Source organism: Citrobacter freundii complex sp. CFNIH4, from assembly GCF_002934505.1.
GTDB classification, from domain to species: domain Bacteria; phylum Pseudomonadota; class Gammaproteobacteria; order Enterobacterales; family Enterobacteriaceae; genus Citrobacter; species Citrobacter freundii.
The window spans coordinates 4,981,171-5,038,570 of sequence record NZ_CP026231.1 but is presented as its reverse complement, the minus strand read 5'-3'; the positions used below and the strand labels follow the sequence as shown (position 1 = coordinate 5,038,570).

The following is a 57,400-nucleotide window of genomic DNA, read 5'->3' as shown; positions in this document are numbered from 1 at the left end:
TGTAATCCGAAAGTACTTAGTTGGTTTTTTGACATTTGAACTTCTAAAATTATCATCCTCGCAATCTCGGAAATTGAATGAAGTGAATTCAATCAAATCTTCAATTTCATGAGGAGCCAGAAATATATTTTTCTGAATTCTTTCATCAATATTGATCTCTTTCCTCATAAAGAATCGATATAACAATGAAATGCTACCGGCAATAACCTTCATTGTTGATATAGACTCTGACCGATTCCTGACCTGTGTTGTTATATACAAGTTAGGATAATACAATGGTTCACCAGTATCTTTATTTACGATATGACAATACCTCTCACCATTTTCGAACATAAAAGAATCCACACAAATACTATACATATTTCCCTCCTAAACTTTACAAAAAGTATAATTCCAATATATTAATAATAAGCATTTCGTAGATTTACAAATTTATTTGAATCGATCAAATCATTTAGTTAAATTAAAACAGTGAGATAGACGATTATTCCTGTCAAATTATCATCTGGTAGATCTAGTTTATATTATGTACACCTAATACTTCGAAAACTATCTCACTGCCTTGCTAATAAACGGCAACCAAAATAATGTAAGTTATTTTGTAAGGTTTTATGCCAAAATATGGGGCCAAACTTTACATTTTTATAAAAGAGTTTTCAGCCCAATCTGATATCGAATTATCCGTTTCGATAAATTCCTAATTTCATCAGGGCATTTAATTAGCGAGAACCATGTCTCATAAACATTAAACTGTTCGAAAATATTAAGCTCAGAGATCGAATCTAACGGTTCTCTTAGATTCCCCACTAAATACTGGCTTAACCAGTAAACAATCTTTCTGTTAAACTCATTATCAGGTAAATCGTAAATCGCTCCGGGTTCGAAAATTTCAAAAAAAAGTTCCTGACCCAGATTACACATATGGTTATCTTCACTCACAAATTCTTCGATATTCATAACATGTCTCCCCAAATTAACTAAGCAACATTATTTCGACTTGTTTCGATAACTGATTGAATCCACTCGTCAACTTCACTCTCGATAAAAGCAACGGCACGAACTCCTATCTTAACGGGTGCCGGAAACCGACCTTCACTGATCAGACGATAGATCCAGGCCTTGCCGAAACCAGTTCGTTTCAAGACTTCTGGTAAACGAATTAAGCTTTGATTGGTTGTATTCATTTGGCTGTCTCCTCCGCTTCCGTTAAGGAGATATTAGCCACACAGATTTGTATCTATGAAGGGAGTGCTGATAACTGAAAATTTAGATGAGGGAAGAATGGAGAGAAATTTAGGGGAAGAAAAATATTTTCACCATCCCCTTGACAATTGCATGATGATTTATAGCTAGAGAGATCCGAGTTCTGAAATCGGTATGTTGGTGAGATGACTGTTTTTACTAAGAAAGTACTCCAAACTACGAGTTATCTCTCCATTTAAAGCCTTCTCAGCAACGGGCCTATCTGTATCTTTAATGTGATCTTCGCCTCTAATCTCGTGAGTGAAATCAGGATACAACACACGAGACAAGACCATATTTGATATTTTTGCTTTTTTGAATTTTGACCAAATTAGTAGGTCCATCATAGGAATAATGTTGTAATCGATAAGTTTTCTTATTTTTGCGAGCCCTATCTTTTCTGTTTTTACTGGATCAATCTCGTATTCTTTCCTTAGAGTTGGAAGCATAGTTTGCAGGGCTGATATAATTTCCTCATCACTAGATAACCCCAAATCAAATGATACATACATCTTGCTGCTATTTTTGTTGAGAAAAAAGTCTCTCATGGTTTGTGTTATGGGTTTATTTTTTAATTCTTTCTTAAAATCACCATTCTGTTCAAAGAAATCCATATCAAACATTATTAGTTTTTTCTCTAATTTTTCTATATCACCGAAACTTATCTGTACAACATGTTTTTGTCCCTTAACATAGGGATCATGATAATTTTCTTGTCTACTTAAAATAGGATTACCGTCAAGGATTGACTTCAAATTTTGATTTTCATCTTCCCATTCAAAATTTATACTATCAAAAATCACTTCTCTAAAGACAATTTCTCTATGCAGTTCCTTGATTGTAACCGATTTTATCGGTTCGTAGTTATCAAGATTAAACCAGTTCTTCAATTCCTCAAAGGGGCTAATTGCTCTCATAAACCGCTCTTAGAAATAATCATTGAAAATAACATTAAATTTGATATTTATTTATAAAATAAACACCTTCATGTTTTAATACTAATTTTCAGTTAACCAACCAGAGCAAAGTAATTTGCTCCGGTAACTGATTATGGAGTACTAATGTGTCACACACTTTTCCATGAATGCATCGAGGAAATCGTCTGTAATTCCTTGAGGATTCCTTCTTGCACATAATGAATAGAGTTCCTCTACAGCAGAATAGGGGAAGAATCGAGTATCTAATTCTTTAAACTGTGGCATATTAGAAAACTCTATAACTTTATTTCTATATTCGTCAGGTGCCACAACGGTCCAACGTATATTTTTTAACTGTGGTGCATAATCATAAAATTGTTTCATTCTTACCAAACCACTTTTAATACCAGTGCTATGCTCAATCTCCATAACTGCAGGCATTAATTTTCCATTTCGAAACCAAATGCAATCTATAAGCCGAGCTTCCTTGATAGCTTTATCATATGATTGAAGCACTTGTTCATTTCTTAAATTATCTATGACCCCATCCATTTGGGCTATAGATTTTCCATTATATTGGAGGCCTCGATCATTTGCTGCAACCCATGTTCGATAACCTAAGTAATGGCCTATTTTTACTAATGAGATTTGAATTTGTGCATGACGTCTTTTTTCCTCAATCGTCATTCCTTTAGTAGGTAAGATTGTCTCTATATCAACTGATTGATGGACAACATCTAAATTCATCTCAGAAATTATAACATTAGTAATATGTTCTATTGCTACACCATTTTCATGTGGGTCATTTGGTCTATAAATAAGGTGCTTGTGACCTTTTTTAATGTTTTTCTGAGTGTTCATTACCTCAAGGCGATCAAGCTTACACCAATAAAACTCAGGAGTATGGGCCAAAAGGCTTTCGAGAACAGCACGTGTATTATAGCTTGCACCAAAAATACGATCCAAATTGACAGGGACATCTTCCTGTAAAGCATTAGCCAATCTCCACAACATTTGTGTGGAGATGCTTTCCGATTTAGAACTATGTAGTGTCTCACCCTTTTTTGGATCGAATCTTTTGAATTCTATTGGGCCTTCGGGAAGTTGGACATTCGTTACAATGATTCTTCCCGAATTTCGCACATTTACATAATTAAACTGCGTGTTTCTTGGTAGATTGGCAATCGCCTGTGCTAAGTTCGCCGCAGTTACTCTCATATTCGATTCCTAAATGCTCTATAATAGATTTGGCAATACCGGCCGCTGCTAAGTAGGGTACACCGTTACCGACTGTTTTAAACATATTAGACAGAGTCATATAAGCAGGTAATTCAAATTCTTTTGGTAAAGACTGAATTGCTAATGCTTCGGCAACAGTAATTCTTCTTGGTTTATAAGGATGTAAATGTACCTCATTATTACCATAAGCAGCAGTTGGTGAAAATCTCCATCTATGCAACCTTTTATAGGATTTTTTACTATCGTCCCCTTCCTCGACAGTCAAAAACCTCGCAAGCCCTGCTCTTGCCGCGAATACATGCTTTGCATTTGGATGATTATCAACCTGGTTTTTCTTGAACCAATGCTCTACTGTTAACTCTTCTGGGATACCCTTTGGTTTTATAACAGAAGTGTTTTCTGAAAATTGGTTTGTCGTCGGCCAATTATATTCAAATGCAGTTCTTTCAGGGTAGACTCTTTGCCCCCAATTGAACTGACTTGCATATTTTTCATCAAGGAAACCAATCAATATGATTCGTTGCCTATCTTGAGGAGCACCATACTCAATAGAATTTATTAGTTTTTCATGCAAACAATAACCAACCGATTCTAATTGAGTTTTTAAATGGTCAAAAAACTCCCTATGTTTACTGGTACGGTATAGACCTTTAACATTCTCAAAAAGAAAGAAATCTGGTTTCATTTCAAGAATGATATCAATATAGCTTTGTGAAAGCCGACCGTTTTCACCATCTCGACCTTTATTTTTACCCGCTACAGAGAAATCCGGGCATGGTGGACCACCAATAAATCCAGTCAATCGCCCCTCATTTTTAAGTTGAAGCATAGAAGACTTAATTTTTTCATGTTCTACATCTTCAATACTGCACTCTGCATACCCAAAACGAGGTGGTGCTATATTTAATTTTTTCCTCGAATGTTTATATGCATCCATAAACGGAGCATGGTATTCATTCACGAAAACCACTTCATAACCATTTTTTTCAAATCCAAGATCAAGAAATCCTGAACCAGAGAAAAAAGAAAAAATTGCGGGGTTAATTGTGGACATTTTTTACCTATTAAATTTAAATTAAAAATATAGCCATTGTAATCATATCACACGGCTATGCCAGTGGATAGTTAATAGTTGATCAAGCTACTTTGTTGTAAAATCAAAGGGACTGATAAACCTATCTTTCAAGGCATTAAGGTAATCAGCCCACCACTGCAACATAAGCCTTCTTTCATCAAGGTGTTCTGCTTTATGAATGTAGGCAGCACGAACGGAGTTTCGCTCTTGGTGGCTCATCTGCCGTTCAACAGCATCCCTTGACCATTTTCCCGATTCGATCAACGCACTACATGCCATCGCACGAAAACCATGTCCACATACTTCAACCGTAGTGTCGTAGCCCATAGACCTTAAAGCCTTGTTTACCGTGTTTTCACTCATAGGCTTTCTAAAATCATGATCACCAATGAACACAAGTTCACATTCACCGCTGATTTCTCTGATATCTTTGAGGAGTTCTAAAGCCTGACGACTTAACGGCACGAGGTGTGGGGTCTTCATTTTTGAGCCTCGATGAGAATATTTGACCCCTGGCAATGGCTCACGTTCCCCAGGGATAGTCCACATGGCATTGTCGAAATCTATCTCTGACCAACGAGCAAACCTGAGTTCACTTGAACGAATGAAAATGAGCAATGTGAGTTTCACGGCTAACTTCGTGAGTTTTCTACCCTTGAAACTATCAATTCGTTCTAAAAGTTCTGAGAATCGTTCGAATGGTAAAGCTGGCCTGTGGACTCTTTTAGCTACCGCAATAGCTCCTGCCATCTCCTGAGCAGGGTTGTAATCTATCAGCCCATTCTGGACAGCATATCTCATTACTGCCGTTGTTCTTTGCTGTAATCGGGAAGCAACTTCCAATCGCCCGGAAGCTTCAACAGCCTTGATAGGGGCAAGAAGATCTCTGGTATTAAGTTCGGATATTTTTCTTCTACCAATAGCAGTAAAGAGACCATCTTCCATGCTTTTTAGAACTCTCTCGCTGTGGGAATCAGACCATTTCCTTTTACAGGCAGTATGCCAGTCCCTTGCGACAGCCTCGAATGTCAGAGCTTCGCTCTGCTCGATCTTGTCTGCTTTTTTCTTCTCGGAAGGGTCGATACCATCAGATACCAACTTTTTGGCCTCATCTCGTTTCCTGCGAGCTTCACCAAGAGAGACCATTGGGTAGACACCCAATGCTAAAACTTTCTGTTTACCGTCGAAACGATATTGAAGTCGCCAGTATTTTGAGCCATTGGGGTTGATCAGCAAGTGCATCCCCTGCCCATCAGTGAGTTTGAAAGGTTTGTCGGAGGGCTTGGTAGTTCTAACTTTGATATCGGTGAGAGCCATCAGTTGATACCTCCAGTGTTGGTATCAAAATCTATCGAACCGGGAATACCAACAGTTATACCATCATCAGTTGGTATATGTTCAAGGAATTGAGTAGACGTGGACAGACTAAGGAAAGCAAAGAACCTGCGTAACTCGCTGTTTTTATGGACTAAATTAGACGTTAGTAGACTTGAAAAAAGCTTTGTATGGTGCCGAAGGCCGGACTCGAACCGGCACGTATTTCTACGGTTGATTTTGAATCAACTGCGTCTACCGATTTCGCCACTCCGGCACGGAAGGGATGCGGAAAACGTTGTGGATTATACCTGTCGTGCGCCACCATGCAAGCGCCAGCGTGTGTCTGGCTCGCTAAGTGTTGAAAATTTCAGCATTACCTTTCCCACCTGTAACCCTCATCACAGTTTATTCCCCGCAACAACCACCCTAATCCCCCCTTCTGCGAAGCGTCCCGTTTCCCCATGCTCTACACTTCCAGTTCAACACCACACTGAGGGAAACACGATGTCGATGATAAAAAGCTACGCCGCTAAAGAAGCAGGCAGCGAACTCGAACTCTATGAATATGATGCGGGCGAGCTCAAGCCGGAAGATGTCGAAGTCCAGGTCGATTACTGCGGTATCTGCCATTCTGATTTGTCGATGATCGACAACGAATGGGGGTTCTCTCAGTATCCGCTGGTTGCCGGGCATGAGGTGATTGGTCGCGTGGCAGCTCTCGGCAGCGCGGCGCAGGATAAGGGTCTGAAGGTTGGTCAGCGCGTCGGTATTGGCTGGACGGCCCGCAGCTGCGGGCACTGCGACGCCTGTATCAGCGGTAATCAAATCAACTGCCTGGAAGGTTCCGTTCCCACTATTCTTAATCGCGGCGGCTTTGCCGAGAAGCTGCGGGCCGACTGGCAGTGGGTGATCCCGCTGCCGGAGAGTATCGATCTGGCGGCCGCTGGCCCATTATTGTGCGGCGGCATTACGGTGTTCAAACCGCTGCTGATGCACCATATCACCGCCACCAGCCGCGTCGGGGTGATCGGCATCGGCGGCCTGGGGCATATCGCCATTAAGCTGTTACACGCGATGGGTTGCGAAGTCACCGCATTCAGTTCCAATCCGGCGAAAGAGCAGGAAGTGCTGGCAATGGGGGCGGATAAGGTGGTCAACAGCCGCGATCCAGATGCGCTAAAAGCACTGGCGGGCCAGTTCGATCTCATCATTAACACGGTTAACGTCGATCTCGACTGGCAGCCCTATTTTGAAGCGCTGGCCTACGGCGGTAACTTCCATACCGTCGGTGCAGTGCTGAAGCCGCTGCCGGTACCGGCGTTCACCTTAATTGTCGGGGATCGTAGCATCTCCGGTTCGGCGACCGGGACGCCATTCGAGCTGCGCAAGCTGATGAAGTTTGCCGGGCGCAGCAAGGTGTCGCCTACCACCGAGCTGTACCCGATGTCGCAAATTAACGAAGCAATCCAGCATGTGCGTGACGGCAAGGCCCGCTACCGCGTGGTGCTGAAAGCCGACTTCTGATCGTCTTTGCCGGGTGGCGTAAGCTTCCCGGCTATTCTCCCCGCTATTCCAGGCAGGTAAAATTCTCCTCACAATCTCCGCAATTTAGCGGTGAAGAGTGCGTCACGGTTGCCTATACTCCAGGCAGGATAAATGGAGGAAATCTCAATGAGCACACCCCTGCTAATTGCCCGCACGCCGGACACCGAACTGTTTTTACTGCCAGGCATGGCCAACCGTCACGGGCTGATTACCGGCGCCACCGGGACCGGTAAAACCGTCACACTACAAAAGCTGGCCGAATCGTTGTCCGAGATTGGCGTACCGGTATTTATGGCCGATGTGAAAGGTGACTTAACCGGCGTAGCCGAAGAAGGACAAGCCTCTGAAAAGCTGCTCGCCCGCCTGAAAAACATCGGCATTACCGACTGGCAACCGCATGGTAATCCGGTCACGGTGTGGGATATCTTCGGCGAAAAGGGTCACCCGGTGCGAGCCACGGTATCTGACCTCGGGCCGCTGCTGCTGGCTCGTCTGTTGAATCTCAACGACGTTCAGTCCGGCGTGCTGGATATTATCTTCCGCATTGCCGATGACCAGGGCCTGCTGCTGCTCGATTTCAAAGACCTGCGGGCCATTACTCAGTACATCGGCGATAACGCTAAATCCTTCCAGAATCAGTACGGCAATATCAGCAGCGCTTCGGTCGGGGCTATCCAGCGCGGACTGCTGTCGCTGGAGCAGCAGGGAGCGGCACACTTCTTTGGCGAACCGATGCTGGACATCAAAGACTGGATGCGTACCGACGCCAGCGGCAAAGGGATGATTAATATCCTCAGCGCCGAGAAGCTCTACCAGATGCCCAAACTGTACGCCGCCAGCCTGCTGTGGATGCTCTCAGAACTGTACGAACAGTTGCCGGAAGCGGGCGATCTGGAGAAGCCAAAACTGGTGTTCTTCTTTGATGAAGCGCATCTGCTGTTCAACGATGCCCCGCAGGTGCTGCTGGATAAAATCGAACAGGTGATCCGTCTGATCCGCTCGAAAGGGGTCGGCGTGTGGTTCGTCTCGCAAAACCCGTCGGATATTCCGGACAACGTGCTTGGTCAGTTGGGGAACCGCGTGCAGCACGCCCTGCGCGCGTTCACGCCGAAAGATCAGAAAGCAGTGAAAACCGCGGCGCAAACCATGCGCGCCAACCCGGCATTTGATACCGAAAAAGCCATTCAGGAGCTGGGAACCGGCGAGGCGCTGGTGTCGTTTCTGGACGCCAAAGGCAGCCCGTCGGTGGTTGAACGGGCGATGGTGATTGCGCCGTGCTCACGGATGGGACCGGTGACGGACGACGAGCGCAACGGGCTGATTAATCACTCTTCGCTGTACGGCAAATATGAAGAAGATATCGACCGAGAGTCCGCCTATGAACGTTTACAGCAAGGCGTGCAGGCCAGTACCGAGCAGCAAAATACGCCTCCCGCCAACGGTAAAGCGGTCGAGGTGGATGGCGGTATCCTCGGTGGATTGAAGGATATTTTATTTGGCAGCACAGGGCCGCGCGGCGGCAAGCGTGATGGCGTGGTACAGAGCGTGGCGAAAAGCGCGGCACGACAGGTTACTAATCAGATAATCCGCGGCATGTTGGGGAGTTTGATGGGCGGGAGAAAACGCTAGCCCGTATTACGTTGCCGGATGGCGGCTTAACGCCTTATCCGGCCTACGGGTCCGGAGTAGGCCTGAAAAGCGCAACGCCATCAGGCCTACGATTACTATGATTACGATTTACGCAGCATCAGCCACAGGCTTATCAGGAAGAAGCTGGCGCTTGGCAGCAGCGCACCGATAATCGGCGGAATGCCGTACACCAGCGTCAGCGGGCCAAAGATTTGGTCCAGCACATAGAACACAAAACCGAAGCTAATCCCCGTCACCACACGCACACCCATCGGGACGCTACGCAGCGGACCAAAGATAAACGACAGCGCCATCAGCATCATGACCGCCACTGACAGAGGCTGGAAGACTTTGCTCCACATATTGAGCTGGTAGCGTCCGGCATCCTGGCCGCTCGACTTCAGGTACTTCACGTAGTTATGCAGTCCGCTAATCGACAGCGCGTCAGGATCCAACGCCACGACGCCGAGCTTGTCGGGCGTGAGATTGGTTTTCCAGGTGCCGCTCACCGTCTGCGAGCCGGTGATTTGTTTCGGATCGGTCAGGTTGGATTCATCCACCTGCGACAAACGCCAAACCTTCTGCTCCGGGTCAAACGTCGCGCTCGCAGCGTAGCGTACAGACTGCAGACGGCGCTTGTCGTTAAACGAGTAGATGCTAATCCCGCCCAACTCGGCCTCGCCTTTCACCCGCTCGATGTAGACAAAGCTGTCACCGTCTTTCGCCCACAAACCCTGCTGGGTAGAGAGCAGCGAGCCGCCGTACATCTGCTGCGCACGGTAGTTACGCGCCATCTGTTCACCCTGCGGTGCGACCCATTCGCCAATGGCCATCGTCAGCAGCACCAGCGGAATCGCGGTTTTCATCACCGACAACGCCACCTGCATACGGGTAAAGCCAGAAGCCTGCATCACCACCAGTTCACTGCGCTGGGCCAGCATGCCCAGCCCCAGCAATGCCCCTAGCAGCGCCGCCATCGGGAAGAAGATCTGGATATCTTTCGGCGCACTGAGCAGGGTATACAGCCCGGCGCCCATCGCATCGTAGCTCCCCTGCCCGGCTTTTTTCAGCTGGTCAACGAACTTGATGATCCCGGAGAGCGACACCAGCATGAACAGCGTCATCATGATGGTGGTGAAAATGGTTTTACCGATATAGCGGTCAAGTACACCAAAAGGCTGCATTATACCGCTCCTTTACGCATAAAACGGGCACGCAAGCGGCGCATCGGCACCGTATCCCAGAGGTTAAGCACAATCGCCAGCGCCAGATAAGCCAGGTTAACCACCCACATCCAGAACACCGGATCCAGCTTACCTTTGCCACCGTTCGACTTCAGCGATGTCTGAACCAGGAAGAACAGCAAATAGAGCAGCATTGCTGGCAGCATCGACAACACGCGACCCTGACGCGGGTTTACCACGCTCAGCGGTACAACCATCAGCGCCATCATAAATACGGTGAATACTAACGTGATACGCCAGGTCAGCTCCGCGCGGGCGCGATCGGTGTCGGTCGCCAGCAGCGTACGCATGGTCATCTGTTCGGTATCGTTTGGATCCAGCGCCACGGCCTGATGGCCGATAATCGCCTGATAATCCTGGAAGTCGGTAATGCGGAAATCGCGCAGCAGCGCGGTACCTTCAAAGCGCGTCCCCTGGTTTAGCGTCACAACCTGAGAGCCATCGCGCAATTGGGTAAGATGTCCGGAATCAGCTACGACGACCGAAGGACGAGCGTTGCCTTTCGGGCGGATTTGCGCGAGAAACACGTCTTTGAAGTTGCTGCCGTCAACGCTTTCGATAAACAGCACCGAACTGCCGTTGGTCGCCTGCTGGAATTGCCCCTGAGCAAGCGCCGCCATACCGGGGTTCGCTTTCGCCTCCGCCAGGACTTCGTCCTGATGTCTGGAGGACCACGGTCCGGCCCACATCACGTTGACCGCCGCAATAATACTGGTAAACAACGCCAGCACCATCGCCGCTTTAACAAGCACAGCCTTGCTCAGCCCGCAGGCATGCATGACCGTAATTTCACTTTCGGTATACAGTTTGCCCAGCGTCATCAGCAGCCCGAGGAACAGGCTTAAGGGCAAGATAAGTTGCGCCATTTCTGGCACGCCCAGCCCCAGCAGCGAGAGCACCAGATTTGCCGGGATATCACCGTCAACAGCCGCACCAAGGATCCTGACCAACTTTTGACAAAAGAAGATCAAAAGCAGGATGAATAGGATCGCAAGTTGGCTTTTGAGCGTTTCCCGAACCAGATATCTTATGATTATCACTTTAAATACGCCCGTAAAAACCCGTCTTTTGCCGGAATTTAGCTTGTTTCATGGCTTAAACGTCATTTATTCTCTTGAGTCGTCGAAATCGTCGCTAAGATCATTATACTCAACGGATCCACCTCTCAGAAATTGTTCTGACGTGCCAATGCCGTAATAACGTTAAGATTAACACGAAGTCACCGCAACAGCGGGTATGAGTTACGAAAGCTTGCAATTCTATCCGTAGCCACCGCCGTTGTCTTTAAGATTCAGGAGCGTAGTGCATGGAGTTCAGTGTAAAAAGCGGTAGCCCGGAGAAACAGCGGAGTGCGTGCATCGTCGTGGGTGTCTTTGAACCACGCCGCCTCTCTCCGATTGCAGAGCAGCTCGACAAGATCAGCGACGGGTACATCAGCGCACTGCTGCGTCGTGGCGAACTGGAAGGCAAACCGGGTCAAACCCTGTTGCTGCACCATGTTCCTAACGTTCTGTCTGAGCGAATTCTCCTTATTGGTTGTGGCAAAGAGCGCGAACTTGATGAGCGCCAGTACAAGCAGGTCATTCAGAAAACCATCAATACGCTGAATGATACTGGCTCAATGGAAGCCGTCTGCTTTCTGACTGAGCTTCACGTCAAAGGGCGTAATAACTACTGGAAAGTGCGCCAGGCCGTTGAGACGGCACAGGAAACGCTGTACAGCTTTGACCAGTTGAAGACCAACAAAAGCGAGCCGCGTCGCCCGCTGCGTAAAATGGTCTTCAACGTGCCGACCCGCCGCGAGCTGACCAGCGGTGAGCGTGCGATCCAACACGGTCTGGCAATCGCCGCTGGCATTAAAGCGGCGAAAGATCTCGGCAACATGCCGCCGAACATCTGTAACGCAGCTTATCTGGCCTCTCAGGCGCGTCAGCTGGCAGACAGCTACAGCAAAAATGTTGTGACCCGCGTGATCGGCGAGCAGCAGATGAAAGAGCTGGGTATGCACTCTTATCTCGCCGTCGGTCACGGTTCGCAGAACGAGTCGCTGATGTCAGTCATCGAGTACAAAGGCAACCCGTCCGAAGACGCGCGTCCGATTGTACTGGTCGGTAAAGGGTTAACCTTCGACTCCGGCGGTATCTCCATCAAACCAGCCGAAGGCATGGATGAGATGAAGTACGACATGTGCGGCGCGGCGGCTGTGTACGGCGTAATGCGCATGGTGGCCGAGCTTCAGTTGCCCATCAACGTCGTCGGCGTACTGGCGGGCTGCGAAAATATGCCGGGTGGCCGCGCGTATCGCCCAGGCGACGTGCTGACCACCATGTCTGGTCAGACCGTTGAAGTGCTCAATACCGACGCCGAAGGCCGTCTGGTGCTGTGCGACGTGTTAACCTACGTCGAGCGCTTTGAGCCGGAGGCGGTGATTGACGTTGCGACCCTGACCGGCGCGTGCGTGATTGCGCTGGGCCATCACATCACCGGCCTGATGTCGAACCACAACCCGCTGGCGCATGAGCTGATCGGTGCGTCCGAGCAGGCTGGCGACCGCGCGTGGCGTTTGCCGCTGGGTGATGAATACCAGGAGCAGTTAGAGTCTAACTTTGCGGATATGGCGAACATCGGCGGACGCCCTGGCGGCGCCATTACCGCGGGCTGCTTCCTGTCACGCTTTACCCGTAAGTACAACTGGGCGCACCTGGATATCGCTGGTACCGCATGGCGTTCAGGGAAAGCCAAAGGCGCAACCGGTCGTCCGGTCGCGTTACTGTCGCAGTTCCTGCTCAATCGCGCGGGTTTTAACGGCGAAGAGTGATGTAAAACGCCGGGTGGCGCTACGCTTACCCGGCCTACAACGTCACTCAACCGTAGGCCGGGTAAGCGTAGCGCCACCCGGCTTTGCATTTAAATCCACCACAAGAAGCCCCATATATGAAGAATGCGACGTTCTATCTTCTGGACAACGACACACAACAAGATGGTTTAAGCGCCGTCGAGCAACTGGTGTGTGAAATTGCCGCAGAACGTTGGCGGGCTGGCAAGCGCGTGCTTATCGCCTGTGAAAACGAAAAGCAGGCTCTTCGACTGGATGAAGCCCTGTGGGCAAGACCGGCAGAAAGCTTTGTTCCGCATAATCTGGCGGGCGAAGGCCCCAGAGGCGGCGCGCCGGTAGAGATTGCCTGGCCGGAGAAACGCAATAGCAGCCCGCGCGACCTGCTCATCAGTTTGCGCGTTGGCTTTGCAGATTTTGCCACCGCTTTCACAGAAGTGATAGACTTCGTTCCTTACGAAGATTCTTTGAAACAATCGGCACGCGATCGCTACAAAACTTACCGCGTGGCTGGTTTTAACCTGAATACGGCAACCTGGAAATAATGGAAAAGACATACAACCCACAAGATATCGAACAGCCGCTTTACGAGCACTGGGAAAAGCAGGGCTATTTCAAACCTAACGGCGATGAAAGCAAAGAGTCCTTCTGCATCATGATCCCGCCGCCGAACGTCACCGGCAGTTTGCATATGGGTCATGCTTTCCAGCAAACCATCATGGATACCATGATTCGCTACCAGCGAATGCAGGGTAAAAACACCCTGTGGCAGGCTGGTACCGACCACGCGGGTATCGCTACCCAGATGGTGGTTGAGCGTAAGATTGCCGCTGAAGAAGGTAAAACCCGTCACGACTACGGTCGCGAAGCGTTTATCGATAAAATTTGGCAGTGGAAAGCGGAATCCGGCGGCACCATTACCCGTCAGATGCGCCGTCTCGGCAACTCCGTTGACTGGGAGCGCGAGCGCTTCACCATGGACGAAGGCCTTTCCAATGCCGTGAAAGAAGTCTTCGTTCGCCTGTACAAAGAAGACCTGATTTACCGTGGCAAGCGCCTGGTCAACTGGGACCCGAAACTGCGCACCGCCATCTCTGACCTGGAAGTGGAAAACCGCGAGTCTAAAGGCTCGATGTGGCACATCCGCTATCCGCTGGCCGACGGTGCGAAAACCGCTGACGGTAAAGATTACCTGGTCGTGGCGACCACCCGTCCGGAAACCATTCTGGGCGACACCGGCGTGGCCGTGAACCCGGAAGATCCACGCTATAAAGATCTGATCGGCAAATTCGTTATCCTGCCGCTGGTTAACCGCCGCATTCCGATTGTCGGTGATGAACACGCCGATATGGAAAAAGGTACCGGCTGCGTGAAGATCACCCCGGCACACGACTTTAACGACTACGAAGTCGGGAAACGTCACGGCCTGCCGATGATCAACATTCTGACCTTTGACGGTGACATCCGTGAAACCGCGGAAGTGTACGACACCAAAGGTGAAGAGTCCGACGTTTACTCCAATGAAATCCCGGCTGAGTTCCAGAAGCTGGAACGCTTTGCCGCGCGTAAAGCGATCGTCGCTGCCATTGATGCGATGGGCCTGCTGGAAGAGATCAAACCTCACGATCTGACCGTTCCTTACGGCGACCGTGGCGGTGTGGTTATCGAACCGATGCTGACCGACCAGTGGTACGTCCGTGCCGACGTGCTGGCAAAACCGGCGGTTGAAGCGGTTGAAAACGGCGACATCCAGTTCGTACCGAAGCAGTACGAAAACATGTACTTCTCCTGGATGCGCGATATTCAGGACTGGTGTATTTCCCGTCAGCTGTGGTGGGGTCACCGTATCCCGGCATGGTATGACAACGACGGCAACGTATATGTTGGCCGTACCGAAGACGAAGTGCGTCAGGAAAACAACCTCGGCGCCGACGTTCAGCTTCGTCAGGACGAAGACGTTCTGGATACCTGGTTCTCCTCCGCGCTGTGGACCTTCTCCACGCTCGGCTGGCCGGAAAACACCGACGCGCTGCGTCAGTTCCACCCAACCAGCGTGATGGTCTCCGGCTTCGACATTATCTTCTTCTGGATTGCCCGCATGATCATGATGACCATGCACTTCATCAAAGATGAAAACGGCAAGCCGCAGGTTCCGTTTAAGACCGTCTACATGACCGGTCTGATCCGTGATGACGAAGGCCAGAAGATGTCCAAATCCAAGGGCAACGTTATCGACCCGCTGGATATGGTCGACGGTATCTCACTGCCGGAGCTGCTGGAGAAACGCACCGGCAACATGATGCAGCCGCAGTTGGCTGAGAAGATTGCCAAACGTACCGAGAAGCAGTTCCCGAACGGTATTGAGCCGCACGGCACCGACGCCCTGCGTTTCACCCTGGCGGCGCTGGCCTCTACCGGCCGCGACATCAACTGGGATATGAAGCGTCTGGAAGGTTACCGTAACTTCTGTAACAAGCTGTGGAACGCCAGCCGCTTCGTGCTGATGAACACTGAAGGAAATGATTGCGGCTTCAACGGCGGCGAAATGACCCTGTCTCTGGCCGACCGCTGGATCCTCGCTGAATTCAACCAGACCATCAAAGCGTACCGCGAAGCGCTGGATAACTTCCGCTTCGATATTGCTGCGGGCATCCTGTACGAGTTCACCTGGAACCAGTTCTGCGACTGGTATCTGGAGCTGACCAAGCCGGTAATGACCGGAGGAACTGATGCTGAACTGCGCGGCACCCGCAATACGCTGGTGACCGTGCTGGAAGGTCTGCTGCGCCTGGCGCACCCGATCATTCCGTTCATCACCGAAACCATCTGGCAGCGTGTGAAGGTGATTTGTGGCAACACCGCAGATACCATCATGCTGCAGCCGTTCCCGGAATATAACGCGGCTCAGGTAGATGAAGCGGCGCTGGCCGATACCGAATGGCTGAAGCAGGCGATCGTTGCCGTACGTAATATTCGCGCGGAAATGAACATTGCCCCGGGCAAACCGCTGGAGCTGTTGCTGCGTGGTTGCAGCGCGGACGCAATGCGTCGTGTAAACGACAACAAGAGCTTCCTGCTTAACCTGGCGCGTCTGGAAAGCATCACCGTGCTGCCAGCCGATGACAAAGGTCCGGTCTCCGTGACCAAAATCATCGACGGCGCCGAGCTGCTGATCCCGATGGCGGGCCTCATCAACAAAGAAGATGAGCTGGCGCGTCTGGCGAAAGAAGTGGCGAAAATCGAAGGTGAGATTGCCCGTATCGAAGGCAAACTGTCCAACGAAGGTTTCGTTGCCCGCGCCCCTGAAGCGGTCATCGCCAAAGAGCGTGAGAAGCTGGACGGTTACGCAGAAGCCAAAGCGAAGCTGATTGAACAGCAGGCGGTCATCGCCGCGCTGTAATCATCGTGCCTGTACGTTTGCCGGATGGCGCTTGCGCTTATCCGGCCTACGGGCACCGTCAACGTAGGTCGGATAAGCGTAGCGCATCCGACGCCGCAGACAATAAAAGCCTCTGACGCATATGCTCAGAAGCTTTTTATTGAATTATCCTCGCTTGCGCTTCCCCTCACCGCAGTGGTATTAACTGCATATGTCTCACTTTTATGTCATGAGTTCGCTATGAGTGCCATTACCTCCGTCGCGGCAACGCTGCGCCGAATTTCTGCCGATGATAACGCCGCAATTGCCCGCGTTATCCGCAAAGTTTCCGCTGAATACGGCCTGACCGCCGATAAAGGCTACACCGTTGCCGACCCTAATCTGGACGAATTGTTCCAGGTTTACAGCCAGCCGGGCGCGGCCTACTGGGTGGTTGAGCAAAACGGTGAAGTCGTGGGCGGCGGCGGTGTTGCACCGTTAGGATGTAGTGAACCAGACATTTGCGAGCTGCAAAAGATGTACTTCCTGTCGAGCGCGCGCGGTCAGGGGCTGGCGAAAAAACTGGCGCTGATGGCGCTTGAACATGCCCGTGAGCAAGGTTTTAAGCAGTGCTATCTTGAGACCACGGCTTTTCTGACTGAGGCAATTCGCCTGTATGAGCATTTAGGCTTTGAGCATATCAGCGAAGCGCTGGGCTGTACCGGGCACGTAGATTGTGAAGTGCGAATGTTAAAGCCCCTCTGACCTTACGCCGAGAGGCTTTAACCGCGTTACTGCATCTCGGCTGAGAGCATCAGTCGAATAACGCCAGCCGCGCGAGCGGTTGGCAGCTTCAGCACCTGTGACCATAAATCTTGCACCATTTCACAGGCGACTTTCTCTTTGCCCACGCCTTTACTCGGATCGGCCATGATTTGGATATCTGGTCCAAAGCGTTGTACCAGCCCCGGACTGATGGATTGCAGATCCTGAAGCGCCAACTGTTTTTCTTCCGCCGTAACCGTATGTTTGTTCGGGCCATAGGCCGCGTGCATCATACTCATGTCGCTGGCCATACGACGGTTCATGAGCTCGCGCGGAATAATACGCACCGGGTTAATCCCGCCTTTCACTGCCGGGAACAAAAAGCGAAAACATTCGTCATTGCCCACTTTTGCCACCGCGGCAATCTGCTCGAGATTAATCTTCATATACTCGATCACGTTGGCATCAGGCGCCTGCTGCAAACGCGCCATCTGTACCTGTAGGATCTGCGGCTGAATAGCGTCGATAATCTGCTGTTCGCTTTTCCCCGCCTCTTTCAGCTGCGTTGCCTGGGTGAGGATGTTCTGCCACAGCGCTGGCTCCTGCTCCTTAAGCACCTGATAAACGGGCATGGACAGCATCGCGTTTTCAAATTTCTGCGCATCCGTCAGACCATAATCCGGGCTTTCGCGTGGGATCAGGTAGTGCACATCAAACAGATTCCACGCGATAATCGCTACCACAAAGACCACCGCGCCGGAGACCTTGCCCAACCAGCCTTTTTTGCGAAACATGCCGACGACGATAGCAATCACCGCCCCGATGTAACCTGCCAACAAAACGTGTGCCCAGTTCATTAACCATCCTTATGCCAAATCGTCTCTGTTACAGGGATATATTTCCCCTTCGATGTTTTGATTATTACGGCAGCAGCGAGCTATTTCCAGCCACCAGATTTTGCTAACAGAAAAAGGAAGGATTAAACCGCGCGGCGATGGGCACGCGCGTCAAAGAAAGGAACTAAGCTGGCACACCGCTGTGAAAGCGGAATTCATCGTCAGGAGAGGTGATCAACGCGGCTTCTACTTCGCCAAAAAACTGCACCCGGCTACTGATATCATCGGTTGAAACCTGCTGCGCCAGCGCCAGGTAATCCTGATAGTGCCGCGCCTCGGATCGCAGCAGCGACAGATAAAACGCCTGCAAATCGTCATCCAGATACGGTGCGAGCGCGGCGAACCGTTCACAGGAACGCGCCTCAATGTAAGCCCCGCAAATCAGTTTATCGATTAACGTCAGCGGCTCGTGGGTGCGCACCTCTTTGAGCATGCCTTTGGCGTAACGGCTGGCGGTAATCTTAATATAGGGAATGTTGCGACTCATCATCGCCTCACGCACCTGCCAGAAATGATGCAATTCTTCTTTGATCAGCAAAACCATGCTGTCGATAAGCTTGCGTCCCCACGGGTCGTCGGTTTGCGGCATCACGCTTTTGCTTATCTGTTTATTCAGCGCGATAAAATCCGGCTCATCCCCTTCTCTGAAAGCAAACGCTTCATAGGGTTTCAGCCAGTCCAGCAGCGCCTGAGATCCCTGTTTATCTGCGACATACTTACGCACCAGCAGCATCGCCGTTTGCACCGCTTTCAGCTCACAGACGAGGTGGTCGGTCAATAACAGAGGCAGATTAGCCGGGTCTCGCGCTTTATCAAGCCAGGCCTGGGGCGTTTTACAGTGCAGGAAATTGTGAATCGGGGAGAGTATTTGCAGATAATCCATACATTGTCCTTGGCCTGCGGCAGCCTGGGCTACCGCAGGTCAGTAGATGACTTAGTGACGCACGCCGTCATCATCTTCGTCGACGAGATCTTCATCGTCGCCGTCTTCACCTTCTTCGCCGTTCGGGTCTTCAAAATAGGTGCCCCAACCGTCGTATTCCACATCATATTTTTCAGCCAGGTTCATCAGCTGCTCAACCTGAGCATCGATCAACTCCGCATTCAGTGCACATTCGCTCAAAATGTCACAGCAAATAACCGTGTCGCCTTCTTCCACTTCCAGCTCTTCCGGCTCGGTCACTTCATACCCCAGCTTGAAGGCTTCTACTGCCGCTTTTTCCAGGGTTTCGAAGTCATCCGCGGAAAGGTGATGCTCAATGGTGTACAGCGCGTCTGGATCGCTGCCATCTTCGAGTAACTCTTCAATAATCAAGCGCGTTTCTTCACGCTGTTCTTCCAGTAGTTCCGGGTTTGCCATGGCTCGTTCCTCATAATGTCCTGCCGATACTCTTATTGTCACATACCGCTGTCATTGCCTCCACCTTTCCAGGAAAGATTTGTTAAACAGGGTTGCAAATGAATAAACATCCATATAAATTGAATTTTAATTCAATAAATAGCCTAAGCCATGTGAGGGAACCATGTCTGCGTTTTATCATAAACATTTTTTGAAACTGCTTGATTTCACCTCTGCTGAACTCACGTCACTGCTCCAGCTCGCCGCGCAGCTAAAGGCAGATAAGAAAAACGGCACTGAAGTCGCAAAGCTCACCGGTAAAAACATCGCGCTCATCTTCGAAAAAGACTCAACCCGCACCCGTTGCTCTTTCGAAGTTGCCGCATACGACCAGGGCGCTCGCGTGACGTATCTCGGGCCAAGCGGCAGCCAGATTGGCCATAAAGAGTCGATCAAAGACACCGCCCGCGTGCTCGGCCGCATGTACGACGGTATTCAGTATCGGGGACACGGCCAGGAGATTGTCGAGACGCTGGCGGAATATGCCGGAGTTCCGGTGTGGAACGGATTAACCAACGAGTTTCATCCCACCCAGCTGCTGGCGGATCTGTTAACTATGCAGGAACACCTGCCGGGTAAAGCGTTTAATGAGATGACGCTGGTCTACACCGGTGATGCCCGCAACAATATGGGCAATTCCATGCTGGAAGCCGCTGCGTTAACCGGGCTGGATCTGCGCCTGGTCGCACCGCAGGCCTGCTGGCCAGAGGAAAGTCTGGTTGCAGAGTGCAAAGCGCTGGCGCAGAAAAACGGCGGCAATATTACGCTGACCGAAGATGTCGCCGCGGGCGTGAAAGGTGCGGACTTTATCTATACCGACGTCTGGGTATCAATGGGCGAAGCAAAAGAGAAGTGGGCCGAACGTATTGCGCTGCTGCGTAAGTACCAGGTTAATAGCACGATGATGGCGTTGACCGGCAATCCACAGGTGAAATTCCTGCACTGCCTGCCCGCGTTTCATGACGATCAAACCACGCTTGGCAAACAAATGGCACAGGAATATGGTCTGCACGGCGGTATGGAAGTGACCGATGAGGTCTTTGAATCACCCGCCAGCATCGTATTTGATCAGGCGGAAAACCGGATGCACACCATCAAAGCGGTGATGGTGGCGACGCTGGCGAAGTGAGGGCATGGATGAAAAGAATGCCGTATGGCGATGCTAAGCATCTTATCCGGCCTACAACCGCGCTCTCGTAGGCCGGGCAAGGCGAAGCCGCCCCCGGCAAATACGCTTATGCCACTTGCATTTTCACTACGGCTTTGCGTACCAGCGCTGGAGCACCGACCGCGCACAGCGGTTTATGCACTTCACCCGGATAGAACACCACGAAGTCACCTTCGTTCAGCACCACCGTTTTCTCCTGTACCCCTTCCGGCAGGAAGGCGATGTCTTTATCCGCCAGCCAGTCAGTTTCCGGCGCGCCCGCAGGCTGCGTGCTGAAGGTCATTCCTTCCTGGCCTTTGAGCAGGATCTGAATATCCAGATAGCGGGCGTGATACTCGGCGCGGCGCTGTGCAAACGGCTCCGTCATATCTTCGGCAATCAGATAAAACAGACGATCGCCGTCGATGTCATGCTTACCTTTTTCCGTCGCATCCGTCACATGCGCTTTAATGTGTTCAATTGCCTGACGCAGCTCTTCCGGCAGCCAGGCATCCAGGTTGTGAATATTGCCAACAATCATCTCAAACCCCTTAATTAAAACATCGTTTCATTTTAGTTGTTATACGAAAAAACGGCCTGCCATACTACTGCTATTTGCCGATATTTTGCGTCAACGCATGTTTATCGCTGATGGTGTTAAATAATTGCTAACTCTCAGCAACAGGTTATGCATAAACTTTGCATAACTTTCGGCTACCCTTTTTCAATCTGATCAGTAACATACTGTTATTAAAAGTTTTATTAGAAAAACCAGCTATAGATCACAGTTCACCTCTCCTTCGCTATCCTCCTTCATCGTCATATTTATTTTGAAATAAACTTTACCGCGCAAATAATAAAATCATATATTCGCATAATAATTCACCACGCAGAAAAAAGCACAAATAAATCAATGCATTAATTATATTGCAGCACACTAAAAGTGTACATAAAATTAACACCGATAAATAACAAGACATATTCCCGCGTAGTAATTCAATTATTCATATTTTTATTTTATTAATTCTCCGAGCCATATCATAAATTAAACATCAAAAGTCAAATGTCGACATGACTGTGAAATAAATCACGTTTCCTCATCAAATAAGATCTAAATATAGATTCCGAAATCAGCTGAAAAGTCATGGCTGCAATAAATATTATTTGCAGGCACATCCTCTTTATTTTTTAAAATAGTATTAAAGGAATAATGATGGAAAAGCATTATGTCGGGTCTGAAATCGGTCAATTACGTAGCGTAATGCTACATCGCCCTAATCTCAGCTTAAAAAGGCTGACGCCATCAAATTGCCAGGAACTGCTTTTTGATGATGTTCTTTCGGTAGAACGTGCAGGAGAAGAGCATGACATTTTCGCCAACACGTTACGTCAGCAAGGGATTGAGGTTCTGTTACTCACTGATTTATTGACACAAACCTTAGATGTCCAAGATGCCAAAGACTGGTTGCTGGAGACACAAATCTCTGATTATCGCCTTGGCCCCGCTTTCGCCACGGATATTCGCGCCTGGCTTGCAGATATGCAGCACCGGGAACTGGCCCGGCATTTAAGCGGTGGGCTAACCTATGGAGAAATTCCTGCCTCAATCAAAAATATGGTGGTCGATACTCACGATATTAATGACTTTATTATGAAGCCATTACCAAACCACTTATTTACCCGCGACACCTCATGCTGGATATATAACGGTGTGTCAATTAACCCAATGGCAAAAACCGCGCGGCAAAGAGAAACCAATAACCTGCGGGCGATCTACCGTTGGCACCCTCAATTTGCTGATGGTGAATTTATTAAATATTTCGGCGATGAAAATATTAATTACGACCACGCCACATTAGAAGGTGGAGATGTGCTGGTCATTGGTCGCGGCGCGGTACTCATCGGTATGTCGGAACGCACCACGCCGCAGGGCATTGAATTCCTTGCCCAGTCGCTGTTTAAGCATCGCCAGGCTGAACGCGTCATCGCGGTTGAACTGCCGAAACATCGCTCCTGTATGCACCTCGATACCGTCATGACCCACATTGATATCGATACCTTCTCCGTCTACCCAGAAGTGGTACGCCCGGATGTCCAGTGCTGGACCCTGACGCCAGACGGGCGCGGCGGCTTGAAACGCACCCAGGAAAGTACTCTGGTACATGCCCTCGAAAAAGCGCTGGGCCTCGACCAAATCACGCTGATAACCACCGGGGGCGACGCCTTCGAAGCTGAACGCGAACAGTGGAATGACGCCAACAACGTCCTGACGCTACGCCCCGGTGTGGTCGTGGGCTATGAGCGCAACATCTGGACCAACGAGAAATACGACAAAGCGGGCATCACCGTTTTACCCATTCCTGGCGACGAACTTGGACGTGGACGCGGCGGCGCACGCTGCATGAGCTGCCCACTGGAACGCGACGGTATTTAAGGAAAAGTCATGGAAAACAAACCTACTCTGGTTGTGGCGTTGGGCGGCAATGCGCTGCTCAAACGCGGCGAGCCGCTGGAAGCTGACATCCAGCGCAAGAACATTGAGCTGGCGGCAAAGACTATCGCTCAGCTCACACAGCAATGGCGCGTGATTCTGGTGCACGGCAATGGCCCACAGGTTGGACTTTTGGCGTTACAGAACAGCGCTTATGACCGCGTCACCCCTTATCCGCTCGACATTCTCGGTGCAGAAAGTCAGGGAATGATTGGCTATATGCTGCAACAAGCTCTGAAAAACCAGCTGCCGCAACGTGAAATCAGCGTCCTGCTGACTCAGGTTGAAGTCGATGCCCACGATCCAGCCTTCAGTAATCCGACCAAATATATCGGACCGATTTACGACGACGCTCAGGCTAAAACGCTACACGCGGAAAAAGGCTGGATTTTCAAAGCCGATGGTAAAGCGTTCCGTCGCGTTGTGCCCTCTCCACAACCCAAACGTATCGTTGAAAGTGATGCTATTCGCACATTGATCGCCCGCGATCATCTGGTGATTTGCAACGGCGGTGGCGGCGTACCGGTGGTGGAAAAAGCCGATGGCTTCCACGGCATTGAAGCAGTGATCGACAAGGATCTCTCCGCCGCCCTGCTCGCCCGCCAACTCCATGCCGATGCGTTGTTGATCCTCACCGATGCTGATGCCGTGTACCTCGACTGGGGCAAACCTACCCAGCGCCCACTGTCCCAGGTCACCCCGGAACTGCTCGGTGAAATGCAATTCGACGCCGGTTCAATGGGCCCCAAAGTCACCGCCTGCGCGGAATTCGTCTCTCACTGTCGTGGGATTGCTGGCATCGGTTCACTGGCCGACGGCTCGGCCATTCTCGCCGGCGACAAAGGCACGCTAATTCGTCTCGAAACCACCGACGCTAACGCGTAGGACTTTTTTTTGCCGGATGACGGCTTCGCCTTATCCGGCCTACATAAGGACATTTTCATGACTGTTAACCTGAAAAATCGCAATTTTCTCAAACTGCTGGACTACACCCCGACGGAAATCCAGTACCTGATCGATCTGGCTATCGAGTTAAAAACGGCAAAAAAGGCCGGGCGCGAAAGACAGACGCTGGTCGGTAAAAATATCGCGCTGATCTTCGAAAAAACCTCAACCCGTACCCGCTGTGCCTTTGAAGTCGGCGCTTTCGATCAAGGCGCACAGGTGACCTATCTCGGCCCAAGTGGATCGCAGATCGGCCATAAAGAATCAATGAAAGATACTGCCCGCGTGCTAGGCCGCATGTACGACGGCATTGAATATCGCGGATACGGCCAGGACATTGTGGAGGAACTGGGGCAATTTGCCGGTGTTCCTGTTTGGAATGGACTGACAAATGAATTTCACCCCACCCAAATCCTCGCGGATCTGATGACCATGCTGGAACACGCCCCGGGTAAAACCTTGCCGGAACTGAGTTTCGCTTATCTCGGTGACGCCCGCAATATCATGGGTAATTCGCTGATGGTTGGCGCAGCGAAAATGGGGATGGATATCCGTCTGGTCGCACCTAAATCCTTCTGGCCTGACGAGGCGCTGGTTGCCGAATGCCGTGAAATTGCCAGCGTGACTGGCGCACGCATTACGCTCACAGAGGATGTTGAGGAAGGCGTATACGACGTCGATTTCCTCTACACCGATGTCTGGGTCTCTATGGGCGAACCCAAAGAAGCCTGGGCAGAACGCGTTAGCCTGATGACGCCCTATCAAATTAACCAGCGGGTCATCAACGCAACCGGTAACCCCAATGTGAAATTTATGCACTGTCTGCCCGCCTTCCATAACGAGCACACAAAGGTTGGACGTGAAATCGAAATGGCCTACGGCCTGAAAGGGCTTGAAGTCACGGAAGAGGTTTTTGAGTCAGCTCATTCCATCGTCTTCGACGAAGCAGAGAACCGGATGCATACCATTAAAGCGGTAATGGTAGCGACCCTCGGCGACTAACCCCAGCGGGCGTATGTCGCCTGACGGCATATGCCCAAGCTATCCGGAGAACATCATGGGCAAATTCAAATTTCCCAGCGCATATACCATCCTGTTTATTCTCATTGCACTCGTCGCGGTTATGACCTGGATAGTCCCGGCAGGGAAATACCAGATGGCGATGAATGCTACTCTGGGCAAAGAAGTGCCAGTTGCCGGTACTTATGCCCCCACAGAGGCGCACCCGCAAGGTTTTACCGCTGTACTGCTGGCCCCGATTGACGGTCTTTACAACCACGAAACCTATACCGCAGGCGCAATTGATGTGGCGTTGTTTGTCCTGATTATTGGTGGGTTTCTCGGCGTAGTAAACAAAACAGGCGCCATCGACGCAGGTATCGAGCGCGTGACGGTCAGGTTGAACGGTAAAGAGGAGTGGATGATCCCCATTCTGATGGGACTTTTCGCCGCCGGAGGTACGATTTACGGGATGGCGGAGGAATCACTCCCTTTTTACACATTGCTGGTTCCGGTCATGATGGCCGCACGCTTTGATCCGTTGGTTGCCGCCGCCACCGTTCTGCTCGGCGCGGGCATTGGCACACTCGGCTCGACAATCAACCCTTTCGCAACGGTTATCGCGGCTAACGCCGCCGGGATCCCCTTCACCCAGGGAATGCTGATGCGCATTCTGCTGCTGGTCGTCGGCTATGTTATCTGTGTGGTGTGGGTCATGCGTTATGCGCGCAAAGTCCGCAATCACCCGGAGTTGTCGATTGTGGCGGATAAAATGGAGGAAAACCGTGCGCATTTTCTCGGCAATCGCGGCAATACCAATCTTGAATTCACAGCCACGCGTAAGTGGATCCTGCTGATATTCGCCGCCGCCTTTGCGGTAATGATTTATGGCGTCGCGGTACTCGGATGGTGGATGGCAGAAATATCCGCAGTCTTTCTGGGTTCTGCCATTATCGTCGGCGTGATTGCCCGCATGAGTGAAGAAGCCTTCACCAGTACCTTCATTGACGGTGCGCGGGATCTGCTTGGCGTGGCGCTGATTATCGGCATTGCACGCGGTATCGTCGTGGTGATGGACAACGGCATGATCACCCACACTATTTTGCACAGCGCCGAAAATTTAGTCTCCGGTCTGTCCACCACCATTTTCATCAATGTAACCTACTGGCTGGAAGTATTGCTCTCCTTCCTGGTCCCTTCCTCGTCTGGCCTGGCGGTGCTCACGATGCCCATTATGGCCCCGCTGGCCGACTTCGCGCATGTACAGAGGGATCTGGTCGTCACCGCGTATCAATCCGCTTCCGGCATTGTGAATCTGATTACCCCCACCTCAGCCGTCGTGATGGGTGGGTTAGCCATCGCCCGTGTTCCTTACGTGCGCTACCTGAAATGGGTCGCCCCGCTCCTGCTCATTTTGACGTTACTGAACATGGCCGTCCTGAGTATCGGCGCGATGTTGTAGCCCTTTTAGCCGTCGGATCCCGACGGCTTTTTTGAGCGCATTCTCGTTTTTCTGCGCAACCGCCCGTTTGAGCCGTTATTGATACTGCAAATGTGGTGAATTTCGCCATCACATTGATACAAATGATAAACTTAGGGTGTATTTATGAAGGAATTCGATGATTACTCGACCAAAGAGCAGAAACAATTGGCGATTTGTCAGCGCCTGATTAGCGAAAAAAGCTACCTTTCTCAGGAAGCGCTTCGCCGCGATCTCCAACACCATGGTTTTACCGGAATTAGCCAGTCAACGGTATCCCGTCTGCTGAAACTGCTCGGGGCTATAAAAATAAGAAATACAAAAGGGCAAAAAATTTATTCTGTAAATCCGCAGTCGCGCCCCGCTCCTGATGCTGCCCGATCGATTGCTGAAATGGTGGTCAGCGTTGAGCACAATAGCGAATTTATCCTCATCCACACGGCGGCAGGTTATGGCCGTGCCGTTGCCAGAATCCTCGATTACCACGCGTTACCAGAGATTCTGGGTGTCATCGCTGGCAGCAGTATTGTCTGGGTTGCGCCGCGAGTTGTGCAGCGAACGGGGCTGGTGCACAAGCAGATTAACTATCTATTTAAAATGAATTAAAATTCATAAGAACCGTTTGCGGTGAATAAATTGTGCATTTTCCGCTTGATCCCATAACGGAGCTGAGTATAATCGCGGACAATTTGCCGGGAGGATGTATGGTTCAGTGTGTACGACATTTTGTCTTACCGCGTCTGAAAAAGGACGCTGGCCTGCCGTTTTTCTTTCCGTTGATCACCCATTCAGAGCCCCTCAATTGAGGGGCTTTTTTTTTGCCCAGGCGTCAGGAGATAAACATGGCTAACCCGCTCTATCAAAAACACATCATTTCCATAAACGACCTCAGCCGCGATGACCTCAATCTGGTCCTCGCGACGGCGGCGAAATTAAAAGCTAACCCACAGCCGGAGCTGTTAAAGCATAAGGTTATCGCCAGTTGCTTCTTTGAAGCGTCAACCCGCACCCGTTTATCCTTTGAAACCTCCATGCACCGCCTGGGCGCCAGCGTGGTGGGTTTTTCTGACAGCAGCAACACGTCGCTGGGCAAAAAAGGCGAAACCCTGGCCGATACCATTTCCGTCATCAGCACCTATGTCGACGCCATCGTCATGCGTCATCCGCAGGAAGGCGCCGCGCGTCTGGCTACGGAGTTCTCCGGTAACGTTCCGGTACTGAACGCAGGCGACGGCTCCAACCAACATCCCACCCAAACGCTGCTGGACCTGTTTACCATTCAGGAAACTCAGGGTCGCCTGGACAATCTCCACATCGCCATGGTGGGTGACCTGAAATATGGCCGTACCGTCCACTCCCTGACCCAGGCGCTGGCGAAGTTCGAAGGTAACCGTTTCTACTTCATCGCCCCGGACGCACTGGCCATGCCGCAATACATTCTGGATATGTTGAACGAAAAAGGTATCGCCTGGAGCCTGCACGGCACCATCGAAGAAGTGATGGCGGAGGTCGATATCCTCTACATGACCCGCGTACAAAAAGAGCGTCTGGACCCGTCCGAATACGCCAACGTGAAAGCACAGTTTGTCCTGCGCGCCAGCGATTTGAACGGTGCCAGAGCGAACATGAAGGTGCTGCATCCGCTGCCGCGCATCGATGAAATCACCACCGACGTCGATAAGACGCCGCACGCCTGGTATTTCCAGCAGGCTGGCAACGGCATCTTCGCCCGCCAGGCGTTACTGGCATTGGTACTGAATAGCGAACTGGCACTGTAAGGGAGAAAAAGAGATGACACACGATAACAAACTGCAGGTTGAAGCCATCAAACGTGGCACCGTGATTGACCACATTCCCGCACAGGTTGGTTTTAAGCTGCTGACGCTGTTCAAACTGACGGAAACTGACCAACGTATCACCATCGGTCTGAACCTGCCGTCTGGCGAGATGGGCCGTAAGGATCTGATTAAAATCGAAAATACGTTCCTGACCGACGAGCAGGTTAACCAGCTCTCCCTGTACGCCCCGCAGGCAACGGTAAACCGCATTGACGATTACGACGTGGTGGGTAAATCACGTCCGAGCCTGCCTGAGCGTATCGATAACGTGCTGGTTTGCCCGAACAGCAACTGCATCAGTCATGCTGAGCCGGTTTCTTCCAGTTTTGCAGTGAAAAAACGTGCCGATGACATCGCACTCAAATGCAAATACTGTGAAAAAGAGTTTTCGCATTATGTGGTGCTGGCCAACTAATTGGGGTTGGTTATGAGATCCCGGCTCCCGTTACACATAAGCATTCGCAATGCATCGAGGCGGCAAGTCCGATTATCACTGGGAGCATAGTAAACTATGTGACCAGGGTAAGAGGACGTAGCCAACGAAGAGGCAGTGTGAAGGATGACGTGTATAATGGGCGGGAACATTCTACTACCGCTGTAAATTCAGGAGAAATCATGAGCAAGACTATCGCGACGGAAAATGCACCAGCAGCAATCGGCCCATACGTTCAGGGCGTTGACCTGGGTAGCATGGTAATCACTTCCGGTCAGATCCCGGTCGATCCGAAAACCGGTGCCGTAGCGGAAGACGTATCCGCTCAGGCACGTCAGTCGCTGGAAAACGTAAAAGCTATCGTTGAAGCAGCAGGCCTGAAAGTGGGCGACATCGTAAAAACGACCGTTTTCGTTAAAGACCTGAACGATTTCGCCACCGTAAACGCGACCTACGAAGCATTCTTCACCGAGCACAACGCGACCTTCCCGGCGCGTTCTTGCGTAGAAGTTGCCCGTCTGCCGAAAGACGTGAAAATCGAGATTGAAGCGATCGCCGTTCGTCGCTAAGTCTCCTTGTGCCGGATGGCGGCTTCGCCTTATCCGGCCTACGCAAGCGTAGTTTGTAGGCCCGGTAAGCGTGAGCGCCACCGGGCATTTATCACATCACGCCAAACAATTTCGGCAGGAACAGTGAAATCGCCGGAATGTATGTCACGAGCATCAGCACCAGAAATAGCACGAGGTAGAACGGCAGCATCGCCTTTACCACCTGCTCTATTTTCTGCTTACTCACCGCACTGGCCACAAACAGCACCGACCCTACCGGTGGCGTAATAAGGCCGATCCCTAAGTTCACCAGCATGATCATGCCAAAATGGACCGGATCAATGCCGAGCGCGTTGGTCACTGGCAGCAGAACCGGCGTCAAAATCAGGATCAGCGGCGCCATATCCATCAGCGTACCGATCAGCAGCAGCATGATGTTAATGCACATCAGAATGACGTATTTGTTGTCCGAGATGCTGGTGAAGGCTTCAGTGATACGCATCGGCAACTGCATATAGGTCATAACGGCGCCGAACGCAGCGGCAAAGCCTATCAGGATCATGACGATCGTGACCGTTTTCACCGTGCGGAACATCAGCTTTGGCAGCTCAGACCATTTATAGTCACGATAGATAAACATGGTGACAAAGAAGGCCCAAAGGCAGGCAATCGCCGCAGATTCCGTCGCGGTAAAGATACCTGACAGGATGCCGCCCATGATGATCACAACCGTCATCAGGCCCCACAGCGTATCGACGAAAATCTTCAGCGCCTGGCGAAACGGTACGCGTTCCCCTTTTGGATAACCGCGCTTGTGCGCAAAAGCCACGCACATTACCATCAGACTGAAACTTAACAGCAGGCCCGGCAGGATCCCGGCGATGAACAGTGCGGCAATCGACACCGTTCCGCCTGTAGCCAGCGAGTAAATAACCGAGTTATGGCTGGGCGGCGTAAGAATCGCCTGCACCGAACCACTGGCCGTTACCGCCGCGGCAAAGTCGCGCGGATAACCTTTTTTATCCATTTCCGGGATCATTACCGAACCAATGGATGCGGTATCCGCTACAGACGATCCAGAAATAGCGCCAAAAAAGGTTGATGCCACAATGTTTACCAGCGACAGTCCGCCGCGAATAAAGCCAACAAAAATATAGGCAAAGTTCACCAGTCGCCGCGCAATTCCCCCTTCGGCCATAATAGCCCCGGCCAGAATAAAGAACGGGATCGCCAGCAGGGAGAACTTATTCACCCCGCTGGTCAGTTGGATCATCACCGCTTCCAGCGGAATATCAATGTACCAGGCGCCAATGATGGCGCTAATGCCAACCGCATACGCTACCGGTACCCCAATTGCCAGCATAATGCCGAGCGTAAAGACGAGAATAAATGCATCCATCTGCTTTCCTTTCTGAAATGGGGGCGGTAACTAGCTGGTCGATCCCAGCATGACAACGGGACGTTGGTACTGCGGACCACGGAAAATCTTTTCTGCGATAAACAGCAGCGTTATGGCAGAGCCAATCGGCAATGGAAGGTAGTTTTGCCCGGCACTTAAAAGTGGGAATTCGGCCACGGGCTGTTCCCACAGCTCAAGACAGAGATTGGTTCCGTACCAGAGGATAAAAAGGCTTATCGCCACTAACATAACGTCAGCGATTACAGAGCAATAACGGCGGGAAGCATCACCCAGACGGTCAATCACCATACTTACCGCGATATGCGAGCCTGCACGATAGCTCACCGCCGCGCCAATAAAGGTGAATGTCACCATACACAGAATAGCGACGGGTTCAGGCCATGACAGGGCGTTATTCAGAACATAACGCGCGAATATACCAATGGGGATAATGGCGACCATGACTAATAATGCGATACCGGCAATCCACATTGACACCCGATAAAGAAAATCCATTACCGATGAATAGCATTCACCCATAATCATCACCTCGAATTAATCAAAAGATTCAGGCGGAGGGTTGATATCCTCCACCTGATGAATTACTTCACATCCTGAATTCGTTTGATCAAATCCTGGTGGTCTTTACCATAATTATCCCGCACTGACTGCGTGGCTTTATAGAAATAGTCCGTATCAATATCGTGGAACTGAACGCCGTTGGCTTTCATGGTCTCCAGCGATTTTGCATTATAATCCTGCCAAAGTTTTCGTTGCTCTACCTGTGCTTCTTTGGCGAGTTTAATAATGAGGTCCTGGTCTTCTTTTTTCAACTTATCCCATTTGGCTTTCGAGAACAGAAAAAGCTCAGGAATAATAAAGTGTTTGCTCCAGGTATAGTTTTTCACGACCGGCAAATAGTTATGCGCAACAAACGTTGGCGGGTTATTTTCCGTGCCATTAATAACACCGGTCTGCATACCGCTAAATACTTCACTGACGCCCATGACAACAGAATTAGCGCCCATCGCCTTCAGGGTATCCAGCGCTATCGGACTCCCTTGAACACGGATTTTCATACCGTGTAAATCTTCCGGTTTCACCACCGGATTTTTGGTGATCAGGTTGCGCGTTCCGGCATCCATCCAGCCGAGGAACACCAGCCGCGATTTGGTGTTGGCCGTCAGGCGGTCGCCAATCTCCTGACCAATCATGCCGTCGAGAACCTTATGCAGATGGTCTTCATCACGGAAAATATATGGCAGTGTAAACACGTTAATTTCAGGGAGAATAGCGGCGACTGGTGTCATTGAGACACGAATAATATCGATAGCGCCTAATTGTGCCTGCTCAATCATCTGTTTTTCGTCGCCTAACACGCCACCGGGAAAGGTTTTAATCTCCAGACGACCTTCGGTGGCGGCGCTAAGTTTTTCCCCCATATGTTTCACGGCAACAACGTTCGGGTAATCAGCCGGATGCACATCTGCGGCGCGAAAGGTTTGTGCCAGCGTTGCATGACTCGCCAGTAATACAGACGCGCCAATACACAGACTTAACAGGTTTTTTGTCAGTTTCATTTGTCCTTCTCCAGAAGTTCATAATATCCATTAACAGGAATAGCTTGCAGAGCAAATGACTGCCGGAATTAAAAACGGGCAGCGAGAAACTTTCTTAACGACGTTACCTGCGCAGACTAACTGGTGTAACAATTTATTTCGATGACTACGTTCACAAAAAATAGCAGATGCTTAAAATTTTTAGCACACTGTTTCATTTTTGCAATACAGATCGTTTTATTGATAAAAAAACAACGCAAGGAAGGCGATTTGATACTAACAACCCGCGTTAGCATTTCAATAAAAATAAAACACCAATATTTCGGGAGAATATCTTTCGAATGAAAAAGAGAAATGCAGGATGGTATTAACACCATCCTGCAGAAGAGAAGTTGAGGATTACTGCCAGCCGTAGCGGCGGCTATAAAAACCTTTCACAAGCTGGGTTAATGTCATGTAACCCGCCAGAATCGCAATCAGCCACGGGAAGTAGCTCAGCGGCAGCGCCTGCAATTGCAGATAGCTGGCCAGCGGCGAGAACGGTAATGCAATGCCCACCACCATTACCACCAGCGTCATCAGCATCAGCGGCCATGCGGCGCGGCTTTGGATGAACGGCACGCGACGGGTACGGATCATATGCACAATCAGCGTTTGCGACAGCAGGCCCACCACGAACCAGCCAGACTGGAACAATGTCTGATGTTCAGGCGTATTGGCATGGAAGACGAACCACATCAGGCAGAAAGTCAGAATGTCAAAGATAGAGCTGATCGGTCCAAAGAAGATCATAAAGCGGCCCAACTCGGCGGGATTCCAGCGCTGCGGCTTTTTGATCTGCTCTTCATCAACGTTATCAAACGGAATCGCCACCTGGGATACATCGTACAGCAGGTTCTGAATCAGTAAGTGCAACGGCAACATCGGCAGGAACGGTAAGAAGGCGCTCGCCACCAGCACGCTAAACACATTACCGAAGTTAGAACTGGCCGTCATTTTGATGTACTTCAGCATGTTAGAAAAAGTACGGCGTCCTTCGATTACCCCTTCTTCCAGCACCATCAGGCTCTTTTCCAGCAGGATGATATCAGCCGCTTCACGTGCAATATCAACCGCGCCGTCAACGGAGATACCAATGTCCGCCGCGCGCAGCGCCGGAGCGTCGTTAATGCCATCCCCCATAAAGCCGACCACATGACCTTCGCGCTTGAGCAGTGTGACAATACGCTCCTTGTGCATTGGCGTCAGGCGAGCAAACAGCGTGGTGCGCTGGGCAAGCGTTGCCAGCTCGTCGTCACTTAACCCCTCTATGCTACTACCGATAACCACATCGCCCGCATCCAGCCCCACTTCATGGCACACTTTTGCCGCCACCAGCTCGCTATCGCCCGTCAGAATTTTCACCGTAATACCGCTGGCTTTCAGCGCTTTAAGCGCCGGTGCGGTGGTCTCTTTCGGCGGATCGAGGAACGCGATATAGCCTTCGAGGATCAGATCGGATTCATCAATACGCTGGTAATCACCTTCACGCGCTGGCAGGTATTTCGTCGCCACCGCCACCACGCGCAGCCCCTGACGGTTCAGCGTGTCCGTGACGCGTTTCACCCGACGCAGCATGTTGTCATCTAACGGAACAATCTCACCATTGTGGCGCACCTGGGTACACACGCTGAGGATCTCCTGTAGTGCCCCTTTACAGACCAACTGGTGCACATCGGTTTCTTCTGCCACCACCACCGACATGCGGCGACGTTCGAAATCAAACGGGATCTCATCGATTTTTTGCCAGCGGGTAGAGAGCCGACGGGCGGATTCTTCGTCCACGCCTTCCAGCACTGCCGTATCCAGCAGATTCTTCAGCCCGGTCTGGTAGTGGCTGTTCAGCCACGCAGAATGCAGGACGTGTTCGCTGGGCTTTCCAGATATATCAGTATGATTCTCCAGCACTATTTTATCTTGTGTCAGAGTGCCGGTTTTATCGGTGCACAGAATATCCATCGCGCCAAAGTTCTGGATAGCGTCGAGGTGTTTAACGATAACCTTTTGTTTTGACAGCTTCACCGCCCCACGCGCCAGCGTCGAGGTGACGATCATCGGCAGCATTTCTGGAGTCAGCCCCACCGCCACAGACAGCGCAAACAGCGCCGCTTCCCACCAGTCACCTTTGGTATAACCGTTGATGATCAGCACAATCGGCGCCATCACCAGCATAAAGCGGATCAGCAGCATGCTGACGCGGCTGATCCCTTTCTGGAAGGCATTCTGCTCGCTTTCCTGCTCGCTGACGCGGCCCGCCAGTTGCCCGAACCAGGTATTGGCCCCAGTCGCAATCACGATGGCCTGCGCCGTGCCACTCACCACATTGGTGCCCATAAAGCACAGGGTATCGCATTCCAGCGGGTTGCTTTGCTGCGGGTCGCGGCTGGTTGCAACTTTCTCTACCGGCAGCGATTCACCGGTCAGCGAAGCCTGAGCCACAAACAGGTCACGAGCCTGTACCACGCGCAGATCGGCCGGGATCATATCCCCTGCCGCCAGTTTGATAATATCGCCAGGAACCAACTGATCGATCGGCAGTTCAACCCAACCGTTCTCCCCTTTCTCGTTGATAACGCGCAGCACCGTGGCGGTGTTGCTGACCATCGCTTTCAACGCATCCGCCGCTTTGGTGGAACGTGCCTCCTGCACAAAATTCAGCAGCGTCGAGATGGCGACCATCAGCGCGATGACGCCGGCAGCGAACAGATCCTCAGTGGCATAGGAAATCGCACCAAGGATGGTCAGCAGAATATTAAACGGGTTGCGGTAGCAGACCCACAGATGCACCCACCAGGGCGACGGCTTCTGCGCCGGCAACTGGTTTTCGTCATGGATTTCGCGAGCGTTCTCGACTTCTGCGGCGTTCAACCCTTCTGGGTGCGCGCCGAACGTTTTCCACAGCGCTGCTTCGTCCATCAGCGCCATTTTCAGGCAATGTTCGCTCAGCGAGGGTGGGATCGGTGTGCTGGCAACGGTCTGCGCATTGGGTAGCGGATCGCGATGCACCAGACGATGCGGTAGATGGCGGTTTAGCCGGGCAAATAGCTGGCGAGTAATATTTTTGAACATAGGCAGTCCCCCTGCGCCAGTCTTAACAGGCGCAGTAAATCCTTCAGGCGTGGCAAAGCCTTGCCTGATGGCAATCTCAAAATCGTAACAGGGACGTCAGAACGTCACTGTCTTACGCATCCGGTAAGACAGTGAAAGACAGGCTTACCGGAAAGGGTTGTTTCTCCGTCTCGGGAGAGGGGTGGGATCGGGATCCATATAGCCTCCGGTAAGTGAAAGATTTGCGCTGCGGATTATACGCAGAAAACCATAAGGTTTGTGGCAATTATGGCGGTATGATACAGCACGGAAACTAAACCAAATGTATACCAGACTTTGCCCATTGCACTGCGCTTGAGTAAAGTTATTCTCTATTTGGCATAACTTCACACGCAACATGGGAAAACAGGATGCAAAATCGGCTGACCATTAAAGACATCGCCCGCTTAAGCGGTGTGGGAAAATCAACCGTTTCCCGTGTGCTCAACAATGAAAGCGGCGTGAGTGAACGCACCCGCGAGCGCGTTGAAGCGGTGATGAATCAGCACGGTTTTTCCCCTTCTCGCTCCGCACGCGCCATGCGTGGGCAAAGCGACAAGGTAGTGGCGATTATCGTCACGCGTCTGGACTCACTTTCGGAAAATCTCGCCGTGCAGACTATGCTGCCCGCCTTTTATGAGCAGGGTTACGACCCGATCATGATGGAAAGCCAGTTCTCTCCTGAGCTGGTTGAAGAACATCTCGGCATGCTCCGACGCCGCAACATTGACGGCGTGGTGCTGTTTGGTTTTACCGGCATTACTGAATCCATGCTCACCACCTGGCAGGATTCGCTGGTGCTGCTGGCACGCGATGCCAAAGGCTTTGCCTCGGTCTGCTATGACGATGAGGGTGCCATTCGCACCCTGATGCAGCGTTTATATGAACGCGAGCATCGCCATATTAGCTTTCTTGGCGTTCCTCATAGCGACGTGACCACCGGTAAGCGCCGCCATGAAGCTTATCTGGCATTCTGTAAGAAACACAAACTGCATCCGGTTGCCGCGCTGCCGGGTCTGGCCATGAAGCAGGGCTATGAGCAGGCCGCCAGTGTCATCACCCCGGAAACCACCGCACTAGTCTGCGCGACGGACACCCTCGCCCTTGGGGTCAGCAAATACCTGCAGGAGCAGCGAATTGAGAACCTGCAGTTGGCGAGCGTGGGCAGCACGCCGCTGATGAAATTCCTCCATCCGGAAATTATCACCGTCGACCCAGGATACGCCGAAGCCGGGCGACAAGCGGCCTCGCAGCTGATCGAGCAGATCAACGGCCGCAGTGAACCACGACAAATCGTTATTCCTTCCACCCTCTCCTGACCGCTTTCTGAGCGTTAATTTGTGATCTTCGCTGCGTTTCGGGAACGTTCCCATTTTTAAATATTCATCGACGATATACTCTGGCGCCAACAACGCGAGAGTTGCCGGATGGCGACCTAACGCGTCTTATCCGGCCTACGGGGAACACACGTCATCATGAGCAAAATAAAACAAGCAGACATCGACCGGCTGATTGAGCTGGTAGGCGGGCGCGACAATATCGCCACGGTAAGTCACTGCATTACTCGCCTGCGTTTTGTGCTGAATCAGCCTGCGAACGCCAGGCCGAAAGATATCGAACAGTTGCCGATGGTCAAAGGCTGCTTCACCAACGCCGGGCAATTTCAGGTGGTGATTGGCACCGAGGTAGGTGATTACTACAAAGCACTGCTGGCAACTACCGGACAAGCCAGCGCCGACAAAGAGCAGGCGAAAAAAGCGGCGCGGCAGAATATGAAATGGCATGAACAGCTGATTTCTCATTTTGCGGAGATCTTCTTCCCGCTGCTGCCCGCGCTGATTAGCGGCGGCTTGATCTTAGGTTTTCGTAACGTGATCGGTGATCTGCCGATGAGCAATGGCCAGACGCTGGCGCAGATGCATCCTTCGCTGAAAACCCTTTACGACTTCCTGTGGCTGATTGGCGAGGCGATCTTCTTCTATTTGCCGGTCGGAATCTGCTGGTCGGCGGTGAAGAAAATGGGCGGTACGCCGATCCTCGGTATTGTGCTGGGCGTAACCCTGGTTTCACCGCAGTTAATGAACGCTTATTTGCTCGGTCAGCAGGTACCGGAAGTGTGGAACTTCGGCCTGTTCAGCATTGAGAAAGTGGGCTACCAGGCGCAGGTCATTCCGGCATTGTTGGCCGGGCTGGCGCTCGGGTTTATTGAAACACGCATGAAGCGCATCGTGCCGGATTACCTGTATCTGGTGATCGTCCCGGTGTGTTCGCTGATCCTTGCGGTATTCCTTGCGCACGCCTTTATCGGTCCGTTTGGCCGCATGATCGGCGACGGTGTCGCGTTTGCGGTCCGCCATCTGCTGACCGGCAGTTTTGCTCCGATTGGCGCGGCTCTGTTCGGCTTCCTGTACGCCCCACTGGTGATCACCGGTGTGCATCAGACCACGCTGGCTATCGACATGCAGATGATTCAGAGCATGGGCGGCACGCCGGTATGGCCACTGATCGCACTGTCGAATATCGCTCAGGCTTCTGCGGTGGTCGGGATCATTATCTCCAGTCGCAAGCACAACGAACGTGAAATCTCCGTTCCTGCCGCGATCTCTGCTTATCTTGGAGTAACTGAACCAGCAATGTACGGGATCAACCTGAAATACCGCTTCCCGATGCTGTGCGCGATGATCGGCTCCGGTCTCGCCGGACTGCTGTGCGGCCTGAACGGTGTGCTGGCAAACGGGATTGGCGTCGGCGGTTTGCCGGGCATCCTCTCCATCCAGCCGACTTATTGGCAGGTATTTGGCATGGCGATGGTCATTGCGATTGTTATCCCAATGATACTGACCTCATTTGTTTACCAGCGTAAATACCGTCTGGGCACATTACAAATTATCTAACTTTTCTTCGGGGCGCAGTTGCGCCCCAGCGTATTTCCAGGAAACAACCATGAATATTCCCCACTGGTGGCAAAACGGCGTTATCTATCAGGTTTACCCCAAGAGTTTTCAGGACACTACCGGCAGCGGCACCGGCGATTTACGCGGCGTGACGCAGCGTCTCGACTATCTGCAAAAACTGGGCGTTGATGCCATCTGGCTGACGCCGTTCTATATTTCGCCGCAGGTTGATAACGGCTACGACGTCGCGGATTACCTGTCTGTCGATCCGGCCTACGGTACGCTGGAAGATTTTGACGAACTGGTGGCGCAGGCGAAAGCGCGCGGCATCCGTATTATTCTCGATATGGTGTTTAACCACACCTCAACCCAGCACGCCTGGTTTCGTGAAGCGCTGGATAAAGACAGCCCGTATCGTCAGTTTTATCTCTGGCGCGACGGCACGCCAGACAGCCCGCCGAATAACTGGCGTTCCAAATTTGGCGGTAACGCCTGGGGCTGGCACGCCGAAAGCGAGCAGTACTATCTGCACCTCTTTGCTCCGGAGCAGGCCGATCTGAACTGGGAAAATCCGGCGGTACGCGCCGAGCTAAAAAAAGTCTGTGAGTTCTGGGCCGATCGCGGCGTGGACGGATTGCGCCTCGACGTGGTGAATCTTATCTCTAAAGATCAGGACTTCCCGAACGATCCCGACGGCGATGGGCGGCGTTTTTATACCGATGGCCCGCGCGCGCATGCGTTTTTACGCGAGATGAACCGCGACGTCTTCACGCCACGCGGCCTGATGACGGTGGGCGAGATGTCTTCCACCACACTGGAAAACTGCCAGCAGTACGCCGCACTCAATGGCTGCGAACTGTCGATGACCTTTAACTTTCACCACCTGAAAGTGGATTACCCCAACGGTGAGAAGTGGACGTTAGCCAAACCCGATTATGTCGCGCTGAAAACCCTGTTCCGTCACTGGCAGCAGGGCATGCACAATCAGGCCTGGAACGCGCTGTTCTGGTGTAACCACGATCAGCCGCGCATCGTGTCGCGTTTTGGCGATGAAGGTAAATACCGCATTCCGTCGGCCAAAATGCTGGCGATGGTGCTGCACGGCATGCAGGGCACGCCCTATATCTACCAGGGTGAAGAGATCGGCATGACCAATCCGCACTTCAGCCAGATTACCGATTATCGCGATGTGGAAAGCCATAACATGTTTGCCGAACTGAACGGTCAGGGGCGGGATGCCGACGAACTGCTGGCGATCCTCGCCAGTAAATCCCGCGATAACAGCCGCACGCCGATGCAGTGGGATGCCAGCCAACACGCGGGCTTTACCGAGGGCGAGCCATGGATCAATCTGTGTGACAACGCGGCGGAGATCAACGTGGTTGCAGCACTGAACGATACCGACTCGGTGTTCTACACCTATCAGAAACTGATCGCATTGCGCAAAGTGGAGCCAGTTATTACCTGGGGCGACTATCAGGATCTGTTACCGGACAGCCCACATCTGTGGTGTTACCAACGCGAGTGGCAAGGGCAGCGACTGCTGGTCATTGCTAATCTGAGCGATACCTTCCAGAACTGGCAGCCAGTCCAGGCCGATGGAAACTGGCAGGTGCTGATGCACAACTATGCCGAGGTCGCCAGCCAACCTGGGGACATGACACTACGTCCTTTTGAGGCCGTCTGGTGGTTGCAGAAGTAACGCCGCAAAGATACGGATAAGCATCTTTATCCGTATCTTTTATTATTCAATTCAGGAGTGACGTATAGCGATACCTGAAATGTACCATGATAAAATTTACAAGCGCTGGAGAATAAAACAAAAATACCCCTGCCTCTTATTATATAACCCGGCAGGATATTATGAAAAATCTTATTAGAACATGTTCTCTTTCAGCATTACTGATTAGCAGCCAGGGATGGTGTGGAAATACTGCTGTTGATTTACGCTTTGGTCATAACACCAACTCTGACGTTAATGACTCACGTATTAAAGTCATGCACCAGGCCGATAATGGATTTTATTTTTCCGTTGAGGCTGCACAAAATCACAATGACACATTTTTTGGCGATACCGATCGTAACGACCCCGATGATAAAGGTGTCACTGAAGCCGCTCAAGAAATAGAAACACGCTGGCGTTTTGATTTAGGCGATGGTTATGCAATTGCGCCGGGGATGGTTACTGTATTTACCACCAGCAACACGCATTACCGTCCCTTTATTCAGGGATGGAAGTCTTTTGATAATGGACTTAATCTCTCCGCGCGTTATCGCTATAACACCGTAAATGACTCACACAGTGACAGAGAATTAGACGGCAGCGGTTACACTCGCCGTCAATCTCACCAGTTCGATATCTGGTTTGCCTATAATATCGGCAAGTTTGGCATGTCTTATAATCCCCGCTTCCGCTGGCAGGATGGTGTCGACCAGGGAACGGGTGATGATACGTATTGGGAGCATACCGTGGCGTTCAATTATAAACTGGACGATGGCTGGACCCCGTATGTTGAGCTAGTGTCTCTTGATAAAACCTACATCAATGACCACGGAAATCATGAAAATGATTACGCCGTGCGTCTGGGTATCGTTAAGCAACTCTGATGTTTTACGCCGCATCGTGTTGCAACAAATAGCAACCGATGCGGTCAACAACGGTCAACAACTCCAGTTGACCTTCCCGTTGGTACAAGGAAATCGCATCGATATCAATGTCCAGGGGCCAACACAGCGTAGCCAGCGCCGCTAACGACGATTCTCTCCTGGTAATCGCAATTATTTTTAGCCCTTTTCGCAAAGCATTTCTTGCCATCTCAACTAAAGAAGCGGTTTCTCCCGATTTACTGATCAGCACCAGCGTTCCTCGCGAGACCCGGGTAAGCTGATGAATATCATTGAGAATTAAATGGGGTAAACTCGCCAGTGAAAGAAAGCGAGAAAGGTAATTCAAACTGGTCAGCGATGCACCACGTGAATATAAAAATATATGACTTGAATTACTCAGCAGGTTACATAATTGTATAATTAGTTCTGTTTTTTCGTTGCCAACACTATATTTTACCGGTTCGGCAACACGTCTGTCTCGTGAAAATTTATAACGCAGTTCGGTATAACTCTGATACCCCATTTTCTTACACACCCGATTCACCGACGTCGTCGTCGTGAAGGTCTCGGTCGCAATCACTTTAGCGGAAATATCAGAAATTTCATGTGCATGGCACTGTATATATTCGAATATTAATCTTTCACTACCTTGAAAAGAATTCATAAAACAGCACTCTTTAACTAAAGATAGAATAATCATACTCGTATCTTATACCTGACACTGCAATGCGAATCACACTATCAGGATACAGGTATGCCCATACGCAATTAGTATCACCAAACGTTTAATGGTTCTTTTATTTCTCTTTATAATTTCCGCAGTCCTATTTTTAGAGATTTTACAATGACAAAACTAAAAATTGTTGCAGTAACGGCGTGCCCTACAGGTATCGCCCATACATTTATGGCGGCCAACAAAATTGTCACCTGGGCGAAAGAAAATGGCTTTGACGTTAAGGTAGAAACACAAGGAAGCGATGGGGTCAAAAATAAGCTTTCCCGGCAAGATATCGCCAGCGCTGACGCTGTCATACTGGCAACGGACGTTCCTATCCAGGATGCTGAACGATTCGCAAACACGCTACATCTTAAAATTCGTACCCAAGAACTGATTAAGAATACCGAGCGCTATATTCGCCAGGCGCTAGCCTTGAGCAAAGGCTCCACCCAAATAACTGACGAACCCGAAGAGCATCGTTCCGCATGGCAGATATTTATTGGCCATATTATGGCAGCAATCAGCTATATGCTGCCTGTTGTCGTTCTCGGTGGATTACTTATGGCGGTGGCGAAAATAACCGGGCAATTTATTCCCATCGCCGGAACGCCGTTCGAGGTGCTGGATAAACTGGGCTTTATGGTCATCAAGTTTATGTACCCGGTATTTGCCATGTACCTCGCCTTTTCAATTGCCGGGAAACCCGCACTGATACCTGGTCTTATCGGCGGAATTATGTCTGACGAAGTCTACAAGCGCTTTTTTAATCTCGAAGGTTTTATGCCCTCGGGATTCTTTGGCGCAATCGCCATCGGCTTTTTTGTCGGTCATCTGGTGCAATGGCTCAACGATACAATAAAAGTACGTCAGCAAATCACCACCATAAAAACCATGCTGATCGTGCCACTGTGTACCGGTATTACACTGGTTATTGTGATGCAGTATCTGATTAACCCCATTTTTGGCGCGCTGAATCAGGCGATGGTGGCCTTTTTTACTTCCGCCGGAGACTCCGGGCGCAGCTTTTACTCGCTGATGATCGCAGCAGGTACCGCTTTCGACCTCGGCGGGCCAATTAACAAAGCTGCGGGGTCGGTGGCGCTGGGACTTAACGGCGTGAGCGATACCTTCGATTTAACAGCCAGAGAACTGGCTATCGTCATCCCTTCAATCGGCGTCGGCATTGCCGCATTGCTCAATAACCGCTTCGGTCTTCCTGATGTGTTCAATAATGAAGAAAAAACTATCGGTAGTACCTCACTACTGCTGGGATTCATTGGCATTTCCGAAGGCGCGATCCCCTTTATTCTGAAAAACCCGCGTCTGATCCCCGTCTTTATGGTCGGCGCAATGTCTGGCGCATTCATCGCCACAACGTTAGGTGTCAAACAATCCTTACCGCTACCTGCCGTTTGGGGATGGCCGCTCGCCACCAACGTCACCGGCTATCTGGTAAGCGTTTTCGCAGGCTCTCTGGTGTGCGCGTTGGGCGTACTTTTCTTCAGCCCGAAACTGGCAACAAATTCAGGAAAGTAAAATGAGTCATATCCATGTCATCGCCCACACGCACTGGGATCAAGAGTGGTATTTCACGTTGCAGGACAGCAATATCCTGGCATCGCGAAACTTTGCCGATGTTATTGATACATTAGAACGTTACGCCGATTACACCTGTTACCATTTCGACGGACAAACCGCCGTGGTTGAGGATTTTCTGGCCGTCAATCCGCAATACGCTGACCGCCTGAAGCTGCTGGTCAAAAACAAGCGGCTTTACATCGGCCCGTGGTACACCCAGACGGATACGTTCAACGTTCACGGCGAATCGATTATCCGCAACCTGAAGTACGGCATACTTTCCGCGCGTAAACTGGGCCACGCCATGATGGTGGGATATCTGCCCGATACCTTTGGTCATAACAGCCAGCTCCCGACGCTGCTTCGCGGATGCAACCTGGACAACATCGTGTTCTGGCGCGGCATTGATCATGACACGCAGGTTGCACAGAGCCAGTTTATCTGGCGTGCGCCGTCAGGTTCGCAAGTCATTGCCTGCGCAATGCTGTTTGGCTACGGGGCAGCCAAAAATATTCAACCGGACGATGCCCACCTGCAGGAAAAAATCTTTCCAATGGTGAATCTCATCCGCCAACGCGCCGGTCTGCATGACTTACTCCTGCCCTGCGGCGGCGATCAGGTCAATATTGATCCTCTGTTACCCGAGATTCTGCAGACGGTCAGCGAACGCTCCCCTACAGGCGATCGGTTCCAGATATCATCGCTGGAAGCGTTTGTTGATACGCTTCGTCAGCAAGCCGATGGATTTACCTGCTGGCAAGGCGAACTGAAATCCCCGCGCTATACCAGGATCCACAAAACCATCGGCTCCGTTCGTTACGACATTAAAAAGAAAAATTACGATATCGAACAATTTTTGTTGGGCAAGCTGGAACCGACTATTGCGCTGGCCCGCCATCATGATATTCACGTCAACCTCCAGTGGGTTGATCGAATCTGGAAAAACCTGTTACGCAACCATGCCCATGACTCCATAGGCGGGTGTAACAGTGATGCCACCAACCGGGATATTCTGCATCGCCTGGAACAGACGGAACAGCTCAGCCATAGCCTGTGGAATCTGGTGATTAAAGAGCTGGCCATTGCCAGCAGCCAGGAGAACGACCTCTTTGTGGTGAACCCTGGCGCGACGCCCTGGTCCGGGGTTGTCAACGCCACGCTATATACCAGCACACCATCCCTTGAACTCTGCGCTGGCGAGCAGACTCTCTCATTTAGCATTATTGAACAAACAGAGCTTTCCGGTGGACGCGTGATTCAGGTTACGCCGCAGGGAGAAAAAGAGGTTGAGCTTCCGCCTTATTATCGCTCGCAGGTCGCTATCGACACGCAGGAACTGCCCGCACTGGGTTATATCAATATTGCCGTTCGCGAGGGCACGCACACGGTTTCTACGCTGCGCCCTTATGCCGAAAACCATATTGAAAATGACCATTATCGACTCAGCCTTGATGACGGAACACTGACGCTACGGGATAAACGTACCGGCAGAACTCTGTCCGACCTGCTGACCTTCGAAGATTGTGCGGATGCAGGTGACAGTTATGATTTTTCACCGCTGCAAGGTGATATCCCCCAAAAGTTCAATCACTTCACACTTCTCGCCTGCGAAAAGAGCCAGCACGTCGAGCGCTTAACGCTGGGCATCACGCTCAACCTGCCCTATTCATTAAGCCAACGCGCAACACAAGAATGCCCGGTACAGGTTGTTTGCGAACTCCGTCAGGGCGAAGCCCATCTTTTTATTGATGCCCGTTTAGAAAACAACGTTTGCGACCACCGCCTGCGCCTGCTGATCAACAGCGATATTCATACCCAGGAATCAATAGCCTCTCAGCCTTTCGGCATTATTCACCGCCCCATTGCCGACGCCCCTGCGAACTGGCAGCAAAACTATCGTGAAAAACCTGTCGATATCGAAACCAGCGAGGGAATTATCGCCATTGCGGAAAACGACAACGCTCTGGTCATAAACAGCCTGGGCATGAAAGAGTATCAGATCCTGCAAAACACAACATCGCAGGTGGCGCTGACGCTCTTCAAATCGACAGGCGTTCTGGGACGCGACGATCTGGCCTGGCGCCCCGGACGCGCTTCCGGCATCAATAATACCGTCGTTTACACGCCCGAGGCCCAGCTCCACAAGCCCCTGATCTTTAACCTGACCCTGACACTTAGCGAGCGTGCCGACCATCTGACATTACGCCGCCTTGAGGAAAGAGCTTTACGTCAGCCTTTCAGCTGGCAGAACCAGAAATTGAATACGCTGGACAACCGTCTGGAGCGCTTCACGCTCAATTTCACACCGCGTTCACTGCCAGAAACTTTCAGTCTGCTGACGTTGCCTGAGCCGCTCATGCTCTCGGCGCTGCCACACGCCCAGACGATAAATGGAACAATATTACGTATTTTCAATGCCGGTGAGCATCCTGTTGAACTCCCACCATTGCTGCAAGAAATGCCGCAGATTAACTATCTGGAAGAACCCGTTAAGCACTGCCGCGAAATTGCGCCTTTCGCCACATGCGATTTCCTTTTCTCACTGCCGGAGCGTGACGCAAAAGTATGAATATCTCCCCACCTAAAGCATTTATCCGCGACACGCTGACACAGCTCTATCCGCAAGCGGATCATCAGGCAATCGCAGCGAAGATTGAACAGCTTATCCAACGCTGGAAACCCAAAACGCAAACGACGATTCCGTTAGATCAAAGCCGTATCTGGATGATCGCCTATGGTGATAGCATCTGCGCGCAAGGAGAAAATCCCCTATCGATTCTCCACCAGTTTGCAAAACTGTGGTTGAAGGGGACGATCAGTGACATTCACCTGCTGCCGATGTTCCCCTAGACCTCCGATGACGGTTTTAGCGTGGTGGATTACCGACAAGTTGATCCCCATCTTGGGCAGTGGTCAGATATTGCCGCGCTGGCGGGCGATTTCAATTTAATGTTCGATTTTGTGATTAACCATATTTCACAGCAAAGCCGTTGGTTCCAGGGCTATTTGCATGGTGAGCCTCGCTACCAGAACTACTTTATCAACGCCGATCCGGATGAAAATTACAGCCGGATCACACGTCCGCGTACATCTCCTTTATTAACGCCATTCACGCTTAAAACAGGGGAAACGGCGCATATATGGACCACATTCAGCGCCGATCAAATCGATCTTAACTTCCGTGAACCCGAGGTTTTACTGGAAAGTATTGATATTCTTTTGGAATATGCTTCACGCGGTGCCCAGGCAATTCGACTCGATGCCGTCGGTTTCTTGTGGAAAGAGAAAAACAGCCGCTGCATTCATCTGCCGCAAACCCATCAGGTAATCAAACTCTGGCGGGCGATCCTGGAAGAGATCTGGCCTGACTGCCTGCTGATTACCGAAACCAATGTGCCACATCAGGAAAACATCAGCTATCTGGGTGCCGGGGATGAGGCTCATATGGTGTATCAATTCCCGCTACCACCGCTGACACTGCATGCCTGCCTGCGCGGCAACGCACGCTGGCTACGCCAGTGGGCGCAAAGCCTGGAGCAAGAAACCTTTCCTGCCAACACTACATTTTTCAATTTCCTCGCTAGCCATGACGGCATTGGCCTGCGACCTGTCGAAAACATCCTCTCGACGGAAGAAAAAGCGTTCCTGGTCAGTGAAGTAGAACGTAAGCAAGGACGAATTTCCTGGCGCACCAATCCAGACGGCAGCCAGTCGCCGTACGAGATGAACATTAACTTTCTGAGCGCGTTAAGCGAACCGGGAGAAGCTCCCGACACGCAGGTTGCCAGATTTGCCGCCGCTCACGCCATCCTCTTTATGTTGCAGGGCGTTCCTGCAATTTACTACCACAGCCTTCTCGGTAGCGAAAATGATATCGCAGGGTTGAACGCGTCAGGGATCAATCGCCGTATTAACCGTGAAAAACTGGATTTCGCCACCACGCATCAGGCATTAGTCACGCCAGAATCCCGACAAGCGAAGATCTATGCCGCACTAACGACATTACTGCGCATTCGCCAACAACATCCCGCGTTCTCACCGGCAGCAGCTCAGCAAGTCCTTACACTGCCGGATGCGCCATTTGGCGTCAAACGCCACCACCAGACAGAGGAAGAAACTGTCTACGGTATTGTGAATGTCACTGGCGCATCACAAACACTTTTCTTACCCGTGACGGGGACAGATCTCCTGACAGGAACCCCCTTTAATGGCGTTTGCGAACTGGCGGGCTGGCAAACGATCTGGATCCACGTCAAAGCGCAACCGGAGGCATAAAACATGGAATTGTCTACACTGACTCGTCAGACGCTAATTTTTATCGATCCGCCGCAATCGTCTCCCGATGCGATCATCCGGTATATGTCTTCAGCATTGTCTGAATGCGGACTCATTACCAATAAAGACGCTTTTATTGACAGCGTTCTGCGCCGTGAAAATGAAGGACCAACCGCGCTGGGAGAAGAGCTGGCCGTCCCTAACGGAAAATGTGATTCCGTCGTGCAGGCGTCGTTCTGCGTCGCCCTTTTTCCCGAGCCAATACTGTGGCCGGGTCTTGAAGGGCCTGAACCAGTACGGTTAGTGTTCCTGCTGGCGATCCCGCCAAATGAAGCGGGTACAACGCATATGCAACTGCTCACCCAGCTCACCTCGTCGCTGGTTGAGGATGAGATGCGAAACGCCATGCTTAACGCTACGTCTGCCGAAGAAGTACTGGCGCTGCTCTCGACTGGAACGACACCAGCTCAGGAAGTGCCAGAAAACCGCGTGAAGAGCAGTTACCTTGTACCACTCATTCTGGGTCTCGTCGCCTCGGCAGCCTTCATTAATGCAGGTATCCACTGGATGCAGTCGCTGTCGTCATAGTGTGTTCCGGGCAGCAGATGCCTGCCCGGCTTTACCTTCCTGTTTTTGTTGAATAATTAATCAGAATTTTCTGCCCACAATTTACAATCGCTGTACTGCCCGTCATCTGTACGCTCCGATTTTTACTTTGCGCTACATCAAATAAATCGTAAACATCCTTGATGCAAATCACTACATATAGAACTTAAAATGCACGCCGACCCAATATGTTGTATTAATCGACTACAATTGCTACAACTACAGTGCACCGCTTTACGGTGAAATTGTGGATAAAGTGGGTCAGGATTGCGGGAAGTCATTGGCAATAGAGATGAATAAAGCCATGGCCGCTTCCCCAACCTCTGTGGATAACCTGTTCTTATAAATATGGAGTGATCATGACACCGCATGTGATGAAACGAGATGGCTGTAAAGTGCCGTTTAAATCAGAGCGCATCAAAGAAGCCATTCTGCGTGCAGCTAAAGCAGCGGGAGTCGATGACGCAGATTACTGTGCCACCGTCGCAGAAGTCGTTAGTAGCCAGATGAATGAGCGCAGCCAGGTCGATATCAACGAGATCCAGACAGCGGTAGAAAACCAGCTGATGTCTGGTCCGTACAAACAACTCGCCCGTGCGTACATCGAATATCGCCACGACCGTGATATACAGCGTGAAAAGCGTGGCCGTCTGAACCAGGAAATTCGTGGTCTGGTTGAGCAAACCAACTCTGCTCTGCTGAACGAAAACGCCAACAAAGACAGCAAAGTGATCCCGACGCAGCGTGACCTGCTGGCCGGTATCGTCGCCAAACACTATGCGCGTCAGCACCTGCTGCCGCGTGATGTCGTCCAGGCGCACGAGCGTGGTGATATTCACTATCACGATCTCGACTACTCTCCGTTCTTCCCAATGTTTAACTGCATGCTGATCGACCTGAAAGGCATGCTGACGCAGGGCTTTAAGATGGGTAACGCGGAGATTGAGCCGCCAAAATCCATCTCCACCGCGACGGCCGTCACCGCGCAAATTATCGCGCAGGTTGCCAGCCATATTTATGGCGGTACCACCATTAACCGTATTGACGAAGTTCTCGCACCATTCGTGACCGAGAGCTTTAACAAGCATCGCAAAACCGCTGAAGAGTGGCAGATCCTGGATGCCGACGGTTATGCGCATTCCCGTACCGAGAAAGAGTGCTACGACGCATTCCAGTCCCTCGAGTATGAAGTGAATACCCTGCATACCGCTAACGGCCAGACGCCGTTCGTCACCTTCGGTTTTGGCCTGGGAACCAGTTGGGAATCACGTTTGATCCAGCAGTCCATTCTGCGTAACCGCATTGCGGGCCTCGGTAAAAATCGTAAAACCGCCGTGTTCCCGAAACTGGTGTTCGCCATTCGCGACGGCCTGAACCACAAGTTTGGCGATCCGAACTACGACATCAAACAGCTGGCGTTGGAGTGCGCGAGCAAGCGTATGTATCCGGACATCCTGAACTACGATCAGGTGGTTAAAGTGACCGGTTCGTTCAAAACGCCGATGGGCTGTCGCAGCTTCCTCGGCGTGTGGGAAAACGAGAACGGCGAACAGGTTCACGACGGGCGTAACAACCTCGGCGTTATCAGCCTCAACCTGCCGCGTATCGCGCTGGAAGCCCACGGCGATGAAGCCACCTTCTGGAAACTGCTCGACGATCGACTGGTGCTGGCACGTAAAGCGCTGATGACCCGCATTGCGCGTCTGGAAGGCGTGAAAGCTCGCGTGGCCCCAATCCTGTATATGGAAGGTGCCTGCGGCGTGCGTCTGAAAGCGGACGATGACGTGTCAGAAATCTTTAAAAATGGCCGCGCGTCCATCTCGCTGGGTTACATCGGCATTCACGAAACCATTAACGCGCTGTTTGGCGACAAACATCTGTACGACAGTGAGCAGCTTCGCGCCAAAGCTATCGCCATTGTCGAACGCCTGCGTCAGGCAGTCGATCAGTGGAAAGACGAGACCGGCTACGGCTTCAGCCTGTACAGCACGCCGAGTGAAAACCTGTGCGATCGTTTCTGTCGTCTGGATACCGCCGAGTTTGGTGTGGTGCCAGGCGTCACCGACAAAGGTTACTACACCAACAGCTTCCACCTCGACGTGGAGAAAAAGGTTAACCCGTACGACAAGATCGATTTCGAAGCGCCATACCCGCCGCTGGCGAACGGAGGCTTCATTTGCTACGGCGAATACCCGAATATTCAGCACAACCTGAAAGCACTGGAAGACGTCTGGGATTACAGCTATCAGCACGTGCCGTATTACGGGACCAACACGCCAATTGATGAATGCTACGAGTGCGGCTTTACCGGTGAGTTCGAGTGCACCAGCAAAGGCTTTACCTGCCCGAAATGTGGTAACCACGACGCCGCTCGCGTGTCGGTCATCCGCCGCGTCTGCGGTTATTTAGGCAGCCCGGACGCCCGTCCGTTTAACGCCGGTAAGCAGGAAGAAGTGAAGCGCCGCGTTAAGCATTTGGGTAACGGGCAGATAGGTTAATCCGCTGTTACGTTAATGCCCGGTGGCGCTGCGCTTACCGGGCCTACGGACCGCACTCTTATTGTAGGCCGGGTAAGCGCAGCGCCACCCGGCATGGTTACAAGCTATGAACTTTCACCAATATTATCCCGTCGACATCGTTAACGGCCCCGGCACCCGCTGCACGCTGTTTGTGTCCGGGTGCGTGCATGAATGTCCCGGTTGCTATAACAAAAGCACCTGGCGGCTCAATTCCGGCAAGCCATTTACCAAAGAGATGGAAGACAAGATCATTGCCGATCTGAACGATACGCGAATCAAGCGTCAGGGGATCTCGCTCTCCGGTGGCGATCCGCTACATCCGCAAAACGTGCCGGAAATCCTGCAACTAGTGCAGCGCGTTCGCGCTGAGTGCCCCGGCAAAGATATCTGGGTGTGGACCGGCTACAAGCTCGATGAACTCAACGCCGCGCAAATGCAGGTGGTCGATCTCATCAACGTACTGGTCGATGGCAAATACGTGCAGGATCTTAAAGACCCGGCGCTAATCTGGCGCGGCAGCAGCAACCAGGTTGTACATCATTTGCGTTGATCGCTAAAGCCGTTTGTTTGCATCGAGATAAACGGCCGAATGTTCTCGCTTGCCGACCGCGACAACAAACACGGTCACAACCTCATCCCGAACCTGGTACACCAGACGATAGCCGGACGATTTAAGCTTAATTTTATAGCAATCTGGAAGACCGTTTAAACGGGCAGAGTCAATTCTGGGGTTCAACAACACGTCGGCCAACTTCTTCTTAAACTGAGCCTTCACCGTATCACCCAGTTTATGCCACTCTTTTAAGGCTCTCGGGTCGAATTCCAGTTCATAAGTCATCCAGACTAACCTTGATTCCTTTTTGCGGGCTGGCCAGCCTCTCCCGGACTGTCTGAATCAGTGTATCTTCGCTGTCGCTAACGGTGACGGTTTTCACTGGCATGCGCCCCGTTTCCGCGACGTACTGAAACAGTAATCGCACAGCTTCCGTTGGAGTAATGTTCAGTTTTTCCAGCACGGCATAAGCCTCATTTTTGAGTTTGTCATCCAGACGGACGTTCAGCGTGGCCATTATGCCTCCAGTAGAATCGAATGTGTAATGCAGTTTAGCATTACATACGCATTACATCGAATTCTGGATAACGCCTCTCAAAAACGACTGACACACTCCATGGCGACGGTTTTGAACTCGGTGAAATTCCGGCATGCGCAGAGCCGCGTCATGGCGCGTTCACGCAGGAAGGTGACGAAAATATCGTAGATCGCCATCGCTTCTTCGTACTCGCTTTTACTGATGGCGAGCAGGAAGATCACATGCGCCGTTTCATCGCCCCAGGCAATACCCTGCGGGGCGAGGATAGTGTAGACCACCGTTTTCTTGGCCAGCAGACCGAGGGCGTGCGGCAGGGCAATGCTGTCACCCAGCATGGTGCTGACGATGGCCTCACGCTCAACCACTGAATCAAGGAACTCCGCGTCGACAAAACCTTCATCCTGCAACTGACGGCATAAGGTTTTGAACAACGTTTGTTGATCCATTGGCTCGTCAATTACACGAAAATGGGCGGCATCGAAGAATTTGTTCAACATCCACGGGCGGGTTCTGTCCACCAGCACCAGTTTGCCAATTTGCTCGAGTTGATAATCGGTCGGAAACGGCGCAATCATCGCTACGGGCTTATCTTTTTCACCGATCCGCGCGGTAGAGATAACAAAATCTTCGCTAATGCTTTCCCGCTGTTCGTAGTCACGCAGCGTCACGGTATCGACGATCTCTATCTGCGGATACTTACGCGCCAGCACCGCTTCAATCATCCGCGCCATCGCATTTCCGGCATCGCATACCAGCAGAACCTTCGGCTGTCTCTGGTAACCGATGTTGTAACTACGCTCCAGCCCGACGCCAATATGCAGCACGAGGAAGCCGATCTCATTTTCACTGATGGTGTACGGCGTATATTTTCCCCATCCCGAGACGGCGGCCAGCGTCATGTCCCACGCCATGGGGTAGTGCTGTTTAATATTTTCCAGCAGCGGATTGGGGATCATTATCTGGTAACGCACCCGGGTGATCATCGTCTTAATATGCGTCAGCAGGTCAGCATGTAACTGTTTGTCATTCAACAGGTTGTAGTTGTACTGGGTGTTGATAAAACGCAGGATGTAATTGACCAACGCTTCGTCATCATCCGCATTGATAGCACTGGGTGCGATCTCTTGTACCTGGCGGGCAGCAATATGCACCTGTAGCCAGTTTTCTTCGGAAACGGAAAGCGGTTTGTCTGCCAGGCGGTGCAATACCGCCGCGATTTCCCGCGTGGCCAGGCACACCGATTGATCGGCCTCTTCTGCGGCAAAATCCGGGAGTGGATACCCTTCGCTAATCCGCCGTACCGCCACCGCGCAGTACAAGCGTAAAAACAGCTCGCCCTCATCGGTCAGACGAATATGAAAACGAGCGAAAATATCCTGTAAAACGGGCTGTAGCTGCTCGGGGATCCCGGCATTAAGCGCCTCCTGCATCACTAATGGGTGCTGCGGATCCTGCTGTGCCAGCGTCCACAGCAGATCGGTCAAACAGGCGCGAATCGCCATTTCGCTGCCGAACAGTTTCATGCCGTGACGGGGACGCGTTTCCAGCGTCAGATGATAACGTTGCAGATGCTCGCGCACCTCAGCCATATCGTTTTGCAGCGTCGCGCGGCTGATAAACCATTCATCAGCCAAATCTTCCAGCTTTAGCGAGAAAGCCGACGTCAGAAAACGCACCACCAGCCAGTGTATCCGTTCCTGGCTGGTTCGAGGGATGCGTAGCAACGCGTTGGGCTGCTGCGTTTGCAGGGTGTTATAACTTGCCGGGTCGTCAATTTTGAGCTGATAACCGTTACCCCGGCTGAGGACAAACTGTGCGCCGTACTGGGTGAGCAGCGCGTTTAGCGCGGTGATATCCGCCCGTACGGTGCGTGTGGAAACCGACAACCGCTGCGCCAGCTCGTCCTGTGGAAGCGCTTCGTTTTGCAACATGTCAAACAGCTGTGCTAAACGTTGGTTGGGGAATCGCACGTCAGTTTCCTCATCAGTCAGTTAGCCTACGCAGGCCCGGGTCATCGCCATCAGCTGGCGTACGTCATCCGGACGAGTGTTACCACTCACCTTATCAATAATCGAACTATAGATGTGAGGAATGATTTTACTCACTCCGGCATCGAGGGCAATCTGCAGGATTTCAGTGAAATTATCCAGGTCGATACCGCCGGTTGGCTCCAGCCAGAAGTCATGACGGGCGCAGGCCTGCGCTACGGCAATGTACTCTTCACGGCATTTCAGGCCGCCCATCGGGAAGTATTTAATCGAGCTACCGCCCATATCTTTGAGCAGCGCAATCGCGGTTTCTACCGGCACAATACCGTCCGGCGTCTGGCTGCTCAGCGGACCGGTGGAGATTTTCACCCTGCCCGGCATGCCGGTTGGCGAGACCAGACCGTTGACTACTGTATCCTGCTGGTCCAGCAGCGCGCGACTGGTGGCCACGCCGGTAAAGACCTGATTAACATGCTGCGGCTGCACCTGACGGGAAATTTCACTGACCATCGCCGACTGGTTTGGGTCGCCTGCCCCCAATCCCACGGAGAGCGCATTGTCGATAAGCGCTGCGTATTCACGCATATCCGCTACTGCGCTTGCGACATCCGGGTAATTTTTTGACAACACACCAACCAGCACGTGTCCTTCCGCCGCCGCGTAAATATCCCGCGCATTTTCTTTGGAGCCTGCCAGCACGTTCAGGCAGACGCGGTCGCGATAAAAGTTAGGGGTCAGTTTCATACTTCTTTCTCCTGCGAAATCACTTCACCAATTCGACGGGCCACAATCTCCAGCTGCGCACGATCGACGCTGCGCACATCGGCTTCGATAATGCCTTCGTTAGCTTTGTAACCACGGAAGTAAATCGCGTACTCGCCTTGTTTCAGGGCTTCAACCAGTTCGCCCGTGGCGATCCCGGTTACCGCTTCATCAAACTTAATTTCCGTGCGTGCGATGTCGCGCCCTGCGCTATCCCACACCACGCGGGCGCTCACGCCGTTAAGCTGGTTCAACGCATTAATGAACGGCGTCATTTTCTCGACCATCTCCGCGCCACTCTCTTTCTGCGCGTTCAGATACAGTTCGATGGCGCAGGTTAGGCCAAGAATTCCCTCTTTCCCCACCTTCATCGCCCGGCCAATTCCCGCCGTCTGGCGTTTCACCCACTCAACGTACTGGGTTTTACCTATCACCAGACCGCTGGTTGGTCCTTCAATCGCCTTCGCGCCGCTATAAATAACCAGATCTGCGCCAACCCGGTAGTAGCATTGCAAATCTTCTTCCGCCGCCGCGTCCACGATCAGCGGCAGGTTATGCGTACGCGCCACCACCGCAGCCTGCTCCACGCTGAGCATACTTTTCTGGACGCAGTGGTGAGATTTGATATACAGAATGGCCGCCGTACGCGGTGTAATGGCCGCAGCCAGCTGCGCCGCGGAACATTCGTTGGCATAACCAGCCTCCACTAACTTACCGCCGCCAAGCGCCACCATGGTACCCACCGGAGCACCAAAGTTGACGTTGTGGCCTCTGGGCAGCACGATTTCGTTGTTCTCGATGGGCGTGACGTGCAGGTTCTCCAGCAGCCAGTCGCTGTCTTTAACCAATACGCCAGCCACCGACAGGGCGATCCCCGCCGAGGCGCAAGAGACAACGGTTGCCCCTTCCACTTCCAGCAATTTCGCGATGTAGTCGCCGGTTTTATTGACCAGATCTTTCATCTCGAAATAGTGGTTCATCCCCGCCATCGCCGCTTCAACCACTTCTGGTCGCGGCGTGGAAACGCCAAGCGCCGTCATGCGGCCGGAGGTATTAATCACCTGTTTTAAATCGTATTTCTCAAAAATCGAAGGCATGTTCCGCGCTCCCTTGTTCGGTCATATAGCCCTTGCCCGCACGTATTGCGGCAAGCGGCACCAGCAGTTGTTCAGCCTGCAGGCTGTCGTTTTCTGCATCTACCAGCACGGTTGGCTGGCGCTTAAGCGTAAAGAGGGTTAAATCAGCATCCAGACCGACCTGCAGTCGCCCCTTCTGTTTCAGGCGCAGGCCGTCGGCAGCATTGGCGGTAACGCACTCAATAACCTGCGGAAGCGACATCCCAATGGCGAGAAATTTCGACATCACATTCGCCAGAGAATGCACCGGGCCACTGATACGGTTGCGACAGTAAATATCGGAACTGATGGTGTGTGGCAAAATCCCCAGTTCAATAGCGCGTTTTGCCACCGCAAAGCTCAGGCTGGCGGTGCCATGCCCAACATCCAGACGCACGCCGCGTGAAATCGCCCGCGTCACTGACGCCCGCAACTCGCCTTGCGGCGTCAGAATGCGGTTCGGCTTACCGTTGTAGCAGTGGGTAATGATGTCACCCGCGCTCAGGCGCTCGGCGATCTCATCCAGGTCCGGCGGGTTGTTGCCGATGTGCACCATCAGCGGCAGGTCGCCGTTCTCTTTTTGCATCGCTTTGGCGCGATCCAGCGGCGTGATGCCATTTTCACCGACTACGCTGCTACTCATACGTGCCTTCAGACCGACGATAAAATCAGGGTGGCGTTTCACCGCCTCTCGCACCGCATCAGCGTCAATATTGGCCATGTTGGCCAGCTCGTTCTGGGCGATAAGCCCAACGCGGGAGATATTCAGCAACGCATACACCTCGGTGGCAGCTTCCCGGGTCAGGGTGTAAAAATCGTCGATGTCATCCGCCCCGGTACTGCCCGCATCCACCACGGTAGTGACGCCGGTCGCAATACCGACGCTATCCGGCTGGTCGTGGTAAATCGGGGATTTCGGGTAGCAATGAACGTGGGAGTCAATCCAGCCTGCGCTGACGTAGCACTCGCCGCCCAGCTCAATGGTTTTCAGCGCCGGGCCATCAACGTCGCCCAACGCCGCGATCTTGCCGTCTTTGAGCGCAATATCGCTCACCGTATCGTCAACGAGGCGCGCACGGCGCAGGAGTAAATCAAACATCGCTCTCTCCTATGCCGGATGGCAGCGTAACCACCTTATCCGGCCTGCAAATCAACAGTTAGCTAATGGCAATCGGGAAGATGGACCCGAGGATCATTGCCCCAAGGATCGCCCCGCCGGTAATCGGTTTTTGCCACAGATAAAACAGCAGCGCACCCGCCAGAGAACCGATTCCGATAGGAATAGAAGCCGTCATCGCGCTGAGGATAATCAACGGTCCGAGGAAGCGGCCGGAGGCGTTACCGGCCCCCATCATGACGTCCGCACCGTAGGTTGAGTCGCTCTGGTTGATGGTGAACTTACGCGCCAGAATGATGATGTAGCCAATCGCCAGACCAATCACCAGACCGGTGACCAGCGAGGCGGCAAAGTTGGCGACCGGGAAGATAATGCCCGCGCCCAGTAGCAGCGCCGGAACGCCTAACCCAACCCCGGTCTGAATCGCCCCGCCGATATCCAGAATACCCACCAGCGAACCTTCAATGATGCGGGCAAACAGGAAACTTGCGCCAAATGCCGCCACCGCCCCGTAGGAGCCGGTATCCATTCCAGCTTTCAGCATCGCCACAAAAGCCACTTCGTTAAATGCGCCAATACCGTACAGGTAGTACATGTGCGTTCCGGCAAATACGCCGGATGAGAGCAGGCCCACGAAGATCGGGAACGACCAGTCAGCGAACCAAAAACCTTTATTCTGTTCCATGATGACCTCCGTTATTTGCCG

The 57,400-nt window shown here is 51.6% G+C and carries 57 protein-coding genes and 1 tRNA gene (2 of these 58 running past the window's edge); 28 read left to right on the top strand and 30 right to left on the bottom strand.

Annotated elements, in window-relative coordinates:
* The 8 genes from C2U41_RS25675 to C2U41_RS25640 form a co-directional block, all read right to left on the bottom strand.
* A protein-coding gene (locus C2U41_RS25675) for a tyrosine-type recombinase/integrase (protein WP_103848393.1) crosses the window boundary here: on the bottom strand, positions 1–360 show its 5' portion. It extends 843 nt beyond the left edge of the window; only the first 360 of its 1,203 coding nucleotides appear in the window; the start codon lies at positions 358–360; its stop codon lies beyond the left edge, outside the window.
* Between the two features lie 282 nt (positions 361–642).
* Positions 643–957 (bottom strand): hypothetical protein, encoded by a 315-nt coding sequence (locus C2U41_RS25670; RefSeq protein ID WP_103848392.1) that lies wholly within the window; start codon positions 955–957, stop codon positions 643–645.
* Positions 958–977: 20 nt separating this feature from the next.
* A complete protein-coding gene (locus tag C2U41_RS25665; RefSeq protein ID WP_059236045.1) occupies positions 978–1,184 on the bottom strand; it encodes a helix-turn-helix transcriptional regulator in 207 nt (68 codons plus the stop codon).
* 165 nt (positions 1,185–1,349) lie between these two features.
* Positions 1,350–2,159: a DUF6387 family protein gene (locus tag C2U41_RS25660; protein ID WP_103848391.1), complete on the bottom strand. Its 810-nt coding sequence runs from the start codon at positions 2,157–2,159 to the stop codon at positions 1,350–1,352.
* Positions 2,160–2,300: 141 nt separating this feature from the next.
* Positions 2,301–3,377 (bottom strand): hypothetical protein, encoded by a 1,077-nt coding sequence (locus tag C2U41_RS25655; RefSeq protein WP_032301165.1) that lies wholly within the window; start codon positions 3,375–3,377, stop codon positions 2,301–2,303.
* The gene (locus C2U41_RS25650) at positions 3,313–4,452 is read right to left on the bottom strand and encodes a DNA cytosine methyltransferase (protein ID WP_059236049.1); all 1,140 of its coding nucleotides are present in this window, start codon (positions 4,450–4,452) and stop codon (positions 3,313–3,315) included. The genes C2U41_RS25655 and C2U41_RS25650 overlap by 65 nt, the downstream gene beginning before the upstream one ends.
* Positions 4,453–4,539: 87 nt before the next feature.
* Positions 4,540–5,790: a tyrosine-type recombinase/integrase gene (locus tag C2U41_RS25645; protein ID WP_103848390.1), complete on the bottom strand. Its 1,251-nt coding sequence runs from the start codon at positions 5,788–5,790 to the stop codon at positions 4,540–4,542.
* Positions 5,791–5,979: 189 nt separating this feature from the next.
* Positions 5,980–6,064 (bottom strand) — tRNA-Leu (locus C2U41_RS25640).
* A gap of 230 nt (positions 6,065–6,294) precedes the next feature.
* On the opposite strand from C2U41_RS25640, the gene ahr reads away from it, so the two are divergent.
* The gene (ahr, locus tag C2U41_RS25635) at positions 6,295–7,314 is read left to right on the top strand and encodes an NADPH-dependent aldehyde reductase Ahr (RefSeq protein ID WP_103848389.1); all 1,020 of its coding nucleotides are present in this window, start codon (positions 6,295–6,297) and stop codon (positions 7,312–7,314) included.
* Positions 7,315–7,461: 147 nt separating this feature from the next.
* Entirely contained in the window at positions 7,462–8,964 is a 1,503-nt protein-coding gene (locus C2U41_RS25630) for a helicase HerA-like C-terminal domain-containing protein (protein ID WP_103848405.1), read from the top strand.
* 101 nt (positions 8,965–9,065) lie between these two features.
* On the opposite strand, the gene lptG is transcribed toward C2U41_RS25630, so the two are convergent.
* From lptG to C2U41_RS29835, 3 genes are all read right to left on the bottom strand, one after another.
* Positions 9,066–10,148 carry an LPS export ABC transporter permease LptG gene (gene lptG / locus C2U41_RS25625; protein WP_003025875.1) on the bottom strand — a complete coding sequence of 361 codons (1,083 nt, stop codon included), beginning with the start codon at positions 10,146–10,148 and terminating at the stop codon, positions 9,066–9,068.
* Positions 10,148–11,248: an LPS export ABC transporter permease LptF gene (gene lptF / locus C2U41_RS25620; protein WP_003839630.1), complete on the bottom strand. Its 1,101-nt coding sequence runs from the start codon at positions 11,246–11,248 to the stop codon at positions 10,148–10,150. Before lptF ends, lptG begins: the two co-directional genes overlap by 1 nt.
* 62 nt (positions 11,249–11,310) lie before the next feature.
* Positions 11,311–11,361: a hypothetical protein gene (locus C2U41_RS29835; protein ID WP_212723231.1), complete on the bottom strand. Its 51-nt coding sequence runs from the start codon at positions 11,359–11,361 to the stop codon at positions 11,311–11,313.
* A 153-nt stretch (positions 11,362–11,514) separates the two neighbouring features.
* On the opposite strand from C2U41_RS29835, the gene pepA reads away from it, so the two are divergent.
* The 4 genes from pepA to C2U41_RS25595 all read left to right on the top strand — a co-directional run bounded on the left by pepA (position 11,515) and on the right by C2U41_RS25595 (position 17,164).
* Complete coding sequence (gene pepA, locus C2U41_RS25610; RefSeq protein WP_003025870.1) at positions 11,515–13,026, top strand: leucyl aminopeptidase; 1,512 nt, start codon at positions 11,515–11,517, stop codon at positions 13,024–13,026.
* A 116-nt stretch (positions 13,027–13,142) separates the two neighbouring features.
* Positions 13,143–13,586, top strand: coding sequence for a DNA polymerase III subunit chi (gene holC, locus C2U41_RS25605; protein WP_103848388.1), 444 nt, complete (start codon positions 13,143–13,145; stop codon positions 13,584–13,586).
* Entirely contained in the window at positions 13,586–16,441 is a 2,856-nt protein-coding gene (locus tag C2U41_RS25600) for a valine--tRNA ligase (RefSeq protein ID WP_103848387.1), read from the top strand. Before holC ends, C2U41_RS25600 begins: the two co-directional genes overlap by 1 nt.
* Positions 16,442–16,660: 219 nt before the next feature.
* Positions 16,661–17,164, top strand: coding sequence for a GNAT family N-acetyltransferase (locus C2U41_RS25595; RefSeq protein WP_003025856.1), 504 nt, complete (start codon positions 16,661–16,663; stop codon positions 17,162–17,164).
* Between the two features lie 26 nt (positions 17,165–17,190).
* On the opposite strand, the gene C2U41_RS25590 is transcribed toward C2U41_RS25595, so the two are convergent.
* The 3 genes from C2U41_RS25590 to rraB form a co-directional block, all read right to left on the bottom strand.
* Positions 17,191–18,021, bottom strand: a complete 831-nt coding sequence (locus C2U41_RS25590) for a hypothetical protein (RefSeq protein WP_003839625.1) — start codon at positions 18,019–18,021, stop codon at positions 17,191–17,193.
* A gap of 163 nt (positions 18,022–18,184) precedes the next feature.
* Complete coding sequence (miaE, locus tag C2U41_RS25585) at positions 18,185–18,943, bottom strand: tRNA isopentenyl-2-thiomethyl-A-37 hydroxylase MiaE (RefSeq protein ID WP_103848386.1); 759 nt, start codon at positions 18,941–18,943, stop codon at positions 18,185–18,187.
* 51 nt (positions 18,944–18,994) lie between these two features.
* Positions 18,995–19,420: a ribonuclease E inhibitor RraB gene (gene rraB / locus C2U41_RS25580; RefSeq protein ID WP_003025845.1), complete on the bottom strand. Its 426-nt coding sequence runs from the start codon at positions 19,418–19,420 to the stop codon at positions 18,995–18,997.
* A 163-nt stretch (positions 19,421–19,583) separates the two neighbouring features.
* On the opposite strand from rraB, the gene argF (C2U41_RS25575) reads away from it, so the two are divergent.
* Entirely contained in the window at positions 19,584–20,588 is a 1,005-nt protein-coding gene (argF, locus tag C2U41_RS25575; RefSeq protein WP_003844898.1) for an ornithine carbamoyltransferase, read from the top strand.
* 106 nt (positions 20,589–20,694) lie between these two features.
* Here the strand turns inward: argF (C2U41_RS25575) and C2U41_RS25570 are convergent, their stop codons facing one another.
* Entirely contained in the window at positions 20,695–21,147 is a 453-nt protein-coding gene (locus tag C2U41_RS25570; protein ID WP_003839618.1) for a YhcH/YjgK/YiaL family protein, read from the bottom strand.
* Positions 21,148–21,819: 672 nt separating this feature from the next.
* Here C2U41_RS25570 and arcA point away from each other — a divergent pair.
* The 5 genes from arcA (at position 21,820) to C2U41_RS25540 (ending at position 27,127) form a co-directional block, all read left to right on the top strand.
* Positions 21,820–23,040, top strand: a complete 1,221-nt coding sequence (gene arcA, locus C2U41_RS25560) for an arginine deiminase (protein ID WP_003025834.1) — start codon at positions 21,820–21,822, stop codon at positions 23,038–23,040.
* 9 nt (positions 23,041–23,049) lie between these two features.
* Positions 23,050–23,982 (top strand): carbamate kinase, encoded by a 933-nt coding sequence (gene arcC, locus C2U41_RS25555; RefSeq protein WP_044699137.1) that lies wholly within the window; start codon positions 23,050–23,052, stop codon positions 23,980–23,982.
* A 57-nt stretch (positions 23,983–24,039) separates the two neighbouring features.
* A complete protein-coding gene (gene argF, locus C2U41_RS25550; protein ID WP_103848385.1) occupies positions 24,040–25,044 on the top strand; it encodes an ornithine carbamoyltransferase in 1,005 nt (334 codons plus the stop codon).
* Between the two features lie 55 nt (positions 25,045–25,099).
* Positions 25,100–26,503 (top strand): YfcC family protein, encoded by a 1,404-nt coding sequence (locus tag C2U41_RS25545; protein ID WP_003839611.1) that lies wholly within the window; start codon positions 25,100–25,102, stop codon positions 26,501–26,503.
* Between the two features lie 144 nt (positions 26,504–26,647).
* Positions 26,648–27,127 carry an arginine repressor gene (locus tag C2U41_RS25540; RefSeq protein WP_003839609.1) on the top strand — a complete coding sequence of 160 codons (480 nt, stop codon included), beginning with the start codon at positions 26,648–26,650 and terminating at the stop codon, positions 27,125–27,127.
* Here the strand turns inward: C2U41_RS25540 and C2U41_RS25535 are convergent.
* Positions 27,124–27,246, bottom strand: coding sequence for a hypothetical protein (locus C2U41_RS25535; RefSeq protein WP_085951582.1), 123 nt, complete (start codon positions 27,244–27,246; stop codon positions 27,124–27,126). The genes C2U41_RS25540 and C2U41_RS25535 overlap by 4 nt on opposite strands.
* On the opposite strand from C2U41_RS25535, the gene pyrL reads away from it, so the two are divergent.
* The 5 genes from pyrL (at position 27,226) to ridA (ending at position 29,361) form a co-directional block, all read left to right on the top strand.
* Positions 27,226–27,327 carry a pyr operon leader peptide gene (gene pyrL / locus C2U41_RS25530; protein ID WP_003025819.1) on the top strand — a complete coding sequence of 34 codons (102 nt, stop codon included), beginning with the start codon at positions 27,226–27,228 and terminating at the stop codon, positions 27,325–27,327. The two genes, C2U41_RS25535 and pyrL, sit on opposite strands and share 21 nt — an antisense overlap.
* Positions 27,308–27,361 carry a pyrBI operon leader peptide gene (locus C2U41_RS30240; protein WP_129622269.1) on the top strand — a complete coding sequence of 18 codons (54 nt, stop codon included), beginning with the start codon at positions 27,308–27,310 and terminating at the stop codon, positions 27,359–27,361. The genes pyrL and C2U41_RS30240 overlap by 20 nt, the downstream gene beginning before the upstream one ends.
* Positions 27,362–27,363: 2 nt before the next feature.
* A complete protein-coding gene (gene pyrB, locus C2U41_RS25525; protein WP_003025818.1) occupies positions 27,364–28,299 on the top strand; it encodes an aspartate carbamoyltransferase in 936 nt (311 codons plus the stop codon).
* 13 nt (positions 28,300–28,312) lie between these two features.
* Positions 28,313–28,774, top strand: coding sequence for an aspartate carbamoyltransferase regulatory subunit (gene pyrI, locus C2U41_RS25520; protein ID WP_003025816.1), 462 nt, complete (start codon positions 28,313–28,315; stop codon positions 28,772–28,774).
* A 200-nt stretch (positions 28,775–28,974) separates the two neighbouring features.
* Positions 28,975–29,361, top strand: coding sequence for a 2-iminobutanoate/2-iminopropanoate deaminase (gene ridA / locus C2U41_RS25515; RefSeq protein WP_000047544.1), 387 nt, complete (start codon positions 28,975–28,977; stop codon positions 29,359–29,361).
* Positions 29,362–29,452: 91 nt separating this feature from the next.
* Here the strand turns inward: ridA and C2U41_RS25510 are convergent, their stop codons facing one another.
* The 5 genes from C2U41_RS25510 to mgtL form a co-directional block, all read right to left on the bottom strand.
* Positions 29,453–30,739: a TRAP transporter large permease gene (locus C2U41_RS25510; RefSeq protein WP_003839607.1), complete on the bottom strand. Its 1,287-nt coding sequence runs from the start codon at positions 30,737–30,739 to the stop codon at positions 29,453–29,455.
* Between the two features lie 30 nt (positions 30,740–30,769).
* Positions 30,770–31,279: a TRAP transporter small permease gene (locus C2U41_RS25505; RefSeq protein ID WP_048216913.1), complete on the bottom strand. Its 510-nt coding sequence runs from the start codon at positions 31,277–31,279 to the stop codon at positions 30,770–30,772.
* 62 nt (positions 31,280–31,341) lie between these two features.
* Positions 31,342–32,319 carry a TRAP transporter substrate-binding protein gene (locus tag C2U41_RS25500; RefSeq protein ID WP_103848384.1) on the bottom strand — a complete coding sequence of 326 codons (978 nt, stop codon included), beginning with the start codon at positions 32,317–32,319 and terminating at the stop codon, positions 31,342–31,344.
* 378 nt (positions 32,320–32,697) lie between these two features.
* Positions 32,698–35,406 (bottom strand): magnesium-translocating P-type ATPase, encoded by a 2,709-nt coding sequence (gene mgtA, locus C2U41_RS25495; RefSeq protein ID WP_103848383.1) that lies wholly within the window; start codon positions 35,404–35,406, stop codon positions 32,698–32,700.
* 144 nt (positions 35,407–35,550) lie between these two features.
* Positions 35,551–35,604, bottom strand: a complete 54-nt coding sequence (mgtL, locus tag C2U41_RS30235) for a mgtA regulatory leader peptide MgtL (RefSeq protein WP_191229402.1) — start codon at positions 35,602–35,604, stop codon at positions 35,551–35,553.
* Positions 35,605–35,795: 191 nt separating this feature from the next.
* On the opposite strand from mgtL, the gene treR reads away from it, so the two are divergent.
* The 4 genes from treR to C2U41_RS25470 all read left to right on the top strand — a co-directional run bounded on the left by treR (position 35,796) and on the right by C2U41_RS25470 (position 40,925).
* Positions 35,796–36,743: a trehalose operon repressor TreR gene (gene treR / locus C2U41_RS25485; RefSeq protein WP_003025788.1), complete on the top strand. Its 948-nt coding sequence runs from the start codon at positions 35,796–35,798 to the stop codon at positions 36,741–36,743.
* Positions 36,744–36,899: 156 nt separating this feature from the next.
* On the top strand, positions 36,900–38,318 hold the full coding sequence (treB, locus tag C2U41_RS25480; protein WP_049002378.1) for a PTS trehalose transporter subunit IIBC: 1,419 nt from the start codon (positions 36,900–36,902) through the stop codon (positions 38,316–38,318).
* A gap of 49 nt (positions 38,319–38,367) precedes the next feature.
* Complete coding sequence (treC, locus tag C2U41_RS25475) at positions 38,368–40,020, top strand: alpha,alpha-phosphotrehalase (protein ID WP_048216916.1); 1,653 nt, start codon at positions 38,368–38,370, stop codon at positions 40,018–40,020.
* Between the two features lie 161 nt (positions 40,021–40,181).
* Entirely contained in the window at positions 40,182–40,925 is a 744-nt protein-coding gene (locus C2U41_RS25470; RefSeq protein WP_003839593.1) for an oligogalacturonate-specific porin KdgM family protein, read from the top strand.
* Between the two features lie 4 nt (positions 40,926–40,929).
* Here the strand turns inward: C2U41_RS25470 and C2U41_RS25465 are convergent, their stop codons facing one another.
* The gene (locus tag C2U41_RS25465) at positions 40,930–41,589 is read right to left on the bottom strand and encodes a MurR/RpiR family transcriptional regulator (protein ID WP_003839591.1); all 660 of its coding nucleotides are present in this window, start codon (positions 41,587–41,589) and stop codon (positions 40,930–40,932) included.
* Between the two features lie 180 nt (positions 41,590–41,769).
* Here C2U41_RS25465 and C2U41_RS25460 point away from each other — a divergent pair, with 180 nt between their 5' ends.
* From C2U41_RS25460 to nrdG, 7 genes are all read left to right on the top strand, one after another.
* Positions 41,770–43,179, top strand: coding sequence for a PTS fructose transporter subunit IIC (locus C2U41_RS25460; protein WP_071524311.1), 1,410 nt, complete (start codon positions 41,770–41,772; stop codon positions 43,177–43,179).
* Position 43,180: 1 nt separating this feature from the next.
* A complete protein-coding gene (locus C2U41_RS25455; protein ID WP_048216918.1) occupies positions 43,181–45,790 on the top strand; it encodes a glycoside hydrolase family 38 C-terminal domain-containing protein in 2,610 nt (869 codons plus the stop codon).
* Positions 45,787–46,071 carry a hypothetical protein gene (locus C2U41_RS29830; RefSeq protein ID WP_233901279.1) on the top strand — a complete coding sequence of 95 codons (285 nt, stop codon included), beginning with the start codon at positions 45,787–45,789 and terminating at the stop codon, positions 46,069–46,071. The genes C2U41_RS25455 and C2U41_RS29830 overlap by 4 nt, the downstream gene beginning before the upstream one ends.
* Positions 46,072–46,095: 24 nt before the next feature.
* The gene (locus C2U41_RS25450; protein WP_233901278.1) at positions 46,096–47,496 is read left to right on the top strand and encodes a sugar phosphorylase; all 1,401 of its coding nucleotides are present in this window, start codon (positions 46,096–46,098) and stop codon (positions 47,494–47,496) included.
* Between the two features lie 3 nt (positions 47,497–47,499).
* A complete protein-coding gene (locus C2U41_RS25445; protein ID WP_103848382.1) occupies positions 47,500–48,084 on the top strand; it encodes a PTS sugar transporter subunit IIA in 585 nt (194 codons plus the stop codon).
* Between the two features lie 377 nt (positions 48,085–48,461).
* A complete protein-coding gene (gene nrdD, locus C2U41_RS25440) occupies positions 48,462–50,600 on the top strand; it encodes an anaerobic ribonucleoside-triphosphate reductase (protein WP_103848381.1) in 2,139 nt (712 codons plus the stop codon).
* A gap of 106 nt (positions 50,601–50,706) precedes the next feature.
* The gene (nrdG, locus tag C2U41_RS25435) at positions 50,707–51,171 is read left to right on the top strand and encodes an anaerobic ribonucleoside-triphosphate reductase-activating protein (protein WP_032937736.1); all 465 of its coding nucleotides are present in this window, start codon (positions 50,707–50,709) and stop codon (positions 51,169–51,171) included.
* Between the two features lie 3 nt (positions 51,172–51,174).
* Here nrdG and C2U41_RS25430 read toward each other — a convergent pair whose 3' ends face one another.
* The 8 genes from C2U41_RS25430 to C2U41_RS25395 all read right to left on the bottom strand — a co-directional run.
* Positions 51,175–51,459, bottom strand: a complete 285-nt coding sequence (locus tag C2U41_RS25430; protein WP_003839578.1) for a type II toxin-antitoxin system RelE family toxin — start codon at positions 51,457–51,459, stop codon at positions 51,175–51,177.
* A complete protein-coding gene (locus C2U41_RS25425; RefSeq protein WP_003839576.1) occupies positions 51,449–51,691 on the bottom strand; it encodes a type II toxin-antitoxin system RelB/DinJ family antitoxin in 243 nt (80 codons plus the stop codon). Before C2U41_RS25425 ends, C2U41_RS25430 begins: the two co-directional genes overlap by 11 nt.
* 77 nt (positions 51,692–51,768) lie before the next feature.
* Complete coding sequence (locus C2U41_RS25420; RefSeq protein ID WP_003839574.1) at positions 51,769–53,682, bottom strand: BglG family transcription antiterminator; 1,914 nt, start codon at positions 53,680–53,682, stop codon at positions 51,769–51,771.
* A 21-nt stretch (positions 53,683–53,703) separates the two neighbouring features.
* On the bottom strand, positions 53,704–54,444 hold the full coding sequence (gene dagF, locus C2U41_RS25415) for a 2-dehydro-3-deoxy-phosphogluconate aldolase (RefSeq protein WP_103848380.1): 741 nt from the start codon (positions 54,442–54,444) through the stop codon (positions 53,704–53,706).
* A complete protein-coding gene (locus tag C2U41_RS25410) occupies positions 54,441–55,559 on the bottom strand; it encodes a DgaE family pyridoxal phosphate-dependent ammonia lyase (protein ID WP_003025770.1) in 1,119 nt (372 codons plus the stop codon). Before C2U41_RS25410 ends, dagF begins: the two co-directional genes overlap by 4 nt.
* Positions 55,543–56,676 (bottom strand): amidohydrolase/deacetylase family metallohydrolase, encoded by a 1,134-nt coding sequence (locus C2U41_RS25405; protein ID WP_016149471.1) that lies wholly within the window; start codon positions 56,674–56,676, stop codon positions 55,543–55,545. Before C2U41_RS25405 ends, C2U41_RS25410 begins: the two co-directional genes overlap by 17 nt.
* Positions 56,677–56,734: 58 nt before the next feature.
* Positions 56,735–57,379: a DUF4310 family protein gene (locus C2U41_RS25400; RefSeq protein ID WP_003830379.1), complete on the bottom strand. Its 645-nt coding sequence runs from the start codon at positions 57,377–57,379 to the stop codon at positions 56,735–56,737.
* 11 nt (positions 57,380–57,390) lie between these two features.
* A protein-coding gene (locus C2U41_RS25395) for a DUF4311 domain-containing protein (RefSeq protein WP_103848379.1) crosses the window boundary here: on the bottom strand, positions 57,391–57,400 show its 3' end. 767 nt of this gene lie beyond the right edge of the window; 10 of the gene's 777 nt are visible here — the last part of the coding sequence; its start codon lies beyond the right edge, outside the window — the gene reads right to left on this strand; the stop codon is at positions 57,391–57,393.

What these genes read in the sequence shown, in the direction of transcription:
- arcC (WP_044699137.1), top strand. Translation starts at nt 23,050, where the DNA reads ATGGAAAACAAACCTACTCTGGTTGTGGCGTTGGGCGGCAATGCGCTG.
- mgtA (WP_103848383.1), bottom strand. Translation starts at nt 35,406, where the DNA reads ATGTTCAAAAATATTACTCGCCAGCTATTTGCCCGGCTAAACCGCCAT.
- C2U41_RS25600 (WP_103848387.1), top strand. Translation starts at nt 13,586, where the DNA reads ATGGAAAAGACATACAACCCACAAGATATCGAACAGCCGCTTTACGAG.
- ridA (WP_000047544.1), top strand. Translation starts at nt 28,975, where the DNA reads ATGAGCAAGACTATCGCGACGGAAAATGCACCAGCAGCAATCGGCCCA.
- treR (WP_003025788.1), top strand. Translation starts at nt 35,796, where the DNA reads ATGCAAAATCGGCTGACCATTAAAGACATCGCCCGCTTAAGCGGTGTG.
- C2U41_RS25500 (WP_103848384.1), bottom strand. Translation starts at nt 32,319, where the DNA reads ATGAAACTGACAAAAAACCTGTTAAGTCTGTGTATTGGCGCGTCTGTA.
- ahr (WP_103848389.1), top strand. Translation starts at nt 6,295, where the DNA reads ATGTCGATGATAAAAAGCTACGCCGCTAAAGAAGCAGGCAGCGAACTC.
- C2U41_RS25505 (WP_048216913.1), bottom strand. Translation starts at nt 31,279, where the DNA reads ATGGGTGAATGCTATTCATCGGTAATGGATTTTCTTTATCGGGTGTCA.
- argF (WP_103848385.1), top strand. Translation starts at nt 24,040, where the DNA reads ATGACTGTTAACCTGAAAAATCGCAATTTTCTCAAACTGCTGGACTAC.
- C2U41_RS25545 (WP_003839611.1), top strand. Translation starts at nt 25,100, where the DNA reads ATGGGCAAATTCAAATTTCCCAGCGCATATACCATCCTGTTTATTCTC.
- C2U41_RS29830 (WP_233901279.1), top strand. Translation starts at nt 45,787, where the DNA reads ATGAATATCTCCCCACCTAAAGCATTTATCCGCGACACGCTGACACAG.
- C2U41_RS25430 (WP_003839578.1), bottom strand. Translation starts at nt 51,459, where the DNA reads ATGACTTATGAACTGGAATTCGACCCGAGAGCCTTAAAAGAGTGGCAT.
- C2U41_RS25405 (WP_016149471.1), bottom strand. Translation starts at nt 56,676, where the DNA reads ATGTTTGATTTACTCCTGCGCCGTGCGCGCCTCGTTGACGATACGGTG.
- pyrB (WP_003025818.1), top strand. Translation starts at nt 27,364, where the DNA reads ATGGCTAACCCGCTCTATCAAAAACACATCATTTCCATAAACGACCTC.
- nrdG (WP_032937736.1), top strand. Translation starts at nt 50,707, where the DNA reads ATGAACTTTCACCAATATTATCCCGTCGACATCGTTAACGGCCCCGGC.
- C2U41_RS25445 (WP_103848382.1), top strand. Translation starts at nt 47,500, where the DNA reads ATGGAATTGTCTACACTGACTCGTCAGACGCTAATTTTTATCGATCCG.
- pyrL (WP_003025819.1), top strand. Translation starts at nt 27,226, where the DNA reads ATGGTTCAGTGTGTACGACATTTTGTCTTACCGCGTCTGAAAAAGGAC.
- C2U41_RS25460 (WP_071524311.1), top strand. Translation starts at nt 41,770, where the DNA reads ATGACAAAACTAAAAATTGTTGCAGTAACGGCGTGCCCTACAGGTATC.
- rraB (WP_003025845.1), bottom strand. Translation starts at nt 19,420, where the DNA reads ATGGCAAACCCGGAACTACTGGAAGAACAGCGTGAAGAAACGCGCTTG.
- C2U41_RS25410 (WP_003025770.1), bottom strand. Translation starts at nt 55,559, where the DNA reads ATGCCTTCGATTTTTGAGAAATACGATTTAAAACAGGTGATTAATACC.
- C2U41_RS25590 (WP_003839625.1), bottom strand. Translation starts at nt 18,021, where the DNA reads ATGAACTGGGCACACGTTTTGTTGGCAGGTTACATCGGGGCGGTGATT.
- C2U41_RS25660 (WP_103848391.1), bottom strand. Translation starts at nt 2,159, where the DNA reads ATGAGAGCAATTAGCCCCTTTGAGGAATTGAAGAACTGGTTTAATCTT.
- C2U41_RS25670 (WP_103848392.1), bottom strand. Translation starts at nt 957, where the DNA reads ATGAATATCGAAGAATTTGTGAGTGAAGATAACCATATGTGTAATCTG.
- holC (WP_103848388.1), top strand. Translation starts at nt 13,143, where the DNA reads ATGAAGAATGCGACGTTCTATCTTCTGGACAACGACACACAACAAGAT.
- arcA (WP_003025834.1), top strand. Translation starts at nt 21,820, where the DNA reads ATGGAAAAGCATTATGTCGGGTCTGAAATCGGTCAATTACGTAGCGTA.
- lptG (WP_003025875.1), bottom strand. Translation starts at nt 10,148, where the DNA reads ATGCAGCCTTTTGGTGTACTTGACCGCTATATCGGTAAAACCATTTTC.
- treB (WP_049002378.1), top strand. Translation starts at nt 36,900, where the DNA reads ATGAGCAAAATAAAACAAGCAGACATCGACCGGCTGATTGAGCTGGTA.
- treC (WP_048216916.1), top strand. Translation starts at nt 38,368, where the DNA reads ATGAATATTCCCCACTGGTGGCAAAACGGCGTTATCTATCAGGTTTAC.
- C2U41_RS25650 (WP_059236049.1), bottom strand. Translation starts at nt 4,452, where the DNA reads ATGTCCACAATTAACCCCGCAATTTTTTCTTTTTTCTCTGGTTCAGGA.
- dagF (WP_103848380.1), bottom strand. Translation starts at nt 54,444, where the DNA reads ATGAAACTGACCCCTAACTTTTATCGCGACCGCGTCTGCCTGAACGTG.
- C2U41_RS25570 (WP_003839618.1), bottom strand. Translation starts at nt 21,147, where the DNA reads ATGATTGTTGGCAATATTCACAACCTGGATGCCTGGCTGCCGGAAGAG.
- C2U41_RS25470 (WP_003839593.1), top strand. Translation starts at nt 40,182, where the DNA reads ATGAAAAATCTTATTAGAACATGTTCTCTTTCAGCATTACTGATTAGC.
- C2U41_RS25655 (WP_032301165.1), bottom strand. Translation starts at nt 3,377, where the DNA reads ATGAGAGTAACTGCGGCGAACTTAGCACAGGCGATTGCCAATCTACCA.
- C2U41_RS25425 (WP_003839576.1), bottom strand. Translation starts at nt 51,691, where the DNA reads ATGGCCACGCTGAACGTCCGTCTGGATGACAAACTCAAAAATGAGGCT.
- pyrI (WP_003025816.1), top strand. Translation starts at nt 28,313, where the DNA reads ATGACACACGATAACAAACTGCAGGTTGAAGCCATCAAACGTGGCACC.
- C2U41_RS25455 (WP_048216918.1), top strand. Translation starts at nt 43,181, where the DNA reads ATGAGTCATATCCATGTCATCGCCCACACGCACTGGGATCAAGAGTGG.
- nrdD (WP_103848381.1), top strand. Translation starts at nt 48,462, where the DNA reads ATGACACCGCATGTGATGAAACGAGATGGCTGTAAAGTGCCGTTTAAA.
- argF (WP_003844898.1), top strand. Translation starts at nt 19,584, where the DNA reads ATGTCTGCGTTTTATCATAAACATTTTTTGAAACTGCTTGATTTCACC.
- C2U41_RS25535 (WP_085951582.1), bottom strand. Translation starts at nt 27,246, where the DNA reads ATGTCGTACACACTGAACCATACATCCTCCCGGCAAATTGTCCGCGAT.
- C2U41_RS25595 (WP_003025856.1), top strand. Translation starts at nt 16,661, where the DNA reads ATGAGTGCCATTACCTCCGTCGCGGCAACGCTGCGCCGAATTTCTGCC.
- miaE (WP_103848386.1), bottom strand. Translation starts at nt 18,943, where the DNA reads ATGGATTATCTGCAAATACTCTCCCCGATTCACAATTTCCTGCACTGT.
- C2U41_RS25540 (WP_003839609.1), top strand. Translation starts at nt 26,648, where the DNA reads ATGAAGGAATTCGATGATTACTCGACCAAAGAGCAGAAACAATTGGCG.
- C2U41_RS25630 (WP_103848405.1), top strand. Translation starts at nt 7,462, where the DNA reads ATGAGCACACCCCTGCTAATTGCCCGCACGCCGGACACCGAACTGTTT.
- C2U41_RS25400 (WP_003830379.1), bottom strand. Translation starts at nt 57,379, where the DNA reads ATGGAACAGAATAAAGGTTTTTGGTTCGCTGACTGGTCGTTCCCGATC.
- C2U41_RS25645 (WP_103848390.1), bottom strand. Translation starts at nt 5,790, where the DNA reads ATGGCTCTCACCGATATCAAAGTTAGAACTACCAAGCCCTCCGACAAA.
- C2U41_RS25465 (WP_003839591.1), bottom strand. Translation starts at nt 41,589, where the DNA reads ATGAATTCTTTTCAAGGTAGTGAAAGATTAATATTCGAATATATACAG.
- C2U41_RS25665 (WP_059236045.1), bottom strand. Translation starts at nt 1,184, where the DNA reads ATGAATACAACCAATCAAAGCTTAATTCGTTTACCAGAAGTCTTGAAA.
- pepA (WP_003025870.1), top strand. Translation starts at nt 11,515, where the DNA reads ATGGAGTTCAGTGTAAAAAGCGGTAGCCCGGAGAAACAGCGGAGTGCG.
- C2U41_RS25510 (WP_003839607.1), bottom strand. Translation starts at nt 30,739, where the DNA reads ATGGATGCATTTATTCTCGTCTTTACGCTCGGCATTATGCTGGCAATT.